Raw genomic sequence first — 57,671 nt, forward strand, 5'->3', positions numbered from 1 at the left:
AAAATAGAAAAACAATTTTTGAACCTAAAAACAAATGATATACCTTTGACCAAATTGTGCACTCTTGTTTCCATTTTCTGTGCACTCTTATTTACCATTTTCTGTGCATTGTTGATTACCGACTACACAGAGTAAAATTATTTAATCTTATCTTTTTTGAATAAAAACCGTATGAATTCGTTGATGGGTGTTGTGATTGTGTTTTTTCTCAGATAAAACTATTAAAATGCTTTCTAAAATGTTTATGTTACTTGTTTTATTTTTTTGGTAAAATACAACTCTGAGTCCCACAGTATTTATATGGTTTTTCCATTGAAATGATAGTAGTCTTGTGTATTATAATTACAATGTAAAACAACATGGTATCCACATTTTTTAGAAAGCCCAATATATTAGGCAAGTTTACCCTTTTCGTATTAAAAAAATACACTTTTTCATGTGGTTTTTATGCCAGTTTTAAAATTAATTTTTAAATTGCAGCATAAAAAATAATACTATGATAACTTGCAGACGTTTTACCGCTCTTTTTCTTTTGCTTTTTTCTTTTACATTTTACAGTTGTATGGAGGAAGAAACTCCTACAAAAGTATTAATGCAGGGTACTTGGGAATTAACTGAGGCCACGGATGAGAACGGTGCTGATATAAAATCAACAGTTGCTTTTCCCGTTTCTGCTATTCAATTAACCGATGATAACGGAATGTTAGGAACGCAAGGTCCTATGTTTACTTATGTAGTATATGGAGGAAGCAAATGGATCAATGCATCGGCAAAAATAAAGCAATCTTTCGATTATGCTAATTTCCGTTTTAATACGGGTGAGTTTTTTGTTGAAGGGGGCACTCCTGATAGGTTTACAGTGGAAGCAAAATTACAGGCAACAGCCGCAGTTGGAGGATTAGTTGATATACTTACCATTTTTGGAGTTGGAAATGGATGGCTTCAACAGGTTGTTTACCATAAGTTCATTGATGTGAAAGTTACTTTTCCAACTGTGGAAAAATCAAAGGAGAGAAACATTATGATATGGGAACTTGATGATTTAACTACCGCTGCATATAATTATAAAGATGCCCAAGGAAATATTGTTTTATGGCAAGGATGGCCGGTGGATAAATTCACAAAAGGCAAATTTACTTTTACCAAAAGAATAAAAGGACTAAATGAAATAGTTCAGGAAAATATTTAATTTTATTATCTGTACTAATTATTTTTCCGGTTTAATCAAACTTGAATTTTATTAGATTCTGCATGATTTAATTCTGATTGTTCAACAGAAATAATTTGTTGAACAATCAGAATTATTTGTGTTTAAGCCTCTTCATTGTAAAATATCTTATAAAATTTACGTCCTTTTTCATCTACACCCTTCTCAATCATTTCTTTATTTCCATGGATATAGATATGAAAATTTTTATCCAGCTTAAGCACACTTTTAAACACCCGTTCTTGTTTTTTTACAGCAGGGGCTGAAATTTCAAAGTCATCTACAATATCAAATTCTCTTTCCACTTGCAATTCCTCCTTGTATTTACTGAAAGATTGAATAAAATTTGTGTTTTCAAATACTTCCCCGGCAAATTCTTGTTCATTAAACTGTTCCTTATTTTTAAAATAATCCATTGAACGGTTTAAAATATCAATTTTCTCTGCCTTGCTTACTTCCTCAGGGAGTATTTCAGTAACAAATGCTTTTGTAATATTCAGGTAATCCTTAGTGTGGTGGTAATTGTCGGAACAGGTTTTCAAATTCAAAAATTCTTCTTTCCAATAGTGGGCTTCTTCAGTTTTATTTGCTTTATCCACAATACATACCCTATAACCTGATTCTTTTTCCATATTAAAGAGTATACAGCCCTTGTCTAATTTATTCACATTGATTCCTTTTTCAGAATCAATTTCAAAATTACCTTTTACTGGAGAAACCTTTAAAAATGTTTCTTTTCTTTCAGATTTAAATATCCCAATAGCATCAATAGTTTGATTTTCTACCCTACAATTCCTAAGCAGGCAAACATAGAGTTCACCTGTTTTTATTTTCGGATGACTGGATTTTTCAAAAAGATGTTTGGCAATGGCAATTGATTGAATATAAAAATTGGCATCGTTACTGAAAATTTTATCACTGAAGGAGTATATTTCATTCAGATTAATATCTGTAGGATGGTTTAGGGTGTAAAACTCATTGATATTGAAAGGCGATAAAAAATACTTTAAAAGCAGTTCTCCGGTTGCTTGGTTTTCAATATCTGCAAGGCCTTTGGATATTTTCAGGCTATCTGCTTTTAATTTATTTCCAACTTTATGTACAGCAAGTTTTTCAAGGGAAGTATTCGAAAAATCAATCATTGATAAAATTATATTAGATTACTACTCATTTTAATTATTGGGACAAAAGTACAACCTGCAAATTTGAATTTTGCACATAGTTTATGTTTTATTGACCTAAATTTGATTATTGGAAATACTATTGTTTTTTTTAAAATCATTCAGATATTTACATCTAATTATTTTACAACAAATATGCAATTAAAATGAACGATCCAAAAGTATTAAGCAGCGTTGCTGAGTTTCACAAAACCTTTGAACATCCAATTGAAGCAAAACCCATTATTCCAGCTAAGGAAAGGTGTAATTTAAGAATTTCCCTTATTACCGAAGAATTAAAGGAGCTTGAGCAGGCCATAAATGATAATGACATCATAGAAGTAGCAGATGCTCTATGTGATCTGCAATATGTACTTGCAGGAGCTATTCTTGAATTTGGGCTGGGAGAAAAATTCAAAATGCTTTTTGATGAAGTACAAAGATCTAACATGAGTAAGGCCTGTAATAATTTAGAAGAAGCAACAGCCACTGTTAATCACTATAAGGAAAAAAACAATGTGCATGCCATTGTAAAAGAAAAGGATGGAAAATTCCTGGTTTACCGGGAATCAGATAATAAAACGCTTAAATCAATTTACTATTCTCCGGCTGATATTTCTTCTGTAATGCAAGGCTAATGGGAATTAAATTGAGGCGGGAAAAAGATGGCATTTACAATTAATTGTGTAAATCACTTAGAGCAATTAAACCCTTAAAGTCAATAATGTTAATTTTAGACTTTGTTGTTGATATTAGTTTCTCATTTCTAAAATCTGAAAGTAATCGGTTTACCGTTTCTTTTGCTGTGCCGGTGTAACAGGCCAGATCTTTTCTTGAAATAAAAAAAGAATCAGTTAAATTTTCATTTTTTTGATTGTATCTGTTAAATAAATTGATAAGGGCATCGGCAAGCCTTGCCTTAACTGGTTTGTAGGCCATATCTGCAATCCTGGTTTCTGCGTCTGAGAGTTCCTTTGAAAGGAGTAAAATAAATTGTTCGGAAATTTTATTCTGAGTATTTATTAATTTGCGAAAAACTTGTTTTTCAATGAAACCTATGGTAGTATCTTCCAATGCCTGGGAAGTAGAATTAAATTTCATGTTTACGGCAAGTTCAGTAAAATTCAATAAATCACCCTGGATTGAAATTCTAATAATCTGTTCTTTTCCTCCACTTCCTGTTTTCCTAATCTTTACACTTCCTTTTTTTACAAAATAAGCCCCTAATGAAGAGCTTCCCTGGCAATAAATGAGTTGGTCTTTTTTAAATTTAAACTCATCAAACCCCTTATCATCCATATTAATTCCCAAAAAAGGCATTAAACTATAATTCGAATAAGTTGAAATCATAAAACTGCAATTTTTACCTAAATCTCTTAAAACAGTGGTATTTTATTTGTATAGTATTGATCCTATTAAATTAAGAAAATTTATCAAGGATAAAAAGAGATTTTTCTTTTTATATTAATGAATTGATTAAAAATTGGTTGAAAATAACTTGAATGCAATAATTAGAATTCAGGGTGTGATTTAACTCACATATACTTTGAGTTAAATCAATTAAACAAAAGACCGATAAGCTTTTTTATCAGTCTTTTGTTTAATTGAAAAATACCTTTAATGAATGAAAAAATTATGAAATAGAATTGGTCTATTGTTAGGTATTAATTATAATCTCCCTTATGAAATAAGAGGTTCTTTTGCTTTTTTATTGACTTTTTCCTTTGCCATTTTTGTTAATTCCGCATCAAATTCTTTTTCCTCCATTAAAGAATAATGTAACAAATCAGCTATATCCTTAAATTGAAGTTCGTTTGCATAGGTACATGCAGAACCATAACCGGCAATTTCAAAATGCTTTATATATTGAATAGTTGTAATTAGCGCTGCATCCATTATCTCCTTGTCGGCTGTTCTGCTTATTAGTTTAAAACCTTCCCTTATTAATCCTTCCATAGAATCTGAATGTTCTCCAAAAGAGGAGACAGTGAGTAGGGTGGCAATTTTTTCCAATCGATTTATTTGTTGTTCGGTTGTTACTACATGGTTTTCAATTGCTAAAACAAGGTCACTGGAGTTGGCTCTTGGTACCATATCAATTAAGGCCCCAATTTGTTGTTTTTCTGCATTGTACAATTCTTTAACTTGTTCTATTAGCAAATCTTTCAGGTTGTTTATCTTCTCCATATATTATTTATTTGTATTTAGTTTAAATATATTTCTTATAATCCAAAATAGCGATGATTAAGGTTTGTGAGATCGATAATTTGTATCATCGAAATTTTAGAATTACTGTCAACTTTTAAGGAAGCAAGCTTTCCATTTGGATATTTTAATCAAACCTAACTTATACTCCAAGGCTGATAAAGCAAATGCTTAGTTCCAAAATACTTTATCCTTATTCAATTAATATTGAAGCAGCTGTATAGGAATGAAAGTTTTAAAAAAAAGTAAAGTGAAAGTAATAAAGCTATATTGGTTTAATTTAATCAGGAAAGTTAATCCAGCAAAACGGTTAAACATTTATCTCTTGTAACTTGTATGGAGTCCAGTATTACCGCTCCATAATTTGGAACAGAGGTGTATAAGTGGATGCCTGGTGGTAAAATAAAATTAGCGGAAGTTACTGGTTCACAATCAAAAACTGTATCTGTATAATTTGTTATTTTTTTTACTCCATAATTACTTACGGTAACAGAAACAGGTATACTTAATGGCTTTTTTGACCAAAAAGTAACATGTCCTGAAGGCTGAATTACAGTATATTCAATTTTTGCCTTATCAGATACCAGTTCATTTTTAGAAAAAACAGTAAGGCTGGCTGAAAAATCCCCAGCTTTGTTCATATAAATGGAAACGCTTTCTTCCGTATATTTATCTCCTTGAATAAGCCATTCCCTGGAGAATGAGTTTTTTGAACAATCGGTAAAAGTAATTGTTTGACCAATATCAATGCTGTATTCAGAGGTTTCAATGCAAGCCTGGGGATATTTTTTACAAGAACAAACAAACACGATAAATAAGGGAAGAATAATTATTTTCATAGGTGTTTTGTTTCTTGATTCTCATCCCGATTTATGGCAATTCATACTTGGTAATGATTGGCTTTTCATAACAATTCTTTGGCCTGATTTAAAATCAATAGTCAGGCTTTATTAAAGTTAAGAAAATTTATGGTGTTTATAAAATTAAGGAGGGTATGGAAATTTTAATAAATAAGAGTGTTTTATTCAAGCTTTAAAACACTTAAAATTTCAAATTAAAACTATTTATAAAGTGTAATCACCTAAGATCAATTACATGGCATTGGCCTTTTTCAACAGTAACACTTCCACTCCAGGAATAGGTGTTATCTCCGGCAAAATATTCATAGGTGCCGTCAGGAATATCTAAAAACAGAGCTCCTCCGGTTGAATTTTCACAGGTAGGGGGTATTTCAAGTCTTACAGGAATTGGCTTATTTGTTTCTAAAAAATAAACAACAGTATTGGAAAGAGCAGATTTAGTGCTTAGGTAGAAAAGAACTGAACCTGAAAGGGGCTTTACTTTAATCGATTTTGTTATGTTATTATCTTCTTTTAGGTTTTTTGAAAAAGCTGTCAATTTTATATCCTTGGTTCCTGAGGTGGTTGGTATATAGGTAATATCCTTACTGTTTAACAATTCTCCTGAAGGTAGTTCCCAAATATAGGAATGCGCCTTGTCCGAAGAGTTAGTAATTGTTACTGTATCCCCAATAAAACATTCATTATCCATTTTAAATGCAGCAACAGGAGGTTTGGTACAGGCGGATAGGATTAAAATAAGGGTAGGAAACAAAAGCTTTTTCATTGGATTTTTTTAATTTTCGAAGTTTCAAATTTATGAAAAATTAATCCATTTTGTTAATATTAATGAACTCAATCAATCATTTGCTATAGTGAACAGTTTGATAGCTTCGGTTATTGCCCTTAAAAAGTATATTAATTAAAAAATAAAGGGCAAAATTTTATGAAAGTTTATAACTGTAAAAATCAAAGCAAAAAAAGTGCTTAAAGTGTAGGGATTATAATTAATTTCACAGCTTTATTTATTTTTACAATAAATGTTTTCCTCCAACATCTTTGCCTGTCTATGAAAGCAATTAGCCTGAATGATGTTAAAAAAGAATTAAGTGAACTGGCACCTTCTAAGTTACTTGAACTTATACTGCGCCTTGCAAAACACAAAAAGGAAAACAAAGAACTTTTATCTTATCTTCTCTTTGATGCTGAAAATGAAAACAAATTCATTGAAAACCAAAAATCTTATATGGATGAAGAGTTTGAAGTATTGAATAAAAAAACTATTTACCTAACTAAAAAGGGACTTCGAAGAATCCTTAGAAACATTAATAAAAACATTCGTTTTACCGGATCAAAAAAAACAGAAATAGAACTTCTTATCTATTTTAGCATAAAACTTAAAGATTCTGGTATCCGGCTTTCCGAAAGCAAGGTTTTAAGCAATCTTTACCAGCAGCAAATAATAAGGATTAATAAAGCTGTTGCGCTTTTACACGAGGAATTGCAAAGTGATTACAAGCAGGATATTGCCCAGTTAAACCTTTAATGGTTCCTTAAGTTTTTAGGTGAAAATAAAAATCAAAAAAATAGTGTGATATTTGTCTGAAATCATTTCAAAAAAAAAAATTAAAAAAATGACTGATAAGCTTAATTTCCTGAACATCGATTTCCCTAAACTATTAGCAAAGTTAAATGCACAAGACAAAGGTGAGTGGGGCGTATTGAACGGACAGCAAATGGTTGAACACATGAGCGATTCGGTTAGAATTGCCAACGGAAAGGATAAAATGGTATTACAATATCCCCCTGAAAAGGCTTTAGAATATAAAAAATTTGCTTTGAGCGATAGGGATTTTAAGCAGAATACCAAAAATTCCTTAATGTCAGAAACCCCTGCAGCCATTAGAAAATCTAGTATGCAGGAGGCAATTAAAGAGCTCGAAAATGAATTAGCCTGCTTTAAAGATTTTTTTGAAACAAACAAGAATGCTACATTAACAAATCCATTTTTTGGTGATATGAATTTTGAAGAATGGACACATTTATTGCATAAGCATGCGCTGCATCATTGCAAACAGTTTAGATTGGTTTAGTATTTGAAAATCCAGAACTGATTTTCCAGCACAACAATAGGCTAAGATGATGTTCACGACTAAGGGGTTGCAAATGTATATTGCGTTTGATAGGCTTCTCTAGTGACTTTTTTTTTAAATTATTAATTCCAGTTTATATTTCTTTAAAAATAATTTTAATAAAGATTTTCACTTGTCAATTTTCTACAGAACCAACCAGGAGTATGCATTCAGAGCTTGTATTGTTTTGAATAGAATGTTTGGTATTTACCGGAAAAACCAAAAAATCACCTGTTTCACTCGTGTGGTGGACACTATCTATGATAAATTCAGGATTTCCCTGAATAACATAAGCGTATTCTGTTTTATCTGGATGAATGTGTTCGGGATAAACCGAAAGTGAATCAACCTTAACAAGTTTAAGTGTGCCCTTTTCTTGGTTTAATAATTCCTTTCCTGAAAAGCCTTTAACTTTTCCTGCTGTCCATTCAAACAAATCTGATTTAATTTTCATCTTTTTTTAATATTAAAGTCTCTTGTTTTAGCATAAGTGCTAATCCAAATTACCTGCCTAATTTGAATAACACAAGGCCTGATGACGAAATTTTGTTTTTTTTATCCTTTTTCCAAATTCTTTCAATATCGTTTAATTATTAGCAATAAAATAGGATTCAATTAAAAAGGAACAAATTATATTTATAAAATTAAAGTTAATTTAAGTGGAAAGCAATAATTAATAGGGTAGGGAGTACCTTTAGGAGAAATTTTCTTTGCCAAAGAATGAACTTAATTTGCAAGGGAATAAATTTACAAATTTTGTTTTTTTTTAATAATACAGCTATGTGATGAAAGAGTGTTTATCAAATGTAAGCCTGGCCAAAGAAAGGACAATGAAAATAATTTACTATTATTTTATCGTTTCTTTAAAAAAACAATTTGTAAAAATTATGGTTTGGCTATGGGGCATAAGATAGGCTGCAATGAAAATATATCTCTCCTGTAATAGTTTAGAATAAAACCAAGCCATCAATTAATGAGGCTTGGTTTTTTATAGTTGAACATAGTTATTTAAGAAGGATAAGATTGGCCTGTTTTCCAATTTTTAAACTGATACATTTTATGGTTTTTAGCCAATGATTTTTTTATCCTTTGCGTCATATTCTCTTTGCAAAAGCAGCTCCAAAAGCAGCAGCAATTGCTCCAATTTATGGTTTTTTAGACAATAATTTTTTTATCTGTTACGTCATATTCTCTTTTTGCAATACCAGCTCCAAAAGCAGCAGCAATTGCTCCAACAATCAAAGCAAAAAAAGTAATAATTGCGGCTCTTGAAACTCCTTTTGCAACTCTATCTCCAGCCAGCCTTGCTTTTTCCTCTGCTTGCATTGTTATTTCATCTATTCTTCCTTCCAAATGATCAATTTGAGCCTCTGCTTCTGCTCGGCTTTTGCCTGTTCTTGCAACAATTATATTAATTAGGTTCTCTCTGTCAACATTACCTGCTGATTTTCTATATTCTCTGAACGCTTGTGCAATTTCTGGTGCTGATTCCATTTGGCCTCCTGTTGTTGTAATTGTTTCAGAAATGCCCGATTGCTTTAAGAGCAATTCAACTTCTTGTTGGATAGTCTCCAATGTAATACCTCTTTGCTCTAACTGAGCTCCAATCACTGGGCCCATTTCAGATACGCCTTCGCCTGCAATTGCTAATGTTTTACCTATCACACTTCCAACCCCACTTATTATTCCTCCAATAGCAGTTGTTAGTAAATAAAAGGATAATATGGTGTATAAGCCCCAGGTAAGAATTCCATGAAAAACTTTGCTGTAAGTATTTATAGCACCAGCAAATTTTCCAGCTACCCAACCTCCTGTAAACAGGGATAATAAAACTGTTACAACCCACCAGATTATGGCTCCGATACCCAAGCCTTCCATAGGATATTCCTGAGATAATGGATTAACAGTTGCCAGCCCAATTGAAATTCCCAATAGTGTTAATAGGAACTGAAAAATAAAAGCAATTATTAGTCCTGCAAACACACTGCTCCAGGAAATAAAATTTAAAAAACCTCTTCTGGGTTTTGTTCCTTCAGTATAAAATTCTGAATTTGTTGTTGGATTTTCCATTTTTTATGATTTAATATTTCTTGTTTGATTTATTTATTTATTTACTTCTATTGAAGGTAATTATTTTTGCTGCATTTACAAAGCTTCACTTTTTGTGCCCTTGTTATTGATTCTAATAACATTACATTGAATTATTAAGTTGCAAATGCTTTCTCATAAATGCGACATTAATTATTTTATTATTTAATTCCAGCAAGTTTAAACAACTGCTTAATCCTCTTGTTTTTTATTAGAATAAAAATCATGCCCTATATAAATTGGAATGAAAAACAATAAAAAATTATTATTAACCAATTGTTTTTAAATTGTTTAAATATGTAAATGGAAAGTGATAGTTTAATATTTAACACTAAACTTTATTCCCAAAAAGAGTATTGGGAGAAAAGAGAACGACTTTTGAAAAATGGAAGATTCTCCTGGTGTGCCCAATCAAAAGCTCCCTGCAAGAATAATTTTTATAATTCCTGTTTTTTTGGTAATTTAATGGAACAGAAATGAAGATTTGGTCATTTTTCGAAGGTTTCTAATTCATTCATTGTAACACCTATTAGTTTGAAATAGAAATACAGTAAAAACCAATATTATTAAAGATTAGTTTATGAAAGACCTATGGTACCATAATGCAATTATATATGCCCTTGATGTAGAAACATATATGGATTCCAACGGAAATGGCATAGGAGACTTTGAGGGTCTTGTGGAAAAGCTTGATTATCTCTCAGGTCTGGGAGTAAATTGTTTGTGGTTAAGGCCGTTTTTTCCGTCTCCCTTGGTGGATGATGGTTATGATGTGAAGGATTATTACAATGTTGATCAGAGGTTTGGGAATTTAGGGGATTTCGTTAATTTTACTACCAAGGCAACTACATACGGAATCCGTGTAATAATTGATCTTGTTGCCAATCACACATCCGATCAGCATGAATGGTTTCAACAGGCAAGAATGGATGTAAATTCCAAATATAGGAATTATTATATCTGGGCAGATAAACCCCTGGAGGAATATAAACAGGAAAATATCCTTAAAGAAGAGGGAATATGGCATTTTGATAAACAAGCAGGTGCCTATTATTTGCATCATTTTTACAAAGAACAACCCGATTTAAATATTTCTAATCCCGAAGTTAGAAAGGAGATAAAAAAAATTATGGGCTTTTGGTTAAAACTAGGAATTTCCGGGTTTCGCATTGATGCTGCTCATATATTAATTAGAGAAATTGGGAATGAAAAAATAAATACAGCCAAAGTACTCGATGTGCTTGATGAAATGAGAGAATTTATAAATAGCCGAAACAGTGAGGCTGTTTTACTTGCGGAGGCAAATGTGAAGGTAGATGAACTTCACCTTTTTTTTGGAAATGGAAAAAGAATGCATTTGCTCTTTGATTTTATAACCAATAAAAATTTGTTTTTAGCAATGGCCAGGGAAGATCCCCAGCCTCTTATATCTGCATTAAACAATATTAGGGGTATAAGCGGCCAATGGGTTAATTTTTTACGCCATCACGATGAACTTAACCTGGAGATGCTTGAAGAGAGTCAAAGGAATGAAGTTTTTGAGGCTTTTGCACCAGAACAGGACATGAGGATTTATGGCCATGGGATAAGAAGAAGGCTTCCACCTATGCTAAATGGGGACAGGAAAAAAATGGAATTAATTTATTCAGTAATGTTTAGTTTACCAGGAATTCCATTAATTAATTATGGCGAAGAAATAGCAATGGGCGATGATCTTAGCCAAAAAGGCAGATCGAGTGTTAGAACAATTATGCAATGGGATAATTTAAAAAATTCCGGTTTTTCAAAAGCTCCAGCCTTGATGCTTGAACATTCATTAATTGACTTTGGGGAATTTGATTATAAAAAGATAAATGTGAATGAACAACAAAACAATCCGGATTCCTTTTTAAATTGGATGCAGCGCCTTATTAGTACCAGAAAACAATGCCCACAATTGGGTTATGGACAATGGAGAGTACTTGAAAGCGACACAAAGTCTGTTTTCTCTTTTTATTGTGAATATGAAAAGGATAGAATTGTTTTATTGCATAATTTTAAAGGAGTTAAGTGTGATATAAAGCTGGATGGTTCAGTTAAAAAGTTTGAAAATTTGATTGAAATATTCAGCAACCGAAAATACCCTACAATTGAAACACTTAATGCTCCAATATCCATTGATGAGTATGGATATAGGTGGTTTAAATGCAATGCAGGCTTTGAATGAAAATTCCACTTTGCATTATTAGGAAATTGCAGAAATTCCAGGTAGGTAAGGTGCTATAACAATTGATTTTTGAATTATAGCAAATAGTTTAAGGGCCTGCAAATTATTTAATTTGCAGGCCTTAAAACCATTTTTCATTTTGCTTTTTCTTTCTTTTTTGTTTCTGGTATTTTTGCTTTGGTTGCAGTTTTTGCTGCCTTAGAACTGCCTCCTGTTTTTTTCAAAATAGGAAGTCCGGTTCTTTCGCTTTCAATAACTTCATACCCTTCCGGGAGTTTGTCTAAAGCGCTTTCTCTGGGTTCTTTTGCAAAGAAAAACAAATCTCTGTTTGAGGTTCCACCTCTTCCTGCTTTTCTTGAATGCAGGTAATAAGTTTGTCCTCTTGAATTTTTATGTGAATAAGCCATATCAATAAATGTTTAAAGTTTGATTAATACTTTTAAACTTTTATGCCTAACTCAAACAATTGTTAAATAGGCTAACAATCAACAGGTTAAAATTCGTTAAAAGAAGACAGCTAAATATAATCAGGTAAAAACAAGGCATTTTTACCCAAAACGGGAAAAAATAACAACTCAATTCCTTAAAATCGAATCAAAACATACCAGAAATAGTTTTATTGAATTTTTACTGTTTTCTTATATTCGTTTCATGTGTTTTTCGAATTCCTTTACCTGGTCACTGAGCAACTTGTGCTTATCTGCTTTTTTAGCTTCCTGAAGGTAATGAGTAGCTACTTTTTTGTTTCTTTTGGAAAGATAAATTCCAGCCAAATTAAGGTTTGCTATGGCCTGGTCATTTTTCATTCTTAGTCCGGTTGAAAGAGCCGTTTTAAAAAACTTTTCAGCCTTATTCATTCCTCTTAACTGGGTTTCAACCAATCCTTTAAGAAAATAATAATAGGCATGTTGGCTTTTAATTAATTTTTCAGGATGCTTGATTTTGTTTAAAATTTTTTCGCATTTTTCCGGCTTACCCTTACGCATAAAATAAAAAGCAAGCATAATATACTCATTCTTGAAAATCGTTAGCAATATAAAACCCGATAGAAGTATTAGCAGAATTCCGTAAAAGATATTAAAAAGATAAAACTGGTAAATGGCAAAAGCAGTAATAAGGGCAATTGAAACTATTTTTATTTGTTTATTGTACATAACACTTTACAGATTGATTGAATTTAGGGGGACAAAGGTAATGAAGCTTTCTAAAATTAAACTATAAATTCAATTGAAAATAATTAAAATGCTAGCTTTACTGTTTCATAAGGCATTTGATGAAGATTTCATTCTTTTTTTTCGCTTTTTTTATCCTTTTCACTGTAAATTGTTATGCCCAGGAGATAGGGGCAACCGAAAATCAAAAAATTCATGTAAGTGGAATAGTTAAGGATGCAAATTCTGGCTATGCACTTGCTAATCTTATGATTATAAATAAAACAAGCAGTACAGGTTTTTTTTGTGGTTCCGATGGTAGGTTTTCCCATTATTTTTTAAAAAACGACTCCCTTATTTTTTCAGTTGTAAACTATAAGACTATAACCCTTTGTTTTAGGGATTCTTTATTAAGCAATACGTATGAGATCACTGTTCAAATGCAAGGCTTAATAATTGATTTGAATCAAGTTGATATTTTTCCCGAGAAGAGTTTTTCAGAGATACAAAAGCAAATTGATGAACTCGGGGTTGATTATCATTATAAGGTTCAGGGAATAAATGCAATTAGCAGTCCTATTACTTTTTTGTATGAGCGATTCAGCAGGTTTGAGCAGCAAAAAAAAATTGCAGCTGAATTATACAATGAAGACAATAAAAAAGAATTATTAAAAGATCTTTTTAAAAAATACATTAAAGCTGACATTATTGATCTTAATGAAAAAGACTTTGAAGCATTTATCTTTTTTTGCAATTTGCCCCAAGAGTTCATTCAAAATGCTTCCCAATATGAGTTAACCATTACCATAAAGACAAAGTATGCCCAGTTTTTAGTTTTAAATAAGTAAAAATCTAATGGTTTAATTTAACCCAGGAATAATCATTTTACTTGATAAACCCGCCTGCTATTATAGTTTGAATAAGAAAAATAAGCAGCGGCCACAAAAACACATTAAGTTTAATTCCCCCTAAAGTCTTTTGTTTTAATTCAGGGGAAAATGCCACATCAGGTCCGGGTTCATTTGCTGTTGTTGCTGCAATCAAAACTGCAATTAAAATTGTAACTGCAAAAATACTGCTGTTACCGAGTAATTTTTATAAAGGGTTTTTATCATTATTTTGGCATAATAACCAGCTTATCTTTTACCGCTTTTTCTCCTTCTATTTCCAGCGAATATACATAAATTCCGGCAGGCAATTGAGTTAAAGAAAGTTGATGTGTGCCATTTCTTCCCTGCAACTCTACCTCAATAGCTTTTTGACCGGTTAAAGTGTAAAAAATTATCCTGGCATTTTCCGAAGGTAACTGATAGGATAAAGTAAGTATATCAGAAGCAGGATTAGGATAAACACTTACAAAATTTTCCATTTCTTTTTCTGAAGAAATAGTTGCAAGGGTTTCTGCATTTTCCTGTGCAGATGTTTTTGCTCCCGAAATATTTCCCGGCAACAGCTTCACTTCCTCCACATAAGTATCAAACACTTCATACAGCATAGCCTCGGCAGCAGTATGGCCTTCTTTTTCCCTGTCTGCCGCTATTGTTTCCACTTCCAAACGTAAAAGCGTATCGGTTTCAAGTGTGTAAATGCCATCGGCAGATTGCCTCAGTTCCATATCAATTTGCCTGATTCTTATAAAATTAGTTAATTCAGATTGTTGCTGCAAATCAGTAAGTACCAATTCCGAATCAGCATACCTGCCTGCTTCCATGTAGGCATCTGCCAGCATTTTGCGTGCACTGATGTCCTGCCTGTTTTCCAAAGTGGTTTTTTAATTTTCACAATCCCCACTTCCATTTTTATACCAGAAGTTCACTGTAAGAGATTTGATCCTTATAAGGCTTTTCACATGGAACATTCCTCCATAAAACAGGTGGTTTATTCCCCATTATTTTTCAAAACTCCACTTTTTCTTGCTCTGTATTTATTTGGTATAAAATTTCTGTCAATATGAATAGTATAAATTAAAAAAGGAGGGAGTGCAAAATGGGAAAATGTGAAAAATGTGGCAATGATTATGACAATACTTTTGTTGTTGAACAAAATAATGAACAACACACCTTTGATAGCTTTGAATGTGCAATAAGCATGATGGCACCAAGATGTAAGCATTGCAATTGCGCAATTATTGGCCATGGCGTTCAGGTGGTTGACAATATTTATTGTTGTGCACATTGTGCGCATGAAAGTGAACCAGCCAATGTGAAAGACAGGGTTTATAAAAATGAATTGTAATATTTGGAAATAGAGATTCTGATTAATCAATGAAAAATGGTATTTTTGAAGGAAAATAACATTATGATGTTTCCTGTTGTCTATTTAATACTCACATTGATGCCAAATTCCCAATCCTTAAAAACAGAAACAGCCACTTTTGGAGCCGGCTGTTTTTGGTGTGTTGAAGCTGTTTTTGAAAGCCTTAAAGGTGTAGAATATGTTGTTTCAGGTTATTCAGGAGGAATGGTGAAAAATCCCGCATATAGGGAAGTGTGCATGGGTACAACCGGTCATGCCGAAGTTATTCAGGTTGTATTTAATCCGGAAATTATATCCTACAAAGAATTACTGGAGGTTTTTTGGAAAACACACGACCCAACTACCTTAAACAAACAAGGAGCAGATGTAGGTTCCCAATACCGATCAGCAATATTTTACCACGATGAAATGCAAAAAAAGCTTGCAAGCCAATATAAAGAAGCCCTTGATAAGTCAGGAATTTTTGACAAACCAATTGTAACAGAAATTAGCCCGCTAATAAATTTTTACAAAGCAGAGGAAACCCATCAGGATTACTATAGCAGAAACCCTAATCAGCCATACTGTTCAGTAGTAATAAATCCCAAACTCCAAAAATTAAGACAGGTATTTCAGGATAAATTGAAAGAATAAATCGTATTAAGGATATTTATCCCTGTTGGTTTTCCATAAATTACCGGTGTTTATAATTTAAAAACTATTATTGTAAGGCAATACATATGAATTGCATGGAAAATTTATAAAAGTGTACTTTAATCCTTGTTCTTTTTAATGCAATCGACCTGCTTTAATTTAAGAATAAAGCTTTGGATTCTTCTACAAAGGCAGCATTGTTTTTTACTTTAAACCCAAAGTATTCTGCATGAAAAACTAGCCAAGTATAGTGTAATCCTTAAATTTATAAAATCATTAAATGTCCTTTTACTTTTCGGTATGTAGCTTATTTAAGGAATCTTAATCGCAATTTAAAGTACAATCAGGAAGGATGAATTAAATTAGAAAATTATTTGAAGATGGCTGGTTCTTTTGTTATTAACCCCAAAATTTTTAAGGAATCTTTAGTAAATTAATATACTTTTACTTTCTAATTTAAAAAATTAAACATGAAAGCACTTAAATACGTATTATTTTCAGTTATTGGAATTGTAGCAATTTTGTTAATAACAGGCTTGTTCTTATCCAAGGAAGCTCATTATGAACGATCCATTGTAATAAATGCACCTTTGGAATTGATAAATAAACAGATCAGCAGTCTGGAAAACATGAATTCATGGTCTCCCTGGAATGAATATGACCCTCAAATGAAGATAACTTATACGGGAAAAGATGGCCAGGTAGGTTCGGTGTTTCATTGGGAAGGGAATGAGGATGTTGGGAAAGGAAGTCAGGAAATTACCCTTATATCTGACACTAAAATTGAGACTAAGGTTATTTTTATTGAGCCTTGGAGCTCAGAAATGAAAGCCATATTTACATTGGAACCTGAAGCATCTGGAGTTAAGGTAACGTGGGCTTCGGATGGAACAAATCCTTATCCTTTTAATGTATTTTGTTTGTTTATGAATATGGATGAAATGATAGGAAAGGACTTTGAGAAAGGATTAAATAATTTGAAAGAAAAAGCAGAGAATTTAAATAAAGAGCAAAGGACATACAATGGCTATACTATCAAAGAAATAACTCTTGAGCCACGTGTTTATTTGGCTAAAAAAGGAAATATTTCTTTTGATAAAATTGAGGGTTTTTACTTAGAAAACCTTCCTGCAATTATGGAAAGCGTAAATAAAGCAGGAGTGGAGCTTTCAGGTGCTCCCTGTGGTTTGTTTTATCGTTGGGATACTGAAACTAATTCAGCAGAAATGGCCGCTGCAATGCCGGTAATTGAAAATGAAAAAATAAGTACGATAAAAAAGTTTGAGCGTATTGATGTAGGGGGAGGAAAAACATTACATATTGCTTTTTACGGATCCTATGAGAAAACAGAAGCAGCGCACAATGCAATGGATGAATACATGGTAGAAAAAGGACTCCATTTAAACGGAGAGGTTATAGAGGAATATGTTACAGACCCATCAACTGAGCCAGATCCATCAAAATGGTTGACAAATATTTATTACGTTGTAAAGTAAAATTTAATTTTTAATTTTTATCAAAGCTCCTTTTGGAGCTTTTTTTTTGATTTGTAATTTTATTCATAAAAAAACAGGAATGAGGCTTTCGAATTGCTGATTTTTTTTAAATTTTTTTAGGGTAGGATTTAATAAACATTTAGCTATAAGGATAAAGTGCACTATTACAAACGAAATTTAAACAGTTGTACAAGCACTTGATGGTATTCTTTTTCTGTTTTCAGGTATTCATCAAAAGAATTGTTGTAATAGCTCAACTCAAGAAAATATTCAATGGTTGAGATTTGGCCAAAAGCCAGGGCTTTGTTTAAAAGGTCAGTATTATTCAATGTTAAAAAAAAGGTTTGGTATTCCTTAAGTGTAATTTCCAGGTTCTTGTAATTTTCATACAGTTGTTTTATTTCGTGGTAATGCTCATTTCGATGCTCTTGTACTAGCAGTTCTTTAAAAATTAATCTTGCCTGCTGCGTTTTCACTGTGTTTTTGTTTTCCCAAATGGGTATTGTTATTCCAAAATGCACACCCTGGAATTTTTGACCTAAAATTCCCTGATAATGATACCCTGTTTCCATTTTTGGAAGTGCCAAAGCCTTACTTAATTCCAGCTGCTTTTGTCCAATAAGTTTTTCCAGTTCCAGGAATTTTCGTTTTGGGTCATTCTTCTCAATTTCATCCTCCAATTGTTCAAAGCCAGGAATAGGCGGTAACAATGGATAAAGAGTATCTGTAAATACAATTTGTTTTCCTCCATTAAGTGCGGTAAGTTTTTGATTTAGCTGGTTTATGAAAGACAGGTTTTGCTGGAAATTTTTATTGATTTCAATACCTTGCAACTGAACTTTATTTACTTCTAAAACAGTACCATCCCCTTTTTTAAGCCTGGTTTTATAATAATTTAATAAATTCTCCGAATTTTCCTTTCGTTTGAGTAGCTCCAAATGAAGTTTATTCCGGTAAATCAATTCAATACAAATAGCTTTTGCTTCAAGCAAAACATTTTGTTGTGTTTCAATAAATTGAAATTCAGTATTTTGAATTTGAAGTTCAGATACTTTTTTTCTTTTTATATAAGCAGTAGGGAAATCAAATGCCTGACTGATTGTAAAATCAGTTTGGTTTCCTGCTGTACTTGGTGACCCTATCATGTAATCATAATTAATATCTGGATTATAAAGGGATAATCCTGTTTTAAAATGAAGTTTTTCTGCATCCAGATATTGCCTGTTGGCTGCAATTGTAAGATTGTTTTCTGCAATATTATAAAGTAAAGTATCCATATTTGATTGGGCTTCTGCCTTTATAGCATAAGTTAGGAGCGCAATTCCAAATAAAATCTTGAATTTTAAACTTCGAATATTTAGTGTGGAAAAAATGCTGAATTTTAAATAATGCATAATAAATTTCTTTAAATCCTTAATTGATTCAATGAATTGATGATTTAGACTGATTATTATTGTCAGCATTTACATTTGGGTTAACTAAATAATAAATCACAGGAACAATAAAGAGGTTAAGCACGGTTGATGTGAGCAATCCTCCAATTATAACTTTTGCCATTGGGCTTTGAATTTCATTACCAGGCAAATCGCTGGCCAGGGCAAGGGGAATCAATGCTAGGCCGGCAGTTAGAGCTGTCATTAATATAGGGCTAAGCCTGTCTTTGGATCCTTGTATAATTGTGTCAAACAAATTAAAACCTTCTTCTCTTAAAGTTTTATAGTGTGAAACAAGTAAAATTCCATTTCGTGTAGCAATACCGAAAAGGGTAATAAAACCAATAATGGCTGGAATACTTAAAATTCCGCTTGTGAAAAAAATACTAAAAACTCCACCAATTAATGCAAGTGGAAGGTTTAGCAAAATGATGGATGCAATTTTGAGGTTTTTAAACTCCTGGTAGAGCAGGAGGAAAATTACGAGTAAGGAGAGTAATGAGGTTACAAATAAGGTATTTGAGGCCGCCTCCTCAGATTCAAACTGGCCTCCATATTCAATATGATAATCAGAAGGAAAAGTAACCTTATTGGAGATAATTTCTTTTATTTCCTCAACGGCCCCTTTTTGGTCCCGGCCAGTAACATTAGCAGATACAACAGTTTTACGCTGAACTTTTTCACGGTTAATGGTATTGGGACCAGAAGTACTTTCAATGTCTGCTATATAATGAAGGGGTATTTTAAAAGTTGAATTTTGACTATTTGAAGGCCCATATGCATCTATTAAAGTGTTTTTAATATTTTCAATTTTACCTCTGTTGGCATTATCAAAGCGAAGTATTAAATCAAAGGTTTTGTTCCCTTCATATATTTCAGCAACTTTTTCTCCGGCAAAAGCCACATCAACAAAAGTATTAAATGCACCAATAGTGATTCCATAATGATTTAATAATTCTCGTTTAGCCTTAATTTGCACTTGTGGAATTTCAATTTGTTGTTCAACACTCACATCAACAAGTCCCTCAATGTTTTGGATTTTATTTTTGATTTCATTGGACAAAATAAAAAGTTGATGCAAGTCAGGTCCGAATATTTTAATGGCAATGTTTGCCCTTGTTCCAGACAACATATGGTCAATTCTATGACCAATTGGTTGTCCAATGGTAATATTTGTACCTGTTACTCCTGCAAGTTTTTCCCTGACCTCTTTCATGAATTCCTCACGGCTTCTTTTGTCAAGAACAAAAGGAGCATCAATTTCAGAAGAATTAACGCCCTGTGCATGTTCATCCAATTCAGCTCTTCCGGTTCTTCTTGTTGTAATTTGAATTTCAGGAACAGTGAGTAAAGCTTTTTCCACTTGTATGCCTATTTTATTGCTTTCTTCTAAAGAAATACCAGGTAAACTCACTGAACTTACCACAAGTGAACCTTCGTTAAATTCTGGAAGAAAACTCCTTCCTAATTGTGTTAAGGTAAAAAGAGCAATTAAGAATAAAACAAATGAAAATACAATTACTGTTTTCTTCACATGCATTATTTTAATAAGTGCCCAGGAATACAATTTTTGAAGCCTTTCTACCAGCCAACTTTCTTTATGGTGTTTTTTTAACATTTTATCATTTGTTAGTAGAAAGCTACAAAGTACTGGAGTTAGTGTAATGGAAACAATCAATGAAGCAAACAGGGAAACAATAAAGGCAATGCCAAGAGGAGCCAAAAGTTTTCCTTCCATTCCCGAAAGAAAGAAAAGAGGAATAAATGCAACAATGATAATAAAAGTGGCATTGATAATGGATGTTCTGATTTCAACCGAAGCATCAAAAATAACCCTGAGTTTATTGCTTTGTTCCTTTACAGGCTTTAAAGCGTTCTCCTTAAGCCGCTTAAAAACATTTTCTACATCAATAATAGCATCATCTACCAATGCGCCAATAGCGATTGCCATTCCTCCTAAACTCATTGTATTTATTGTAAAACCAAGCCATTGCAATGTTAAAATCGCAGTTATTAATGAAATGGGAATAGCTATTAATGAAATTACTGTTGTTCGCCAATTCATTAAAAAGATGAAAAGAATAAGCACCACAAAAATGCTCCCTTCCAATAGTGTTTTTTTTATATTGCTGATGGATGCGTTAATAAAATCAGCTTGTCGGAATATTTTTGTATTTATTCTGACGTCTTTTGATAAATTATTTTGAATATCAGCAATAGCATTATCTATTTCTTCGGTTAGTTTCAGGGTATTAGTGCCAGGTTGCTTCATTACGGTCATTATCACAGCAGGATTGCCATTTAATGACCCATCACCAATTTTGATGGATGAACCAATTGTAACATTAGCAAGATCTTCAATTTTTACAGGTTTTCCATTCACCATTTTCACAACAGCTTTTCCAATTTCTTTTACATCATTTGTTCTCCCTATCCCTTTTACTATATATTCATTATTATATTCATTCATAAATCCACCCGAAGAATTTCCATTGGTTTGTTTACTTGCAATTAATAATTCAGAGAGTGTAACTGAGTAAAAGTTCATTTTTTGAGGGGAGGCAAGAATTTGGTATTGCTTGTATTCACCACCAATTACAACAACTTGAGCAACACCACTTGTGGCTAATAACCTGGGCCTTATAACCCAATCAGCAAGGGTTCGTAAATCCATTAAAGATGTGCTGTAGGCTGTTAAACTAATAAGCATAATTTCTCCCATTATTGAGGATTGAGGTGCCAAAACAGGGTTGCCAGCTCCCTGAGGAAGCCTTTGTGCTACAGTTGCAATTTTTTCATTTATTATTTGTCTTGCCTTAAAGATGTCTGTATTCCATTCAAATTCAACCCAAACAATTGAAATCCCTGCAGAAGATGAACTTCTAACCCTGCGTACATTTGTTCCTCCATTCACTGATGCTTCAATTGGAAAGCTAATTAGCTTTTCTACTTCTTCCGGGGCCATTCCATGGGCTTCTGTTAAAACCACAACAGTAGGAGCAGTGAGATCAGGAAAAACATCAACTTCCATGCGTGAGGCCACGAATGAACCGAATAGAATGAGAAGTACAGACCCTACAATTATCAGGAGGCGATTGCTTAATGAAAAGTTGATTATTTTATTGAGCACTTATTTCTCTTTTTAATTAATAATACTTTCAGAAGATTTAAAACTTGAATAAAATAGTTTAGAATTTCAATTGTTAATTTAAATCCTCAGCAATATTCAAAATTCCATTAATGTTCGTGTCCATGTGCTGGTAAAGTGCCAGAGGCGGTGGATAACTTAATTTGATAAGCTCCCTTTGTTACTATCCTTTCTCCTTCATCAACACCACTTAAAACCTGAACATTTAACCCATCACTTGCACCAATTTTTACTTCGCGTTTTTGAAAACTTTCCCCGGCAGTTTGCACATATACAAAAAAGTTTCCTTGCTCTTCAATTAAAGCGGAAATGGGAATTACCAATGCATTTGGAATGGGTAATGATTTCAGGTAAACCTCTACAACTGATCCAGGAATGAGAGATCCAGTGTTTTCAATTTCAAAAGTAATGGGAATGAATGGAGAATTGGCAGATGCGCTTTTTCCATAAGTAATAACTTTACCATTTAACTCCTGAGTGCTATAAATTGCTTCGTTTCCAGGTAATTTAAAATTGGCAGAATGAATGGATGGCAGTTTTTCAAAATATTTTTGTGAAATATTGGATTGAAGAATAAGCTTTTTATTTTTTGAAAGGGTTGCCAATGGTGTTCCCGCTTCAACGAATTGTCCTTCATTGACCAAAATATTTTTAACAAAACCATTAATAGGAGATGAAATCAATTGCCCTCCTGCGGAATAATTTTTTGAAATTGTGTTAAATACAGTTTGCGCCTGGTCAAAATTAAGTTTGATGTTTAGAAAATCTTTTTCAGAAACGATTTTGTCCTCCACCAATTCCTTTGCACGTTCATAATCGGCCTTTGCTTTTTCGAAATTTATTTTTGCTTCCTTGTATTTTGCATCGATGTTTCCTTGAGCTAAGTCACCACCTGTAACGGTAAATAAATTTGTTCCTGCCATTACTTCTGAACCGATAATTGTATTATTTCCAGAAAACAAAACAATTCCACTGGCCTTTGCAGTAACAATCATTTCATCACCAGGAGCAGCCAAAATTTCACCGCTGGTTTTAATAACCTCATTAAAAGTTTTCTTTTCTAAAGGTGTATTTGCAAATTCAACTTTCCATGCTTGTTCTTTTAAATATGGAATGTCATCTGCCGTTTCTTCTTTTGTTTGGGCTACTAATGCCGATTTTTCATCAGTAAATACCATCACATTTTCAATACTCACACGATCCGTAAAATTCGGGGTTTTAATATCGAAAATGAGTTTCCCTTTACCTGCTGTAGTAGGGGATAAACTTAAACGGAAAATCCCGGGAGAACTTGGTTTATTAACCGTGTTTTTTATCCCCTTGTTATTTAAAATTAAACTAACAGTTATTTCTCCCTCCTTTAAAGGATAGAAGTTTTCACCCAATACTGTAATGTGTGCAGTAAAGTTGGAAATTGAATTTAAAACCAGGGGTTTAAACTCAACAAACAATTCTGTTTTGTCTGAATAAATTGTAAAAGAAAGAGGATCAAGGCCCTTTGTTCCTTGTTCATGAGCATTTTCATGGGAATTGTTATTACACCCTATCAAAATGCTTATTAAAAGGGTGAAAAATAGTATTTTACTTCTCATGATGTTACCTCAAATAGTTAATGCTCGTGTTTATGGCCTTCATCTTCATGATTGTGTTCATGGTCATGTTCTGAATTTTCAATACTGTCAACCGAAAACTCTTCCTGGTGGTGCTGGTCCTCATTATGGTGTTCATGCATTGTTCCGTCTTCATGCTGATGGTGTTTATGGTTGTGTTCTTCACTTTGATTGTTGTTGCATGAGCTTACAAAAGCAAGTACTGCGATGGATAGTAATATTCTTTTCATTACTTTATAATTTTTGGTTAAGAAATAGATTCAATATGTACTCTTACAATAGTTATATGGCACAGGTTAGCCGATTTCAAAATGGAATTGTTTGAATTGTAAAAACGGGAGGAGCTCGTAATCCTGAAAAAAGGGCAGGAGGAGAGGCGTATTTTTTTTCAACATCCCTGCAAATATAAATAAAAAATAACTGTATGCTACCTTAAGGAGTTTGAAATAAGGAGAAGAACTATTGAACCCCATACAGCTCTAATTCCTTGCATAAAAAAAGCAATTATCTTATAATATTACTGTTTCTAAATCTTTTTTTTATTCGATTTTTTTTGTTTTGTTTTTTCCTGCTTTATAAGCTTTTTAATTTTTTTTCCTCTGGTTCCCTGAAGCCTCGTTCTAAATTTTTCTCTTTCAATTATGGAAACAAAATCTTGCTCAAATGCTTTTTTCTCATCAATCTCAGGGTCAATTTTAGGGATAGTTTTAAGTAAATCATATTTCATTGGTATAAATTGAACGTCCAATCCAAATTTATTGTTTACACTTTTAATAAAACTAGACTGGGGAACATCAGTTGCAAGGGCTATTGTTTTGAATCCTTTATCCTGTGCTAGTTTATAGGAATAATAGAGATTTTCTGTACTATGTTCTGCTTTAGTTTCTATAAATATATTGTTTTCAGGAATGCCTAATGCTTGTGCATATAAGGCCATTATTTTACTTTCTACATAGGGGCTGTAAACTGCGCTTCCCGAAAAAATTATATTTTTAACCATTCCCTGCTCATAGAGATAAATTCCCCAATAAACCCTTGCCTTTAAAGTTGCATTCCAACCGCCTTTGTTATAAGGAAAACCAGTTACAATAACTGCATCGAAAGGGGCTTTTGCCAAGGCTTCTGTATAATATAGTTCAGGATCAGTATAGTATTTGGAATAAAATTTAGCACAACCTGTTATCATGCAAATAAAAATTGCCAGGATTAAATAAAAAGGAAGTTTAATCATTTAAAAATGGAGCTTGTAATTGTTTTTATGGATTTATATTAAGCAAATATAAGCCATATTAAATAAAATGAATTCCATTAAAAAAGCAATTTAAAACATAGCCCAATAGGTTTTTTATCACACAAAGTTAAAAGAAGCTCTTCTCTCATTCAAAGGATTGATTATACAGATTTCTGTCAACTAGAAATTATTTCCTCAAAAAGGGGAATTCCAAGAACAATTATCTCAAAAATGGAATATTTATTTCGCCAGGCTTGCTTTGTTTTTGTGCTTATGCACAACCAAAACTATTGATTGCAATAAAGGAGAAATAAGTGGTTTTTATAGTACGGAATTTGTTGAAATGGTTTGGTAAAAATCTTAATCAACCAATTAAATACATTTTACTATGACAAGAGTTGCAATTAATGGACTTGGACGTATAGGCCGGGCTGCTTTTAAAATTATAATGAACACAAAAGAATTGGAACTAGTAGCTGTAAATGATATTTCTTCTCCCGATGATATTCTTTATTTACTAAAACACGATTCAGTTTATGGAATTTATGATAAATTTCTGGAATACAACAAGAACAGCAATGAAATAAAAATTGACGGAAAAATCATTAAAGTTTACAGCGAAAAAGAACCTGTAAACTTGCCCTGGAAAGAACAAAATATTGACATTGTTTTTGAATGTTCAGGAAAGTTCACAAATAAGCAGGATATGCAAAAACACCTTGATGCTGGTGCAGAATATGTAATTCTTTCTGCCCCTGGCAAAGGTGATAATATTCCAACTGTTATTCCCGGAGTAAACGAACCCAACTCAGAAGATAGATTAATTTCCACTGCCAGTTGCACAACAAACTGTATTGCACCTGTTATGGAAATAATGGACCGCAATATTGGAATTAAAAAGGCTATTATGACCACAATTCATGCTTATACTTCATCTCAGGCTGTTGTTGATATGCCGAATAAAAGCAGAAGAAGAGGAAGGTCTGCCGGGCTTAATCTTGTACCTACAAGTACTGGAGCAGCCAAGGCAACCTCAAAAGCTTTACCTCAATTCGAAAATATTTTTGACGGTGTAGCAATCAGAGGACCTGTTCCCTCAGGATCAATAGCTGATATTACCTTAATTACAAATAGAGATACCTCTGTGGAGGAGATTAATAAAATTTTCCAGCAAGAATCAATTAGCAGACGCTATGATGGTATACTTGGTACAACAGGCGAGGATTTGGTTTCATCGGATATTATCAAAGATCCCAGGGCTTCAATTGTAGATACTCAAATGACAATGGTGGTTGACGGCAACCTGGTGAAGATTATGAGCTGGTATGATAATGAATGGGGATACGTAAATCAAATGGTAAAAGCAGGCATTAGCCTGGCACAAAAGATAAAAGAACCTGTTTCTTAATTCTGTAAATTTTCGGTGATGATAGTAACTTTAACTGTTAACCCAGCATTGGATATTTACACAAGCGTTGATCAAATTGAGTCAAACAAAAAGTTAAAATGTGCCCCTTCACGCATGGATCCTGGAGGTGGAGGAATCAATGTTTCCAGGGTTATCCAGAGACTTGGTGGAAAATCTTTAGCCATTTATACCAGGGGAGGGTATACTGGAAAAATGTATAGTGAATTACTGGACAAGGAAAATGTAAACCAGGATCCTGTAGATGTCAAAAATGACCTAAGGCAAAACTTTGCTGTAAGGGAAACTTCGAGTGGGAATTTGTTCCGCTTTGGTATGCCGGGTGCAGTTTTAGAAGAAGCTGATTATCAAATTATTTTAGAAAAAATTGAACACTATAATAAGGCTGAATTTTTAGTAGTAAGTGGCAGCTTACCTCCTGATGCCCCACATGATTTTTATGTTCAAGTTGCCAAAAAAGCAAGAATCAACAAACAGAAATTTATTTTGGATACATCTGGTAAAGCATTATCAGGAATACTGGAGGAAGGTGCATATCTTATAAAGCCCAGTATTGATGAACTTAAGGATTTAACAGGAGAAAATGCAGAGGATGAACAAGAACAAAGAAATTTGTTACTAAAAGTAATAGAAAACTATGATGTCAATATTATTGTTCTTTCACTTGGTGCAAAAGGGGCATTAGTGGCAACACAAAACAGAGTTGATCATTTTCAGGCACCTTCTGTGGAATCAAAAAGTTCAATTGGTGCAGGAGACAGTATGGTGGCAGGAATTGTATTTAGTTTGGCTCAAGGAAAGTCCTTAACAAAAGCTGTTTTATTTGGACTTGCCTGCGGAAGTGCTACCATTAAAACTCCCGGTACACAACTACTTTATAAACAAGATGCAGAACAACTCTATAATGAGCTGATTTCTTTGCAGTTAAAATAATAATTAATATAAGTATGGAAAAATTAACTGAAAATTCTGTCTGGCAAGAACTTACAGCACATTATCAAAAAACAAAAAAACTTGAAATAAAAGAGTTGTTTGAAAATGATTCTCAACGGTTTAATAAATTTTCAATTCAACACGAAAACCTGTTGGTTGACTTTTCAAAAAACAGAGCAAATGAACAAACTATTGCCTTATTATTGGAATTGGCAAAAAGCAGGAATGTTCATAAGGCTATCAATGACCTGTTTTTAGGAGAAAAAATCAATTTAACTGAAAAACGATCTGTTCTTCATACTGCTTTAAGAAATTTTTCACACGAGCCGATTTCTGTAAATGGAAAAGATGTAATGCCCGAAGTTTTTAAGGAAAGGGAACAAGTGCGAAGGCTTTCAGAAAAAATAAGAAATCAACAGTGGAAAGGATTTACAGGGAAAACGATAAACTGTTTGGTAAACATTGGAATAGGAGGTTCGTATTTAGGTCCAAGAATGGTAACTGAAGCATTAAAAGATTATGAAAATACCACTATTCAGATTGAATTTATTGCAAATATTGATGGCGCAGATTTACGCCAAGCCCTTAAAAATACCGATCCTGAAACAACACTTTTTATCGTTTCTTCCAAATCATTCAATACTCCCGAAACATTAATCAATGCTTCCATTATTAGAAATTTGTTAATGACAAGATTTCAGGATGAAAAGGCAATTGCTTCACATTTTATAGCCATAACTGCAAATCCTGAAAAAGCAATGGAATTTGGAATTCCTTATCAAAACATATTAAAATTATGGGACTGGGTAGGCGGTAGGTTTTCTATTTGGTCTTCGATGGGTTTTGTTTTGGCAGTACAAATAGGTTATGCCCGTTTTGAAGAATTTTTAGAAGGAGCAAACGATATGGATGAACATTTTAGAAACACACCTTTAAATAAAAACATTCCTGTTATTCTTGCCCTTTTAGGAATCTGGTACAATAATTTTTTTAATGCTCAAACATATGCTTTGCTGCCTTATAGCCAGCATCTTCGTTTACTGCCTGCTTATTTTCAACAGGTTGATATGGAAAGCAATGGAAAAAGTGTATCTAAATCCAATGAAATAATCGATTATTCAACTGGTCCTGTTATTTGGGGACAGCAAGGAACAAACGGCCAACATGCTTTTTTTCAACATTTGCATCAAGGCACAAAAATGATTCCTTTTGATTTAATTGGTTTTGTAAACAGTATGGAAGAATACGAACACCATGACGAACAACATGAATTTCTATTTGCCAATTTATTAGCCCAATCAAAGGCGTTTGTTGAAGGAAAAAATTCAACCCAATTGCTGGATGAACTGTTATCAAAAGGATTTTCCACCGAGGAAGCAAAAGGTTTGCTATTACACAAATCATTACAAGGAAACCATCCTCACAATGTGATACTTTTTGATCAATTGAATCCCAGGAACCTTGGAATGGTTATGGCCATGTACGAACATAAAATTTTTATACAAGGAATTATTTGGGACATTAATTCTTTTGATCAATTTGGAGTAGAACTCGGAAAAGAACTTGCCGATGATTTAATGCCCTATTTAAAAAATGAAAGGGAGAATGATAATTTGGATAATTCTACAAAGGGTTTGATAAATTTTTATAGAAACCAAAGATTCAGTATAAAGGCAAATTTATAAAAAACAGGTTTTAACACTTGTAATAACCTTTCATGTTTTAGAAGGAAAAACAATATTCAATTCTATCGATAAAATAGGTCCCCGTGTTGTCAAAAAACAATAGGTTTTATTTTTAAATAATAAAAAAAGAAGCGAATAATTGAAACTCAAAAACAAAAAATAGCGAAATGGATTACTTTAAGTAATAGTTAAGATGATAAATGATAAGAATCTGTAAATGAACTTGAACAATTATATATGAAAAATAATTTACAAGCTGCAATTGTTGATCTTGATGGGGTAATTACCAACACTGCAATTCAGCATGCAAAGGCTTGGAAGATTATGTTCGATCAATACAACAAACAAAGAGAACAAGAAGGAAACAAAAAGTTTCTCCCCTTTTCTATAGAATCAGATTATCCTAAATATATTGATGGTATTCCAAGATATGATGGTGTTCGGGAATTTTTAAAATCTAGAGAAATAGAAATTCCTTATGGAGATCCTAAGGATAATGCTGGAAAAGAAACGATTTGTGGATTGGGAAACTGGAAAAACGAACTTTTTCATAAAGTAATAAAAGATGAAGGGATACAGGTGATCGAAAAAAATATAGAAGCAATAAAAAATTGGAAAAAGCTTGGATTAAAGACTGCTGTAATTTCATCCAGCAAAAACTGTAAGCAAATTCTTGAAGCTACGGGATATGAATATTTGTTTGACACACGTGTAGATGGTATTATTTCAGTAGAAAGAAACATAAAAGGCAAACCAGCCCCGGATATATTTTTGGAAGCAGCCAGGGAATTAAATGTAAAACCTGAAAATGCACTGATTGTGGAAGATTCACTCGCTGGAGTTGAAGCCGGCAAAAAAGGGGATTTTGCACTTGTTGTTGGAATAAAGAATGGTTCAAATACAGCAGAATTGTTAAAAAAAGGGGCAGATGAAGTAGTTGACAATCTACAACAGGTTGATATTAACCTTAAAAAGGCAAAATTACCCAAGTATTTACCACTTGCTATTAAACATATTCCAGAACTCAAAGAAAAGTTTAAAAATAACAAAGCCCTTTTATTTCTTGATTTTGACGGAACATTAGCTCCTATTGTTGAATTTTTCGAGGATGCTGCAATGTCTGAGGAAATGAAGGAGCTTTTGGAACGATTAGCTTCTAAATACCAGGTAGCAGTAATAAGCGGAAGAGGGCTTAGTGATGTAAAAAACAGGGTTGGATTAAACAATATTTATTATGCAGGAAGCCACGGCTTTGAAATTTCTGGACCAAATGGTTTTTACCAGGAACATGAACTTGCCCATAAAATAATCCCTGTTTTTGATGTATTAATACCTGAATTGAATCAAAAACTAAAATCAATTCCTGGGCTAAAATTGGAAAGAAAAAAATTCACTCTTGCCGTTCATTACCGCCAGGTTGCTCAAGAAAAGCAACAAGAAGTAATTGATGCAGTTGAAAATGCCTTAAAAAAACACAGGGAAGTAAAAGCAGGAAAAGGAAAAAAAGTGATTGAGATTCGCCCAAATATTGATTGGGATAAAGGAAAGGCAGTTTCAATGTTAATTCATAAGCTTGACCACTCAAAAAATGAGTATTTACCGGTTTATATCGGAGATGACATTACAGATGAGGATGTATTTATTATACTGGATAATGGACTAGGTATACTCGTAGGGGAGCATGGAAGCCAAACCTATGCCGATTATTACCTGAGGGATGTTCAGGATGTTCAGAATTTTTTAAACCAATTGTTAATCGAATAAAAGGACTATGGAAGAATGGATAATTAAATATTCAGAATACATTCCTGAGAAAGAACTTTTAAGAGAGGCTTTATGTACTGTGGGTAATGGTTATTTTGCAACACGGGGAGCAGCAGAGGAAAGTCAACCGGGAAAAAATCATTATCCTGGAACTTATCTGGCAGGTGGATACAATCGATTAGAAACCGAAATTGCAGGTAAAATAATAGAAAATGAAGATCTTGTAAACTGGCCCAATTGGACTATTTTAAAATTTAAGCCCGAAAATGGAACATGGTTAGACATGGATAAATTTACAATTCTTAGTTATGAACAAGATCTGAATTTAAAAGAAGGGATTTTCGAACGTAGAATTCATTTTAAGGATGAGGAAAAAAGGGAAACAAAGCTTGTAACACGAAGAATAGTAAGCCTAAGAAATATGCATTTAGCTGCTATTGAATGGGAACTAACACCTCAAAACTGGTCGGGAAATATAACCCTGCATTCTGCATTGGATGGCTCTGTTATTAACAATGGAGTTGAAAGATACCGTGAATTAAACAGCAAACATTTAATACCATTGGAAAAAGGGCATTTTGAAGAAGATTGCATTTTTTTAAAGGTAATGACAAATCAATCAGAAATTGTAATGGCTCAGGCAGCAGCAACAACTGTATATTTTGATCAATACGATTCCCCTATAACAAGAACCACTGTGTTGGAAGAGGCTTACATAGGGCAGGAATTAACTTTTGCAGCAGAAGTTAATAAAACCATTAAAATAGAAAAGATTGTTGTAGTGTATACTTCTAAGGACAAAGCAGTTTCAGAGCCCTTAAGTGAAGCTAAAAAAGAAGTTAAGCGTACGGGTAATTTCCAAAAAATCAAACAGGACCAAATTGCAGAGTGGAAAGAACTTTGGGATCAATGTGATATTCTTTTGGAAGCAGATGACTCCGAAGATCAATTGTTGCTTCGCTTTCACATATTCCATCTTTTTCAAACCTATTCATTAAACACTATTGATCTTGATGCAGGCATACCTGCCAGAGGATGGCATGGTGAAGCATACAGAGGACATATTCTTTGGGATGAACTTTTTATTTTTCCATTCTTTAACATTAGTATTCCTGAGCTCACACGCTCGTTGCTTATGTACAGGTATAGAAGATTACCAGAGGCGCGTTTTGCAGCTACCAACAACGGTTACCAAGGTGCAATGTTCCCTTGGCAAAGTGGTAGCAATGGGAGGGAAGAGAGTCAAGTAATTCACCTGAATCCGGAATCTGGAAGATGGGTTGATGACAATACTTATTTGCAAAGGCATGTGAATTCAGCCATTGCTTACAACATTTGGCAATACTTTGAAACAAGCGGTGACCTTGAATTCCTATCTTTTTATGGAGCGGAGCTTTTAATGGATATAACAAAATTTTGGGCAAGTAAGGTTATTTACAATAAAGACAGAAAGCGTTACGAGATCCATAATATAGTTGGCCCCGATGAATATCATACCCACTATCCAGGATCATTGGAAATAGGCTTAAGAAACAATGCCTATACTAATGTAATGGTAGTATGGACTCTCATTCATGCCCTTAAAGCAATGGAAAGGCTGGACAATAGAAGAAGAAATGAACTGATGCATAAATTAAACATAAATCAGGAAGATATTTCCCGTTGGAATAACATTAGCAGGAATATGTTTGTTCCATTTATTAATCAAGGAACCATAATTGAACAATTTGAAGGATTTGAAAATTTAAAAGACCTTAATTGGGAAGAATATCATACTAAATATGGAGAAATGCTTCGTTTGGACCGGATACTTGAAAAGGAAGGAGATGAAGTAAATAGGTATAAGGCTGTAAAGCAAGCAGATGTTTTAATGCTCTTTTACCTTTTCTCAACAGAGGAATTAACAGAGTTATTCGAACATATGGCTTATGATTTTAACCCTTATGAATCAATTCCTCTGAATATTGACTATTATGAGAAAATTTCGTCACATGGTTCCACATTAAGTAAACTGGTTTATTCCTGGGTATTCGCGCGTACTCACAGGGAAAAATCATGGCATCATTTTAAAAAGGCACTACTTAGTGACTTTAAAGACGTGCAGGGAGGAACTACACCTGAAGGTATTCATTTAGGGGCCATGGCAGGAACCATTGATCTTATCCAAAGGTGTTATACAGGAATAGAGTTCAGAGAAGAAGAACTCTTTTTTAATCCCCAACTGCCTGAAAACGTGAAGCAAATTAAATTCCGGCTACGCTATAGAGAGCACTGGCTTGAAGTGAAATTAACCAAAGATAATTTGTACCTCAAAAGCCATGGAGGTTGGGAAAATGAAATAAGAATTATTGTTGGTGGACAAGCCTTTTTAATGCGAAAAGGGGAAGAAAGGGTAATTGATTATGCTAAACATATGATTGGAAGTTGAAAAGATAATGGATTTGATCCACTTTCAAATTCGATTCAGTATTTTATAGATTAAATTTCAAATTTGAAGAGGAAAGTAAAAACTCCAGTTCATCCACCTGTTTTTTTAAGACAACCATCTCCGCTTGCATTTGGGTAATCAGCTGAGATATATCCTGATGATGATCACCGCTAATTACTATAAATTTTTCAGCCATGTAGTTTCCATTAATATTGGCTCCGTTGTTGTTTAACCGCATACGCTGGTTGGCTTCCGTACGTATTAAAAACCATTTCGCCTGAACTTGCCTGAAAGGTTACATCATCAATGCTTGCAGGCACAAACAAGGAAAAACGCTCAATGCCATTGCCTGCACCTTTAAATAAACGTCAGGCGTTGATATTACCTGCCGGGGTTTAGATGCAAAAAAATAATGGTCAAGCAACCATTAAGAAAAACCCACGTCTTATTTTTTAAACCATTAAAAATTGGAAAAATTCATTGCGAGTTCCTCAAGTAAAACCATTAAACGAAGTATGAAATAGCCATGCACCTTCACAAACATCAATGAATATAACATGGCTATCCCGATTAATCTTGATGGCAGTTAAAAACAAATTATATACATATACATATGAATAAAAAAATCAAAGAAAAACAAAAGCAAAAAGAAGTACAGCGTTGTATTGCAAAATTAAGTCAATTGGGCTTCACGGTAAGATTAACGCCAGTATATTAAATAAAAATTTAAAAAACCAAAAGCTCGACTTTTTTTCTGGAATAATAAATCCGTGTATGAAATTGAGCTAACAATAGGTTAAGCACAAACACTTGTAGCAAAGCAAACGTAGCAATACCAAGCCGAAGCACGAATATGAAAATTTACAATCTCTTAACCTGTTTTAAAAACAAGATGAAAAACTATTGAATAAAAACAAAAAAAACACATATGAAAAAACATCTATCTATTCTTTTTATTTCCATCACTTTATTGGGGCTGAAAATTTCATCTGCACAGGTCTTTGAATGGGGCATTTCTCAATCCTGGCTCAGCGTGGATGTCGACATTGATAATTTTGGAAATTCCTTCAATGCCGGCTCTTTCCAGGGAACTACTGTAGTGGGGAGTAATTCCTATACCAGTGCTGGAGGAGTGGATGTAATAATATCAAAAATCAATCCTTCCGGCACGCTGCTTTGGTCAACGGTAATGGGAGGGGTACAAAACGACAATGTAGCACAAATTCACTATGACGGCAATGGGAATGTTTGGGTGATTGGTAATTTCTCAGGTGTAATGACTATAGGGACATTCACAATTTCGGCTGGTGGAGGTACTGATGTATTTATTGCCAAACTAGATGCCGCATCGGGAACTGTTCTTGCCGCGTTGAAGGGAGGGGGATCCGGGAACGACCAGGCAATACAATTAGCTTCCGATGCAGCAGGGAACATTTACGTATGTGGAACATATGTTAGTTCTTTTACTATAGGAACAGTTAATATTACCGGATCCGGTTCGCTGGCTGTTTTTCTTACCAAGCTTGATGCAGCAGCTGTGCCACAGTGGGGAACGAGCATACATAATCAAAGTTTAGCAACAACCTGGACAATGAACGTGGATGCAGCCGGAAATTCATATATTGGTGGCTTTGCCAATTCAGTAACTTCTAATTTTGGTTCTACTGTTGTAACAATGAATCAAACTAAAACGTTTATAGCAAAATTTAACACTTTAGGTGTGTATCAATGGGCCGCCCTGGCACAAATGATGGGTGAGCTAATGGGTGTGTGCAATGATGCAGCAGGAAACACCTATGTCTCCGGAAATTTTAATGCAACAGCTGTTTTTGGATCCACTACTTTAAATGGCCCTCCATTGAATGATGATATTCTTTTGGCCAAAGTAGATGCTTCTGGAAACTGGGTTTGGGCCAAACAATATGGCGGTAATGGCAATGATGGCGGTTACGATCTAACCTGCAATGCCAATGGAAACCTTTTTTTGGCAGCCTCCATAGAGGCATCATTTACTTTAGGAAATACCAATGTTAGCTCCGGTGGATATAAAGAGGTAGTTATTGCCGGATTCAATAGCAATGGTGATGACCTTTGGGTAATTCAAACATTAGGACCGGGGTCTAATTTCATATATTCAATTACACATGATGACGCAGGCGGCATCTATATATGTGGCTATGGCCAGGCCTCCATGACCTTTGCAGGAGCACCAGTGCTGACAAGCGGGGGCGAGTACCTGATAAAAATATCAAATAACGCCAATACCATAAGTGGAACCGTATTTCGCGATTATAACAATGATGGAATAATGAACGGTGCCGATAGTGGGATACCCAATGTTATGACTGAATTAAACCCGGGATCATCACTTTTTAGCTCCTCTTACAACGGCAAATATAACGCTTATGCTCTTGCAGGCAGCTGGATAGTTCAATTGCCTGTTTTACCACCTTATTACTCATTAACCACCCCTGCCACACAATCAGGGGTTTTTACCGGTATTGGTCAGTTAGACACTGCCAACCATTTCGGGCTTTACGCGATACCCAACATGAATGATCTTCGTGTAACTGTTACTCCCCTAACTTCTCCCAAAGCGGGATTCGTATTAAATTACTATGTTACTTATGAAAACACGGGAACTACTACACTGAACGGAAATATTGATTTTACATTTCCCAGTTTATTGAGCTATATCGGAGCTTCTCCTCCACAGACTTCCCAGGTAGGACAAACCCTGAGCTGGAACATTGGAAGCATCCCTCCTCAGACAATTGGAACCATCAATGTGTTATTTAATATTCCAACTTCAGTTACAATTGGAACTCCTGTAAATTCAATCGCAACCATAACACCTGTTGTAGGCGACATGGTATCCGGTGATAATACCGATCAGTCTTTGTTAGTGGTGGTAGGGCCTTATGACCCAAACTACAAGGAAGTTGACCCGTTAGAAATGACACCAACTGCTGTTAGTGAGGGGACCTGGCTTAATTATACCGTTCACTTCCAAAATGTAGGAAATGCCCCGGCCCATACCGTTATTTTAAAAGATTCACTTTCGCAAAATCTTCTTCGTTCAAGTTTACAAATATTGGCCTATAGTCACCCGGTGGCATTTAATATAAATCCCTCGGGCATTGCGGAATTTAGATTTGACAACATTATGTTAATTGACAGTGTTTCTGACCCTGTGGCAAGTTGTGGCTTTGTAAAGTTCAGGGTTAAGCCTATTCCCACTTTGCAGCTGGGAGACTCTATTCCTAATTTTGCAGACATTTATTTTGATTATAACCCACCCATTACTACCAATACAGCGGTAACAAGAATCGAACTTCCGGCAGGTATCAAAAACACATCTGATTCGCCATTTTCTGTAAAGATTTATCCTGTTCCTTCCCCTGGAAAATTTACCTTGGAATTGGAAACAGATAATGCCGAGGACATGCAAATAAGCATTTACAATGCATTGGGGCAGCAAGTTTACAATGAAACAATAAATAAAATTTCGGGATTATTTTTAAAAGAAATTGACCTGCAGCAAAGGAACAATGGAATTTATTTTATCCAGGTAGCTCATGATGGAAAAACATCGACTCAAAAAATATTGCTTCACAGATAATAATTAATCTGTTTGTAAAGAAATCGAAAGAGAAAATAACAACAATCTCCAGTGGGAAGGCACTACAACATTTTAGAACGCTTGATCCAAATAGGGAAGTAAAACCTGGTTGAAATCCTGGTTTAAGTCTGTTAGTGGCTGTTGTATTCCTGCCACCAAGACACCAGGACACAAAGCAAACAATAAGAATTAATCTTTTACATAAAAACTTTGTGATTTTGTGGCCATTATATATGCCTTTAATGATTTTCTTTCAACCATTCCTGCTCCAAGTCTCCTTGCCAGACTTCAAGTACTTTTTCTATGATGCTTTTTTGCTCCTCCATTGTTTTATCAAACATGGAAATCAGTAAGGATTTTAATTGGCTATACTTGAATTTTTTTCCTTTTGGCCCGCCAAATTGATCAGCATAACCATCAGTGAAAATATAAATTTCATCTCCTTTTTTTAAAGGGATTGAATAAATTTTTTCATGCAATTCTTTTAGGCAACACGCTTTCTGCACTGTGTTTAACATTTTATTTGCTACTAAATTTTTTTCAAAGCAATAATTTTTTAAAATAATAAATGGGTCGCTTACGATAAGTTAATGACCCTTTATTTTTTCTTTATCGTGTTGGGATCTTTATGGCAGTTGAAAAGATAATGGTTCAATTTGAAAGCTTTTTAATTTGATGAAATATATTAAGTTTGTGAGGAAATAAATTTTAGGTTCTTGATTTTTGTAAAACCTCAAAAAATCCTGAATTCATTCTTAAAATAGTATGAAAAGAATCCTTCTTATTTTATTTTTTTTCACAGCAACATCCTCCCTTGCCCAGGATCCTTTGCATATGCAGGCATATAGCAACCCTATAGTATTAAATCCTGCATTTAGCGGAGGGAGTGAAGGGCCTACATTATATTCTAACTACAGATACCAATGGCCTGGAGTTTCAGCTCCCTATAAAACTTTTCGTCTTTCCATGGATATTCCTGTGGATAAAATGAACAACGGTTTTGGATTCTTTTTTGAAGACGATAGATCAGGGGATATACTAACTAAAAATGCATACCTGCTTTCTTATGGTTATTCCTTAAATTTAGGAGAGACTATCTCCATCAGGGCAGGTTTAAAAGGTGGGATTAGGCGTTCAAAACTAGATGTTAGTAAACTTACCTATGGAGATATGATTGATCCAAGAAGAGGATTTATCTATGAAACAAACAATCCAAATAATTCAATAAACACATATAAAACGTATGCTGATTTAGGTGCAGGGCTTTTATTAAGTGCGAATAAGTTTGATTTTGGATTTGCAATGGACCATTTAAACAGGCCTAACATAAGTCATTCCAATAGTAGTTCCCGGCTTGCGGTATTAGCAAGCTTTCATGGAAGCTATACTGCTGGATCAGAAAGGTTAAATGTGTCCCCTTATTTTATTTTCAAAAAACATCAGCAGTTTCAACACCTTATTTTAGGTACTTATTTTAATGTAAAAAAAGTATTTTGTGGTTTAGCCTATTATAGTCCTGGTAATTCAACAAATGGCGCTGTTGTTTGTGCAGGTTTAAATTTAAAATATGTAAGAATTGGTTATAGTTATGATATTATGTTCCTTTCATTTTTACCAAAACCCTTAGGAAGCCATGAAATGATGTTATCGGTTTTTTTACCTGGTAAAAAAGAAAGGAAAAAATTAAGGGTAGCACATAATCCATTATATTCTCCAATGGCTTTTTGAAAAATATTTTTTTTCAACTTTTTAAATCAAACCTTTAAATACCATAAGAGCACTCGTAATAGTTTGTGTTTTAATTTTCTTTGTCGTTTCTGTTAAAGGACAAAATACAAACCCAAACCCCAACTTTAAACCAGAGCTTGCAAAATCCTTAGGTGCAGATGATTATGGAATGAAAAGTTATATATTGGTTATACTTAAAACAGGCACAAACAAAACTACTGACAAAACTTTCATAGATAGTTGTTTTAATGGGCACATGACCAATATTGGACTTTTAGTAGAAAAAGGATTGCTTGTAGTGGCAGGGCCAATTGGAAAAAACGAGAATTCCTACCGTGGAATTTTTATTCTAAACGTAACAACTTTCGAAGATGCAAATGAACTTCTACAGACAGACCCAGCAATAAAAGAAAGGCTCCTGGAAGCAGAAATTTACAAATGGTATGGCTCGGCAGCACTTCCTGAATACCTTAAAGCTTCAGATGAAATATGGAAGCTTAAGCCATAAAATAAATAAGTGCTAATTCATTAAAAAATAAACTCTACGCTTATTTTTTAATTTTTTTTAAAATATAAGGGCAAAAAACTAGTGCTGTTTATAGAAAAACCCAGACTATTTTCAAGTTTTTGAAAACCATCTGGGTTTTTTATAGGTGATTTAATGACTTTGTAGAAAAAAAATATTTTTCTATTTATGCTCAGCAAACATGGCATCAGAGCGCTTTTGCATCTCTTCAAATGATACATCTTCAATATGAGTAGCAATAGTCCATTTATGTCCAAATGGATCAATTAAACTACCTGAACGGTCTCCATAAAACTGATCCTTTACATCCATGTTATTATCTATTTTGGCACCGGCCTCTATGGCTTGCTTAAATACCTTATCAACATCTTCAACATATATACACAAAGCTACAGGGGAACCTCCCAATGTTTCAGGACCTTTATTTCCCCAATCAGGAAATTCTTCTGCCAGCATTATCCTGGAATTGCCAATTTCAATTTCCGCATGGCCAATTTTTCCATCTCCCATTGAAATACGTCCGATTTCCTTTGCTCCAAAGGCTTTTTTATAAAATTCAATTGCTTGTTCCGCTCCTTTTATATTTAAATAAGGGGTTACACTATGGTATCCTTCAGGAATTGGATTTGTATTTTTTGTCATAATTGTATAAAGTTTTAAATATAATTTATTAATGCTTTTAACAAATATACAAAATTTGATATTTATTTATTTCATGTTTTTGATAGGATCCTGAATTGGAAATGTGATCAGCATTGCGTGAAGATTAAGAGAAAAAAGTAAAATGTGTCTAAGCAAAATATTACTGCTTTTCGAAATACTAACTCTTGTTTTTTTATACCATCCTAACTTTGAAAAAAAAGCAGGTTTTTAATTATTAGGATTAATAATTAAAAACCTGCTTTCTTAAATTCGAAATTTGTAATGCAAATAATAATCAGGGTATTATCCTTAATTATTGCTTTATCATCTTTTGTAAATGACTATTGTTATGATTGTAAACCCTTACAAAATATAAACCAGAAGATAGTTGTGAAATATCAATTGTTAAGGAGGTTAAGGTTTCCGAAATCACTTTTTTCCCCAATGAGTTTACGATCTCAACATGGGTGAATTCCTCTGAATTAACAAGTTTTATTTCATTGATAGCAGGATTAGGGTAAATGAAAAAAGCATTTTTATCAGTGACTTTATTTGAGGTTTCAGTAATTAAGGAACCAGCTGATTCAATTGCAAAAAGCTCATTAATAGTTGATAAATAGGAATAATCAATATTACCATTGCTTATATTGATAGAAATTAAATTCTCATTTCCTAATAAATCATAACCAATGGTAATAAAACGCTTGTTAAGTGTATCAAAACTTGTTGCTTGGGGATTATAATCATCCAAGTCAGAGGGTAAATAAGTTTTTATGATAGTTTCTGTTTCCAGTATTAAGTTTATTTCAACCAACTGTAAATCTCCTCCACCTAATGGTCTTGCCAAAGAATACACCTTGCCATTGGCATTCTGAGGGCTAAAAATTTCTAGAGCTGGTGAAACATAGGAATAATCAACATTTCCGGAAGTGGTATTTATTGCAATTACACTTTCATCATAATTTAAATCATATCCAATTGCAATAATTCGATTGTTTTGATGATCAAAACTGGTAGATTCAGGATTGTAATCATATAATTCAGTATCTAAGTACGTTTTAATTACAGTTTCTGCGCTTAAGGATAAATCAAATTCAATTAATTGTAAATCTCCATTCGTTAAATTTCTTGCAAGGGAATAAATTTTTCCGTTTCCATATACCAGGCTAAAAGGTTCAACATTAGGGGAATTGTATGAATAATCTATATTTCCGGTAGTTGTGTTTATAGAAATAATACTTTCATTACCCAATAAATCATATCCAACCGTTAAAAATCGATTGTATTGAAAATCAAATGATGTTATTTCGGGATTATAATCATTGAGTTCTGCAGGTGTGTAAGTCTTAATTAAAGATTCTGTTCCTGATGTCAAATTAATTTCAATAAGTTTCAAATCACCGCCTCCAAGCGGTCTTACTAATGAATAAATTGGAGAATTCTGAGCTGTAAGTACTGGAGTTAATATTGAAAAACTAAGTAATAAGAAAAGAGTAATTTTTGTTTTCATATGTATATAATTTGTTTTTTTAGTTGTCATCCCGATTTATCGGGACGACAAGTTATCTTTATTATTGTTTGTGCACTGTTCGGTGCATGGCTATTTCATATGTGTTTTTTTTTGTTTTTTAACTGTCATTTGGTATAGCCATGTTATCTTTATTAGTGTTTGTGCACTGTTCGGTGCATGGCTATTTCATATTATTTTGTTTTTACCTGTTTTCCCATTTCTAATGTACTTTTTTTGTTTGCCATTTTTTATTTTCCACTAATTACTAAAAACTAAAATTCCAAGTTAAAGAAGGAAGTATTGGGAAAAGAGAAACTTGTATTGCCTTTACCTCAAGGTTTCCTTTAGAGATATCTCCTGCATTATCAAAATAAATAAAATAGGGATTGTACCTGTTATAAACATTAAAAACAGAAAAATTCCAACTCGAGCGGAACTTGCCTTCTCTTTTGGTGTTATAAGTAACAGAAACATCGGCTCTATGATAAGCAGGCATACGGAAAGAGTTGCGTGCGCCATATTCGCTAATAAGAAAACCATCAATAGTATAGCGGGTTACAGGAAGGGTGATTGCATTGCCTGTACCATAAATAAAAATGGCAGAAAAGGTCCATTTGGGATTTAAATCATAAATCAACACCACTGACATATCATGTCTTCGGTCAAATTTTGCAAAAAACTCTTTGCCAGCATTTATTTCAGGGAAAATTCGGGTTGTGCGGGAAAGTGTATAACCAATCCAGCCATGTACCTTACCCTTTCTTTTTTTAATAAAAAATTCCGAACCGTAAGCTTGTCCATCACCAAATGTAAGTCCTTGATCAGGATTATCGAACATTCCGTTTTCCGGAAGATAGCCTTCTTTGTATTCTACCTGGTTTTTCATTTCCTTATAATAGAGTTCAACAGAAGTTTCAAAAGTATTGTCAAAGAAGTTTCTGAAATAGCCAATGGCGTACTGGGTGCCTAGTTGAGGGCTTACAAGTGAAGTACTAGGAACCCATATATCCGTAGGAAGGGAAACAGCAGACAAAGATGCCATATGAATGTATTGGTAGTTCCTGGTATAAGAGGCCTTTATTGAAGAATTACGATTTAGAGCATATCTTAAAGAAAGTCGTGGTTCCGGTCCACCATGGTCAATTACTTTTTCTCCTGAATTATAGAAAATGGTATCAGTTGTTTCTCCACGATCATCTTTCACAAATCTGTTAAAAGGCCCAACCTGGCGAAAAAAGGAATACCTTATTCCTGCATTCAAAGAAAGTTTATCGGTTATTGTAAATTCATCAGTAATGTAAATTGCAGCCTCATGGGCATATAAACGTGTAATACTTCCAGTATCAAAAATAACATCACCCTGTTTTGCAGTGGCATTGCTCGGAGTAAAGGTGTGGTAGTTGTAATTTGCACCGAATTTAACATTGTGGCGGATACTTGGAAACCAATTGAAATCAACTTTCCCATTCCAACTCCTGATTCCTGAAAATAATCTAAATTCAAAATCTGACTGCATGGCTTCAAATGCAAACTGATAATCGCTAAAAATAGCAGTTGCGTTCATGAATAATTTATCATTGAACAAATGGTTCCAACGTGCCGAAGCAGTTGAATTTCCCCAGGGAATATCAACATTAAAGCCGGCTTTTTTGTTTCGGTATGAGAAAACATCCCTGCCAAAGTATCCGCTAAGAAACAACCTGTCCTTATCGGAAATCCTGTAATTTACCTTCCCGTTTAAATCATAAAAATAATAGCCTGAACCTTTAAAGGGAGAAGTATCTTTAATAAACTGTTTTGCCAGCACATCAATATAGGTTCTTCTGCCGGAGATAATAAAAGAAGAGGTGTCTTTTATTAAAGGCCCTTGAATAGTAAGCCTGGAGGAAATAAGGCCAAGGCCTCCATCAACCTGAAGTTTTTTACTGTTTCCCTCCTTCATGGAAACGTCAATTACTGAGGCAAGTCTGCCACCATAATTTGCTGGCATTCCACCTTTAATGAGTTGAATGTTTTTAACAGCATCGGAATTGAATACTGAAAAAAATCCGAAAAGATGGGAAGCGTTGTAAACAACAGCTTCATCAAGCAGGATTAAATTTTGGTCAGGCCCTCCACCTCGAACGTAAAAGCCCGAATTGCCTTCCCCAGCTGATTGTATCCCGGGCAAAAGCTGCAATGCTTTCAGAATATCCACCTCTCCCATGAATGCTGGAAGAGTTTTTATTTGTTCCACATCCATTTCTATTCGGCCCATTTCTGTGCTTTGAATATTTTTATCTTCTTTTTCACCAGTTATAACTACCTCTTTCCCCAAAATGGATTTGGGATTAAGTGCAATATTTATTCTTTTGTTCTCATTAAGTAGTATGGCCTGGGAATAATCCTGAAAACCAAGAAAGGATGCAATAAGGGTGTGTTCTCCTTTATCAAGGGTAATTGAATAAAAGCCATATTGATTGGAAGTAGCACCTTTTAAAATCTCCTTTACATATATATTGGCTCCGGTAAGAAATTCACCAGTATTATCATCTTTGACATAACCACTGATTGTGAATTTGTTTTGAGCTAGGAGTGAGCTGGAAGCAAATAAAAAACAAGTAAGTAAAAAATATCTACCACTCAATAATATTCTCACAAATACAGTTTTATAAATGTTTTGTTTTAATAACTTTGCAAAGTTAATTTTTAAATATAATTAATATTCTATTGCGTTAAAGTTTTTAAAATCTTTAAAATATCTATTTCGGGGTGTAGCGTAGCCCGGTATCGCGCCAGCCTGGGGGGCTGGAGGTCGTCAGTTCAAATCTGGCCATCCCGACTAAAAAGAGGCCGTTCACAAAAGTAAAATTTTGAGACGGCCTCTTTTTTTATGGGTTATCGAGAAATTTTTATCCATTTATATTTCTTCAGCCAGGCATTTAAACCTTTTTCTTTTTTTGTATCAAATAGTTTTTAAAACGAACAAAAATACTTGAATACTATGATTTTATTATACCGAATTGCTAGTAATGCGAATCAAGGGTTGGATTTTTATAGTCCCGAAGGGACGAAATATTAATAGCCCCGACATTTCTGTCGGGGATTCATTCACCCTGATTACATCGGGGATTACCAATATTACACTCCTACGGAGTGTAATAAGAACAATAATTCAACTCTTGATGAGCATTAGTACTTAATAATGCTAATTAATAATTCTACTATTTTTAAAAATGAATAAGGAAATAGGAGTGTTTTTCTTGAATTGCATAGACAATCCAACTTTTTTCCATAAAGATTTTCTTTGTAATGAAAATAAATTTTAATTTGGCACTATGGTATTTTTTAATAAATCATGATGAGAAATTTGCTTCTCGTTTTCCTTGTATTCTTTTTTCTTACATTAACCAATAATGCAGCTTTTGCTGATATTGATAGCCTTTTAACTGTTTTAAATGGATCAAAAGGGGAGAAAAAAGCAGAAGTTCAGCTTGAACTTTGTAAGCAATATAAAGGAAAGGATACAGAAAAAGCACTTGAATTTTGTACAATTGCTACCCGTTTTTATACAGAATCAGGAAATGAAAAAGCCCTTTCAGAATGCTACCATTGCACAGGAAATGTTTATTATGTTAAGGGAGAATATCCTAAAGCTATCGTTTTTTTTAAAGATGCATTAAAAATAAGAAATTCCATAGGTGATGATGAGGGGGCAGCCAATTCCTTAAACAATCTTGGAGTAATGCATCGAAAAATCGGGCAATTGGAAATGGCTTTGGAATATTATATAAAAGCCCTTGAGTTAAAAGAAAAAAATGGTGCCAATGAAGATATAATTGGAACCATAAATAACATTGGAAGTCTTTATTATACCCAGAAGAATTATGACAAGGCCCTGAAATATTTTGAAAGGGCTCAGTTTCTTTACCAGGGACAAAAGGATAAAAATGGCCTTGCTGCCACTTACAATAACTTATCACTTATTTATTTTGAGCAAAATGACAAAAGCAAGGCTTTTGAATACAATAAGCTATCCTATGATTTAAGAAAAGAAATGGGGGATGATCATGGAATGGGGGTTTCATTGAACAATTTCGGAAGAATATATGAATTGGATAACAATTATGAAAAGGCCCTGGAAAATTATTTTGAATCGGAAAAAACATATAAAACCATTGGAGATTTAATAAACCAGGCGAATGTTTTAAATAATATCGGGGGAATTTACATTAAACTCAAAAATTATAAAAAAGCAAAAGAATATATTTTCCGTAGTTTAACCCTGGCTCAAAATCTTGATAATATGCCCCAGGTAAAGGATAATTACCTAAGCCTTTCGGAAGTGAATTTTGCCTTGGGTAATTATAGGGATGCATACGATTACCTGAAAGAATACAATGTGCTTAAAGATTCTGTCTTAAATGAACAAAGCAAGGCCAGAGTAGAGGAGTTGGAAACGAAGTATGAGTCGGGACGCAAAGAAAAGGAGATTGCATTATTGACGAAAGAAAAAGAAATGGAACAGTTAAGCCGTTTCACTGAACAAAACAAGAATAAACTTATTTTAAATTCGCTCTCTGCAGGTTTTTTCCTGATTATTATCATTGCTGTGCTATTATTTTTTATAAACAGACAAAAGCAAAAGGCAAACAAAGTTCTGGAAAAACAAAATGCGGAGATAAATCTTCAAAAAGTTGAAATACAGGGAAAGAATAATGAACTTGGAATTAAAAACAAAGAAATTACGGATAGTATAATCTATGCTAAAAGAATACAGGAGGCTATTTTCCCTGCCGACAATTTTTTTAGTGACCTTTTGCCCGATTCTTTTGTTCTTTTTAGGCCAAAAGATATTGTAAGTGGTGATTTTTATTGGGCAAACAAGATTAATTCAAATGAGAATTCCGCACCGGGAACTTTATTGTTTGCTGCTGTAGATTGTACTGGCCATGGTGTTCCAGGGGCATTCATGAGTTTGGTGGGTTATAACTTGTTAAATCAGGCAGTAAAGGAGCATCAGCTCTGCAAACCCTCCGAAATTCTTGATTATCTTAATGTAAGTTTGAATGAAACCTTAAGGCAGACCTATGATGAAAGCATGGTTAAGGATGGGATGGATATTTCTTTGTGCTCATTAAGTTACTCTAAAAACAAAAGTGAACAGGAGAATGAGTATACTATAAATTTAGAATTTGCCGGAGCTTATAACCCTGTATGGATTTTAAGAAAAGATAAAAACAATGCAGTACCTGAATTGATTGAAATAAAACCAAATAAACATCCTGTTGGAGCTTTTCTTGGTGAGGAGTTAAAATCATTTACAAACAATGAAATCCCATTAAAAAAAGGAGATAAAATTTATATTTTCACTGATGGTTATGCTGATCAATTTGGCGGGCCAAAAGGAAAAAAATTCAAATATAGCCAATTAAAATCCCTACTGATTTCCTTGTTTGATAAAACAATGGAGGAGCAAAAAAGCATCATGGAGAAAGTACTTGAAGCCTGGCAAGGAGACTTGGAGCAGGTTGATGATATTTGTATTGTTGGAGTTCATATTTGATGGGTGTAACAGGAATAAAAAGCCTGCATAACTCAATCCCCAAAAATGTTGGTTTTTTTAACAAAATACCTTAAAACAAGAAAAGAAACCAAGGCTGTAGCAAACCAAATTAAAGCATCATACCATTCCCTGAAAATAATTTTTCCACTTAAAAACAGAATGGAATAGGTCATAAGTACTGCACTTAGCCAACAAATTACAAGGTTTCCTATTCTTCCGGGTTTAATATCCAGGGCAAAATGTTTGCTTATTGGATTCCAATATCCTTCTGGCTTTACTTTTTTGTAGAAATCAAAGAGTTTTTGTTCTTCAACAGGTTTGGTAAAAAAGGTAACAGCAAGCCATATTATGGTTGTTACTCCTGCAGTAAGAAAAAAACTATCTGGAAACTGCATATCAAAACCAAAACGAGTCACTGCATAAACGATAAATGGGGTAATGGTAGCGGCAATTTCGCTCCATGCATTAATTCTCCACCAATACCATCTTAAAATAAGTACAAGGCCTAATCCTGCACCACATTCAATAATAAAACTCCAAACTCCGGAAATAGTCTGAATGAGCGAGGTAACATAAATAGCAATAAGCATTATAACCACAGTAGCAATTCTGCTGGCCTTTACGTAAGTTTTATTCGCTTTTTCAGGGTTTTCAAAACTATTTTCAGGTTTAATGAATCTTTTATAGAAATCATTTACAACATAACTTGCCCCCCAATTTAATTGAGTTGAGATAGTACTCATGTATGCCGCAAAAAAAGAAACAAGTAAAAGTCCTTTTAAACCGGGAGGCAGAAATTCTTTCATGGCCATAACATAGCCTAGTTTTTTATCTGCTTCACCCAATTCAGGATAAAGTACTATTACGGATAATCCAACTAAAATCCAGGGCCAGGGACGAAGGCTATAATGTGCAATTTGGAAGAACAAAGTAGCATAGATTGAATGTTTTTCATTTTTAGCACTCATCATCCTTTGGGCAATGTATCCTCCTCCTCCTGGTTCTGCTCCTGGGTACCAGCTAGCCCACCAAATACTAAGGTAAGCCAGGAATGCACCAATAGTAATGGTTAGGATTCCACCAGCTTCAATTAAAGTGGTATTGGTTGTAATTACGGGGAAAAAATCCAGTGTGTTTGGAGGAAGTTTATCTTTTAAGCCAGCAATTCCACCTATTTTTTCAGAAGAAACCACAATTACGGCAAGAACAATACTACCCGTCATAGCAATTACAAATTGAATTACGTCCGTAACGGCTACCCCCCATAATCCTGAAATGGTGGAATAAGTTGCAGCAACAACCATTGCTCCTGCTACATACCAAAGGGCTTCAGTTTCTGATATCTCAAAAAACACAACCAATATGGCGCGTAGTGCAACATTTACCCATCCAATAATTAAACAATTTATAAACAAACCAAGATAAAGAGATTTAAAACCTCTTAGAAAGGCAGCACTTTTGCCACTGTATCTTAATTCAATGAATTCTACCTCTGTAAGAATTTCTGCTCTTCTCCATAAACGGGCGAAGAAAAAGGTAGTTAACATCCCACCAAAAAGCATATTCCACCACAACCAGTTTCCAGAAATCCCGCTTTGGCCCACAAGTTCGGTAACTGCTAAAGGGGTATCTGCGGCAAATGTAGTAGCCACCATGGAAATACCGGCTATATACCAGGGTAAATTTCTTCCCCCCAAAAAGAAATCAGAAAGACTTCCGCTTGCTTTATCCTTGTATAATAAACCAATTATAAGTGAAAGAAAGAAAAACACCGCGATTAGCAGCCAGTCAATAAATTCTAAAGTCATATGAATTCCAGGATTAGGGACAAATATAAAAAATAAGATTATTCATTTTTTTAAATTTAACAGTTCAAGCAATTCTTATTTTTACTATATAATATTAAACAATTTGGTCTTCATTTTTCATTACATTGTTTAACTTTGTAGATTATTGTAGGCTCATTTTTTATTTGGAAAAAATTTAATTTTCAATAAATAATTTACACAGAGGGGACAAAAAACATTATATTTAACTGAAATGAACAAAATTAAAACAGAACAAGCAGGAGATTTTAAAATGATAGCCAAGACCATATATGGTTTGGAAGATATACTTGCTTCAGAATTACTAAAGCTGGGTGCAAAGGGAATTGAAACGCATAACCGGGCGGTATTGTTCACGGGGGATATGGGTTTCATGTACAAGGCAAATTTAAGTCTTCGCACTGCTTTACGGATATTAAAACCTATTTTTAGTTTTGAGGTACAGGATGAGCAATCGCTTTACAAGGAAATAAACAATTATGAATGGGAATCATTAATAAGCCCTGAGAATACTATTGCAGTGGATTGTGTGTTAAATACACCACTTTTTAGCCACAGTATGTATATCTCCCAAAAAACAAAGGATGCTATTGTTGATCGTTTTAGGGATAAGTTTGAAAAAAGGCCATCTGTAGAGCTTAACAATCCTGATTTACGAATAAACATTCATATTTCCGGAACCACATGTTCTGTGGCTCTTGATAGTTCAGGATATTCCTTACATAAAAGGGGGTATCGTGAAACAACGGGTATTGCACCAATAAATGAAGTGCTGGCAGCAGGTTTAATTATGCTAACAGGATGGGAGAGGCATCTTCCTTTAATTGATCCAATGTGCGGCTCAGGGACTATTTTAATAGAGGCTGCACTAATGGCCAATAACATTCCTCCGGGTTACTTCAGGGAAAGTTTTGGGTTTCAGAAGTGGAAAGATTATGATGAAAAGCTTTTTGAAATGATTTTGGAATCATCCGTTAACAAGATCCGTAATGATGATTATGTAAAAATTCTTGGATGTGAAAAAGATGCTGAGGTAGCGAAAATTGCTGTTGAAAACGTAAAGCATGCAAAAGTAAATGATGTGGTTAATATTACTAAAGGTGATTACGAAGAGTTTGAACCTCCTCAATCAAGAGGGGTTGTAATTATGAATCCTCCATACGGAGAAAGGATGGAGGACCAGGACATCAGCGCTTTGTATAAAAAAATAGGCGACACATTAAAGCAAAAATACCAGGGCTATGATGCCTGGATCATAAGTTCAAATCCTGAAGCCTTTAAAAGTGTTGGGTTAAGGCCTTCAAGAAAGATAACTGTTTTTAATGGTCCTTTGGAATGCCGTTTTATGAAATTTGAAATGTATGCAGGAACCAAAAAGTTGCATAAGGTTAGAGAACGTGAGGATAGGGAGAATGGGCAAAAATGATGATAAGGCTAAAAGTTTTTTTTAGTAAATCGTTTAGCTAAAGCCCAGTATTAACAATCAATATCAATTATTAATGAAAAAAATAGCAGTTTTTACATCTGGAGGAGATTCACCCGGCATGAATGCAGCAATAAGGGCAGTAGTGCGTGCAGGGATTTATAATGGACTAGATGTTTATGGTATTGTGCGTGGATACGATGGAATGATTAATGGGGATATAATTAAAATGGAATCTCATTCAGTAGGTAATATTATCCAAAGAGGAGGAACTATATTAAAGTCAGCACGTAGCGCCCGTTTTTTTACTTATGAGGGTAGGAAGCAAGCTTTTGAAAAATTACAGGAATTTGGAATTGAAGCTTTGGTTGCAATAGGTGGTGATGGTACATTTAAAGGTGCCGAAGCCTTAAGTAAGGAATTTGGGGTGAAAGTAATTGGCTTACCTGGTACTATTGATAATGATTTGCGTGGAACGGATTTTACAATTGGTTATGATACTGCAATTAATACGGTAGTTGAAGCTGTAGATAAATTGCGGGATACAGCCGATTCGCACGACAGGTTGTTTGTGGTTGAGGTTATGGGCCGTGATGCAGGATTTATTGCCATGCGAAGTGGTATTGGAGCAGGGGCCGAAGCAGTGCTTGTTCCTGAAAATCCTACCTATATCGATCAATTGGTTAAAGTTCTTGACAGGGGCTGGAGACGACAGAAAATGAGCAGTATAATTATTGTTGCTGAAGGCGATGAATCAGGTGGTGCTTTTGAAGTTGCCAGGAAAATCAAGGAAAAACTCACGAATTACGACATAAGAGTTACTATTCTTGGTCATGTACAAAGGGGGGGAAGTCCTAGCTGTATGGACAGGTTATTGGCCAGCAGATTAGGAGTGGCTGCAGTAGAAGGATTAATTGAAGGAAAAACAAATGTAATGGCAGGAGTGGTAGATAAAAATATTAAGTTTACTCCATTCTCTGAGGCTATAAAGCATCACACCGTTCTAAATGGAGATATGATGCGATTGGTGGAAATTCTTTCAATCTGATATTTCAGCATGCAGGAAACGCTTTTTATAGATGTAATTCTTCCATTGCCTGTTCCCAGATTATACACCTACAGGATTCCTTTTGATTCAAATGCATTGATTAAAACAGGAATCAGGGTTGTTGTTCAGTTTGGACCAAATAAGTTATATACTGGCTTGGTTCGAAAAATTCATCAAACCCCACCCAAAGAATACGAAGCCAAATATATAGAACAGATACTGGATTTAAATCCTGTTGTGAATGAAAAACAATTTGTTTTTTGGGAATGGCTTTCCTCTTATTATATGTGCAATATAGGTGAAGTAATGAATGCCGCTTTACCGGGGGGATTAAAAATTTCAAGCGAAACCAAAGTAATATTAAATCCTTATTTCGGAAGTGATTATACAAGCTTAAATGATAAAGAATTTCTTATTGTAGAAGCTTTGGAACTTAACCAGGTTCTTACCCTTGACCAGGTAAGTGAAATCATTGATCAGAAAACAACTTATTCTGTAATAAAATCATTACTAGAAAAAGGAGCCATTGTAGTTGAGGAAGAAATTAAAGAAAAATTCAAACCAAAAACGGAAACTTTTATTCGTCTTACTGAAACCTCAACAAAGGATGAATTCCTTAAAGAATTGTTTGATGGATTAGAAAAAAAAGCACCAAGACAGCTTGATGTTCTCATGGCAATATTAAGTTTAGGCAGGGGCGAGGGAGGATCTGCACGAAATGTAAAAAAATCGGAAGTGCTTAAGAAGGCCGAAGGAGCAGAAGGGGCAATAAATGCCTTGGTCAAAAAAGGAATCCTGGAGGTGTTTTCCAGGGAAACAGGCCGTCTTGAAATGGGAGAGGCAATAAGTGGCTATTCGAAAAAATTAAATGAATTTCAACAAAAAGCATATGATGAGATAACAGCTCAGTTTAAAGAAAAGGATGTAGTGCTGCTTCATGGGGTTACTTCAAGTGGAAAAACTGAGATTTACATAAAACTAATTGAAAAAACCCTTGCTCAGGGAAAGCAAGTATTGTACCTGTTACCTGAAATAGCACTTACTGCTCAAATAATTAACAGGCTAAGGAATATATTAGGAGACAAGGCAGGGATATATCATTCAAAATACAATGGCAATGAAAGGGTAGAGGTTTGGCAAAAATTAATTGGAACTAAAAACGGGTTGAATCCAAAAGATGAAGAAGTACCTGGTGATGATCAAAAGGAAAATGCGCCTTACAGTGTAATACTTGGAGCGCGTTCTGCTTTGTTTCTTCCTTTCGATAACCTTGGTTTAATCATTGTTGATGAGGAACATGAGACCTCGTTTAAACAATTTGAGCCAGCGCCCAGGTATCATGCAAGGGATGCGGCAATTGTACTTGGAAATTTTCATAAGGCAGATGTGTTACTTGGATCAGCCACACCTTCCATTGAAAGTTATTATAACGCCCAATCAGGGAAATACGGGTTTGTTGAGTTAATGAAAAGGTTTGGAGGCATGCAAATGCCGGAAATTTTAGTTGCAGATTTAACCGAAGCAAGCCGTAAGAAGCTTATGAAATCTCATTATTCTCCCCTTTTGCTTGAAAACATTAGCCTTGCCATGGAAAACAAAGAACAGGTTATACTTTTTCAAAACAGGCGGGGATTCGCTCCTCAGATAAACTGCTCTATGTGCGGCTGGATTCCTCAATGCACCCGTTGTGATGTTAGCCTTACTTACCATAAAAACATCAACCAGTTAAAATGCCATTACTGCGGATATAGCCATAGGCCTCCTTCTACCTGCAGTGCTTGTGGTAGTGCTGAGGTAAAAATGAGAGGTTTTGGGACGGAAAAGATCGAAGATGAACTTTCCATATTCTTTCCTAATGCCAAAGTTGGTAGAATGGACCTTGACACTACCAGGGGAAAAAATTCATACAAGCAGATAATAAGCGATTTTGAAGAACATAAAATAGATATACTTGTTGGAACCCAAATGGTAACAAAGGGGCTTGATTTTGATAATGTTGGGTTGGTTGGAATTTTAAGTGCAGACAGTATGCTTCAATTCCCGGATTTTCGTGCAAATGAAAGAAGTTTTCAACTTATGGCGCAGGTATCCGGTAGGGCAGGACGAAAAAATAAACGGGGAAAGGTAGTGATACAAGCTTTTAAACCAGAGCATCCCATTATAAAAAATGTAATTGCCAATGATTACCTCTCCATGTATATTTGGGAGATGATGGAACGGAAAAACTTTTTTTACCCTCCCTTCCATCGGTTAATTGGCTTTACCCTAAGGCATAAGGATATTGATGTTTTGAATCAAGGGGCAAAGTATTTCGGTGATTTGCTAAAGAAACAGCTTGGAAACAGAGTACTTGGCCCTGAATTTCCTACTATTGCTAGGATAAGGAATTTGTACAACAAAAAAATACTTGTTAAAATAGAAAAAGAGGCATCAATTGGTACCGTGAAAAGTCAAATTCAGGAGATGCAAAATATTTTTAGTCACCATAAAGAGTTTAAATCTGTGAGGATAATAACGGATATTGACCCTTTGTAGATGGAACAATGTTTGCTTGTTATAGTTTAAATTAGAAATGCAGGAATATAAATCCCCTTTATATCTTTTAAATGGCCATGCGGCAACAATGTATCCTGCCTTATTTCGTAATCTTCCTGTAGTTGAGTTAATTGGAGAAAGAATAGATACTCCCGATGATGATTTTTTGCAATTAGACTGGGTAAAGAATGGAAGTAAAAAACTTGTTATTGTTTCCCATGGCCTTGAGGGCAATTCCAGAAGGCATTATATGCTTGGCATGGCAAAAACTTTTTCGGAAAATAATTTTGATGTATTGTTATGGAATTACAGGAGTTGTGGGCCGGTTATGAACCGAACCTTGCGTTTTTACCATAGCGGAGCCACGGATGATCTTACAACAGTAATAAATCATGCAATTAATAAGGGTTATTCTGAAATTTCCTTGATTGGTTTTAGTTTAGGTGGTAATTTAACCTTAAAATACCTTGGTGAAAAAGCTCAAAATATTCCCACTCAAATTAAAAAGTCCGTTGTTTTTTCAGTACCCTGTGATTTGTCTGCAAGTGCTGCTCATTTGAACAAGTGGTATAACAAGATATATTGCAATCGTTTTTTAAATAGCCTTAAATTTAAAGTAACTTTTAAATCACAAAAGTTTGAGATACTTCAAGAGAGGCTTCATTTGTTAAAGACGATAAAAACATTAAGAGAATTTGATGATAATTTCACCGCCCCCCTTCATGGCTTTGATGATGCCGCTGATTACTATGAGCAGTGTAGTTCAATTAATTATATCGACAAAATAACAGTTCCTTGTTTAATAATAAATGCGTTAAACGATCCATTTCTTCCAACGGATTGCTACCCTATTAAAGCAGTTGAAAACAATGCTATGGTTTTCCTTGAAATGCCAAATGATGGTGGACATTGTGGTTTTACCAGCAGCGGGGAAGCATACTGGTCAGAAATTAGGGCAGTTGATTTTTGTGTTGGATTATAAACCTTCAATTTTCTACCAGGGAATGCTTTTTATTACTTGTAATATTGCTTAAAGTCCAGATTATTTTTTGGGAAACTGATTGCTTTCTAACAGGACAATCAATTACCTGGCAAATCTGGCATGATTGAGCAACACAGGGGTCAGCATGTATAAAGATTTCAATTCTGCTGCTTGATTTAGAAAGAATAATATCTTCAATTATTTTTAATTCATCGTGGCATTTTTTTAAATCATAATACCAGGGAAGTGTAATGTGGCAGTCAATATGCAAGTCAGAGCCATATTTAATCACCCTGAAATTATGAATGTCAATCCAATTGTCTTTCCGGTTTTGGTTTAAAACCACTATTATTTTTTCTATTATCTCATTGTCGGCCTCATCCATTACGCCAGCAATAGATTTTCTCACAAGATTATAACCTGTATAAACTATAAACCCTCCAAAACCTATTGCCACAATATTATCAATCCATGCAATGGAAGTAAAAAAGATTAATAAAAGACCTAATAACAATCCTAAACTGGATAAAGCATCAGACATAATATGCTTTCCATTTGCATTAATTGTAATTGAATTTAGTTTTTTGCCTTCATACTTAAGATATAAAGCGAGAAGAAAATTTATAAGGCCAGTAGCCGCAATAAGGTATATACCAATATCGATATTTTTTAAATCCTGGGGATTGATGAGGTTGTAAATTGCTTTTGACACTATGTAAACCCCTGCAATTGCAACTAAAAAACCTTCAAAACCAGAGGAAAGGAATTCGATTTTACCGTGACCATAAGGATGATTATTGTCTTTAGGCTTTGAAGCAACTGAAACACTATACAAGGCAAATGCACCAGCTGTTACATTTACAATACTTTCCAATGCATCAGATAAAATGGAGTTTGAGGCAGTAATAAAGTATGCAAGCATTTTAGCTGCCATCACCAGGATGCTGACAATCAATGCAAGAATTAATGCTTTCTGTTTATCGCTTATCATTTTTGACAATTCGTAATTTTCCCGGGTTCATTTTTTGATAGCACTTGTTCAGAATAAATACTCAAATCCAGAACGAGAACGATTAATTTTAGCCTCAGTTTTGATGGTGTTCTACTTTTCTTGTTCAAATAAATGCCTCACTACTATTAGGTAAACTAAACAAATAATAACGAATGGGAAGGTAAATAATTTTATAAAGCAATTTGATAATTATTTAAAAATAGAAGGAATTGATTAGATTTGATAGATGGAAATAGAACAAGTGGATTTTTTACCCGAGCTTAAATTTAAAACTAGCAGGAGCGGAGGAAGCGGGGGGCAGAATGTAAATAAAGTTTCAACTAAGGTTGAATTGAATTTTGATGTGCTTAATTCCTCTATTCTTGATGCACAGCAGAAAATAAAGGTTCTTAAAAAACTAGAAAAAAGAATTACAAAAGAAGGAATTTTACAAGTAATTGTGCAAACTGAGCGCACCCAACTAGGTAATAAAAGGATTGCCATTGAAAAATTCCATGAATTAATTGCAAAATCCTTTGTGGAAAAAAAGAAAAGAAAAGCCACCAAACCAGGTAAGGCTGCAAAAGAAAAAAGACTTAAGGAAAAAAAAATCCAAGGGGAAAAGAAAAAATACAGAAAATTAGATGTTTAATTATCAATCTCTCACAATTAAAAAGAGTATGAAAATAGCATTTGCTAAATCTTTTTTATTTCTGATTTGAATATCATCTTATCCTCAAAGAATGTAATCGAATAAATGTATTAAGCTGCATCAATTAATCTGCTTTTTGTAAAAAATCATTCCACAAGGCATCCTCTTTGGGAGGATTCGCTATTATTTCAATTTGTTCTTTTTTTACAGGATGCATAAACCTTACTTTTCTGGCATGTAGGTGAATGGAAGCATCTTTATTGCTGCGGGCAAACCCATACTTTAAATCTCCTTTAATAGGGCATCCAATTGATGCAAGCTGGACTCTTATCTGGTGATGTCTTCCAGTTTGTGGATTTATTTCCAATAAATGGTAATTGTCAGAAGAAGCGATTAGCTGATAATGAAGTTCTGACCTTAAAGCTCCCGGTTTTTCTACCAAAGAAGCCCTGGATTTGTTTTTTTCTTCATTTTTAATTAAATAATGAATTAGGGTGCCATTTTCCACAGAAGGCCTCTGCTTTACAACTGCCCAATATGTTTTTTCAACTTCCTTGTTTCTAAACATTTCATTGAGCCTGGTAAGGGATTTGCTGGTTCGCGCAAACAATACAATTCCGCTTACCGGGCGGTCTATCCGGTGCACGGTTCCTAAAAACACATCGCCCGGTTTATTGTATTTGTCTTTTATATAGTCCTTCACATAATCGCTAAGCGGTTTATCCCCGGTTTTATCACCCTGAACAATATCGGATGGCCTCTTATTTACAGCTATAATATGATTGTCCTCATAAAGAACTTCTAATTTGGTATTCAGCATTTAAAGTTTGAATTTTCAGGTATAAAATAAAAAATCCGAAACTCCTTAAAGTCCCGGATTTTCTCAATGAATGGTCCGGATATTAATTTCTCCTGCCAAGGTAAATCATAATGTAATAAGCCAGTGTTGCAAGGGATGCAAGCGCGGCAACAACATAAGTTAAGGCTGCCCATTTTAAGGCGTCCTTGGCTTGAGCGTTTTCAGTACCCCTTGTAATTCCTGCGGAATTAATCCAAACAAGAGCTCTTCTGGATGCATCAAACTCTACAGGTAAAGTAATAAAACTAAAGAGTGTTGTGGTGGCAAACATTAAAATACCAATAAGAAGTAATTGAGGGAAAGCATTGAAAAACAAAATACCTCCGAGCAATACCCATTGCATGTATTTTGAAGAAACACTTACAACAGGAACCAGGGTGGAGCGCATTTGTAACCAGGCATAGGCATGGGCATGTTGAACAGCGTGACCAACCTCATGAGAGGAAACAGCAGCAGCAGCTACACTTTTTCCCATGTATACATCAGGGCTTAAATTTACTGTTTTGTTAGTTGGATTATAATGATCAGAAAGATGACCATCAACCGAAATAACTTTGACATCATAGATATCATTGTCTTTTAGCATTTTTTCTGCTATCTCTTTTCCAGTTAAACCCGCACCATTTGGCACCAGTGAGTACTCTTTGAATTTTTTCTTTAGTTTGCTTCCAATCAACCAGCTTAAAAGCATGAAAAATCCAAAAATTAAATAAATTCCGATCATCGTTTTTTAGTGTTAATTTTTTATAAT

At 34.1% G+C, this 57,671-nt stretch carries 48 protein-coding genes and 1 tRNA gene; 24 read left to right on the top strand and 25 right to left on the bottom strand.

Features of this window, described 5'->3' with window-relative positions; all coding sequences use genetic code 11:
• The first annotated feature begins 496 nt into the window (after positions 1–496).
• The gene (locus tag H0V01_08275) at positions 497–1,189 is read left to right on the top strand and encodes a hypothetical protein (GenBank protein ID MBA2583361.1); all 693 of its coding nucleotides are present in this window, start codon (positions 497–499) and stop codon (positions 1,187–1,189) included.
• A gap of 122 nt (positions 1,190–1,311) precedes the next feature.
• On the opposite strand, the gene H0V01_08280 is transcribed toward H0V01_08275, so the two are convergent.
• Positions 1,312–2,349 (bottom strand): nucleoid-associated protein, encoded by a 1,038-nt coding sequence (locus H0V01_08280; GenBank protein MBA2583362.1) that lies wholly within the window; start codon positions 2,347–2,349, stop codon positions 1,312–1,314.
• Positions 2,350–2,534: 185 nt separating this feature from the next.
• Between H0V01_08280 and H0V01_08285 the strand changes: the two genes are divergently transcribed.
• The gene (locus H0V01_08285; protein MBA2583363.1) at positions 2,535–3,005 is read left to right on the top strand and encodes a nucleoside triphosphate pyrophosphohydrolase family protein; all 471 of its coding nucleotides are present in this window, start codon (positions 2,535–2,537) and stop codon (positions 3,003–3,005) included.
• A gap of 40 nt (positions 3,006–3,045) precedes the next feature.
• Here the strand turns inward: H0V01_08285 and H0V01_08290 are convergent, their stop codons facing one another.
• From H0V01_08290 to H0V01_08305, 4 genes are all read right to left on the bottom strand, one after another.
• On the bottom strand, positions 3,046–3,717 hold the full coding sequence (locus tag H0V01_08290; protein MBA2583364.1) for a Crp/Fnr family transcriptional regulator: 672 nt from the start codon (positions 3,715–3,717) through the stop codon (positions 3,046–3,048).
• A gap of 330 nt (positions 3,718–4,047) precedes the next feature.
• Positions 4,048–4,554 carry a DUF892 family protein gene (locus H0V01_08295; protein MBA2583365.1) on the bottom strand — a complete coding sequence of 169 codons (507 nt, stop codon included), beginning with the start codon at positions 4,552–4,554 and terminating at the stop codon, positions 4,048–4,050.
• A gap of 311 nt (positions 4,555–4,865) precedes the next feature.
• Positions 4,866–5,411, bottom strand: a complete 546-nt coding sequence (locus H0V01_08300; GenBank protein ID MBA2583366.1) for a hypothetical protein — start codon at positions 5,409–5,411, stop codon at positions 4,866–4,868.
• Between the two features lie 238 nt (positions 5,412–5,649).
• Complete coding sequence (locus tag H0V01_08305; protein MBA2583367.1) at positions 5,650–6,198, bottom strand: PKD domain-containing protein; 549 nt, start codon at positions 6,196–6,198, stop codon at positions 5,650–5,652.
• Between the two features lie 282 nt (positions 6,199–6,480).
• On the opposite strand from H0V01_08305, the gene H0V01_08310 reads away from it, so the two are divergent.
• Positions 6,481–6,957: a hypothetical protein gene (locus H0V01_08310; protein MBA2583368.1), complete on the top strand. Its 477-nt coding sequence runs from the start codon at positions 6,481–6,483 to the stop codon at positions 6,955–6,957.
• An 88-nt stretch (positions 6,958–7,045) separates the two neighbouring features.
• The gene (locus H0V01_08315) at positions 7,046–7,504 is read left to right on the top strand and encodes a hypothetical protein (protein MBA2583369.1); all 459 of its coding nucleotides are present in this window, start codon (positions 7,046–7,048) and stop codon (positions 7,502–7,504) included.
• A gap of 175 nt (positions 7,505–7,679) precedes the next feature.
• Here the strand turns inward: H0V01_08315 and H0V01_08320 are convergent, their stop codons facing one another.
• Complete coding sequence (locus H0V01_08320) at positions 7,680–7,997, bottom strand: cupin domain-containing protein (GenBank protein MBA2583370.1); 318 nt, start codon at positions 7,995–7,997, stop codon at positions 7,680–7,682.
• A 701-nt stretch (positions 7,998–8,698) separates the two neighbouring features.
• Entirely contained in the window at positions 8,699–9,613 is a 915-nt protein-coding gene (locus H0V01_08325; protein MBA2583371.1) for a hypothetical protein, read from the bottom strand.
• A 598-nt stretch (positions 9,614–10,211) separates the two neighbouring features.
• Here H0V01_08325 and H0V01_08330 point away from each other — a divergent pair.
• Positions 10,212–11,837 carry an alpha-amylase family protein gene (locus tag H0V01_08330; protein MBA2583372.1) on the top strand — a complete coding sequence of 542 codons (1,626 nt, stop codon included), beginning with the start codon at positions 10,212–10,214 and terminating at the stop codon, positions 11,835–11,837.
• 134 nt (positions 11,838–11,971) lie between these two features.
• Here H0V01_08330 and H0V01_08335 read toward each other — a convergent pair whose 3' ends face one another.
• A complete protein-coding gene (locus H0V01_08335; GenBank protein MBA2583373.1) occupies positions 11,972–12,244 on the bottom strand; it encodes a hypothetical protein in 273 nt (90 codons plus the stop codon).
• A gap of 231 nt (positions 12,245–12,475) precedes the next feature.
• Positions 12,476–12,991, bottom strand: a complete 516-nt coding sequence (locus H0V01_08340; protein ID MBA2583374.1) for a DUF2892 domain-containing protein — start codon at positions 12,989–12,991, stop codon at positions 12,476–12,478.
• Positions 12,992–13,110: 119 nt separating this feature from the next.
• Between H0V01_08340 and H0V01_08345 the strand changes: the two genes are divergently transcribed.
• Positions 13,111–13,836 (top strand): hypothetical protein, encoded by a 726-nt coding sequence (locus tag H0V01_08345; protein MBA2583375.1) that lies wholly within the window; start codon positions 13,111–13,113, stop codon positions 13,834–13,836.
• A gap of 37 nt (positions 13,837–13,873) precedes the next feature.
• Here the strand turns inward: H0V01_08345 and H0V01_08350 are convergent, their stop codons facing one another.
• Both H0V01_08350 and H0V01_08355 read right to left on the bottom strand, forming a co-directional pair.
• Positions 13,874–14,032: a hypothetical protein gene (locus tag H0V01_08350; GenBank protein MBA2583376.1), complete on the bottom strand. Its 159-nt coding sequence runs from the start codon at positions 14,030–14,032 to the stop codon at positions 13,874–13,876.
• 70 nt (positions 14,033–14,102) lie between these two features.
• The gene (locus H0V01_08355) at positions 14,103–14,750 is read right to left on the bottom strand and encodes a T9SS type A sorting domain-containing protein (GenBank protein MBA2583377.1); all 648 of its coding nucleotides are present in this window, start codon (positions 14,748–14,750) and stop codon (positions 14,103–14,105) included.
• Between the two features lie 224 nt (positions 14,751–14,974).
• Here H0V01_08355 and H0V01_08360 point away from each other — a divergent pair, with 224 nt between their 5' ends.
• The 3 genes from H0V01_08360 to H0V01_08370 all read left to right on the top strand — a co-directional run bounded on the left by H0V01_08360 (position 14,975) and on the right by H0V01_08370 (position 17,373).
• On the top strand, positions 14,975–15,223 hold the full coding sequence (locus H0V01_08360; protein ID MBA2583378.1) for a hypothetical protein: 249 nt from the start codon (positions 14,975–14,977) through the stop codon (positions 15,221–15,223).
• A gap of 36 nt (positions 15,224–15,259) precedes the next feature.
• Entirely contained in the window at positions 15,260–15,877 is a 618-nt protein-coding gene (gene msrA / locus H0V01_08365) for a peptide-methionine (S)-S-oxide reductase MsrA (GenBank protein MBA2583379.1), read from the top strand.
• A gap of 470 nt (positions 15,878–16,347) precedes the next feature.
• Positions 16,348–17,373, top strand: a complete 1,026-nt coding sequence (locus H0V01_08370; GenBank protein ID MBA2583380.1) for an SRPBCC family protein — start codon at positions 16,348–16,350, stop codon at positions 17,371–17,373.
• Between the two features lie 164 nt (positions 17,374–17,537).
• On the opposite strand, the gene H0V01_08375 is transcribed toward H0V01_08370, so the two are convergent.
• From H0V01_08375 to H0V01_08395, 5 genes are all read right to left on the bottom strand, one after another.
• Positions 17,538–18,767 carry a TolC family protein gene (locus H0V01_08375; GenBank protein MBA2583381.1) on the bottom strand — a complete coding sequence of 410 codons (1,230 nt, stop codon included), beginning with the start codon at positions 18,765–18,767 and terminating at the stop codon, positions 17,538–17,540.
• A 28-nt stretch (positions 18,768–18,795) separates the two neighbouring features.
• Positions 18,796–21,936 carry an efflux RND transporter permease subunit gene (locus H0V01_08380; protein ID MBA2583382.1) on the bottom strand — a complete coding sequence of 1,047 codons (3,141 nt, stop codon included), beginning with the start codon at positions 21,934–21,936 and terminating at the stop codon, positions 18,796–18,798.
• Between the two features lie 107 nt (positions 21,937–22,043).
• Positions 22,044–23,546 carry an efflux RND transporter periplasmic adaptor subunit gene (locus H0V01_08385; protein ID MBA2583383.1) on the bottom strand — a complete coding sequence of 501 codons (1,503 nt, stop codon included), beginning with the start codon at positions 23,544–23,546 and terminating at the stop codon, positions 22,044–22,046.
• Positions 23,547–23,563: 17 nt separating this feature from the next.
• Positions 23,564–23,794, bottom strand: coding sequence for a hypothetical protein (locus H0V01_08390; GenBank protein ID MBA2583384.1), 231 nt, complete (start codon positions 23,792–23,794; stop codon positions 23,564–23,566).
• Between the two features lie 296 nt (positions 23,795–24,090).
• Positions 24,091–24,795, bottom strand: a complete 705-nt coding sequence (locus tag H0V01_08395; protein ID MBA2583385.1) for a YdcF family protein — start codon at positions 24,793–24,795, stop codon at positions 24,091–24,093.
• A 388-nt stretch (positions 24,796–25,183) separates the two neighbouring features.
• Here H0V01_08395 and gap point away from each other — a divergent pair, with 388 nt between their 5' ends.
• The 5 genes from gap (at position 25,184) to H0V01_08420 (ending at position 33,031) form a co-directional block, all read left to right on the top strand.
• Positions 25,184–26,203 carry a type I glyceraldehyde-3-phosphate dehydrogenase gene (gene gap, locus H0V01_08400; protein MBA2583386.1) on the top strand — a complete coding sequence of 340 codons (1,020 nt, stop codon included), beginning with the start codon at positions 25,184–25,186 and terminating at the stop codon, positions 26,201–26,203.
• Between the two features lie 18 nt (positions 26,204–26,221).
• A complete protein-coding gene (locus H0V01_08405; protein MBA2583387.1) occupies positions 26,222–27,154 on the top strand; it encodes a 1-phosphofructokinase family hexose kinase in 933 nt (310 codons plus the stop codon).
• A gap of 14 nt (positions 27,155–27,168) precedes the next feature.
• A complete protein-coding gene (pgi, locus tag H0V01_08410) occupies positions 27,169–28,839 on the top strand; it encodes a glucose-6-phosphate isomerase (protein MBA2583388.1) in 1,671 nt (556 codons plus the stop codon).
• 237 nt (positions 28,840–29,076) lie between these two features.
• Complete coding sequence (otsB, locus tag H0V01_08415; protein ID MBA2583389.1) at positions 29,077–30,603, top strand: trehalose-phosphatase; 1,527 nt, start codon at positions 29,077–29,079, stop codon at positions 30,601–30,603.
• Between the two features lie 7 nt (positions 30,604–30,610).
• Positions 30,611–33,031, top strand: a complete 2,421-nt coding sequence (locus tag H0V01_08420) for a glycoside hydrolase family 65 protein (protein ID MBA2583390.1) — start codon at positions 30,611–30,613, stop codon at positions 33,029–33,031.
• Positions 33,032–33,074: 43 nt separating this feature from the next.
• Here H0V01_08420 and H0V01_08425 read toward each other — a convergent pair whose 3' ends face one another.
• A complete protein-coding gene (locus H0V01_08425) occupies positions 33,075–33,269 on the bottom strand; it encodes a hypothetical protein (GenBank protein MBA2583391.1) in 195 nt (64 codons plus the stop codon).
• Between the two features lie 690 nt (positions 33,270–33,959).
• On the opposite strand from H0V01_08425, the gene H0V01_08430 reads away from it, so the two are divergent.
• Positions 33,960–36,653 (top strand): T9SS type A sorting domain-containing protein, encoded by a 2,694-nt coding sequence (locus H0V01_08430; GenBank protein MBA2583392.1) that lies wholly within the window; start codon positions 33,960–33,962, stop codon positions 36,651–36,653.
• A gap of 239 nt (positions 36,654–36,892) precedes the next feature.
• Here the strand turns inward: H0V01_08430 and H0V01_08435 are convergent, their stop codons facing one another.
• Complete coding sequence (locus H0V01_08435) at positions 36,893–37,159, bottom strand: hypothetical protein (protein MBA2583393.1); 267 nt, start codon at positions 37,157–37,159, stop codon at positions 36,893–36,895.
• A 259-nt stretch (positions 37,160–37,418) separates the two neighbouring features.
• On the opposite strand from H0V01_08435, the gene H0V01_08440 reads away from it, so the two are divergent.
• Positions 37,419–38,381 (top strand): PorP/SprF family type IX secretion system membrane protein, encoded by a 963-nt coding sequence (locus tag H0V01_08440; GenBank protein MBA2583394.1) that lies wholly within the window; start codon positions 37,419–37,421, stop codon positions 38,379–38,381.
• Between the two features lie 58 nt (positions 38,382–38,439).
• Positions 38,440–38,889, top strand: a complete 450-nt coding sequence (locus tag H0V01_08445) for a hypothetical protein (GenBank protein ID MBA2583395.1) — start codon at positions 38,440–38,442, stop codon at positions 38,887–38,889.
• A gap of 180 nt (positions 38,890–39,069) precedes the next feature.
• Here the strand turns inward: H0V01_08445 and H0V01_08450 are convergent, their stop codons facing one another.
• From H0V01_08450 to H0V01_08460, 3 genes are all read right to left on the bottom strand, one after another.
• Entirely contained in the window at positions 39,070–39,549 is a 480-nt protein-coding gene (locus H0V01_08450; GenBank protein MBA2583396.1) for a VOC family protein, read from the bottom strand.
• Between the two features lie 313 nt (positions 39,550–39,862).
• Positions 39,863–41,059 carry a T9SS type A sorting domain-containing protein gene (locus H0V01_08455; protein MBA2583397.1) on the bottom strand — a complete coding sequence of 399 codons (1,197 nt, stop codon included), beginning with the start codon at positions 41,057–41,059 and terminating at the stop codon, positions 39,863–39,865.
• A gap of 265 nt (positions 41,060–41,324) precedes the next feature.
• Entirely contained in the window at positions 41,325–43,685 is a 2,361-nt protein-coding gene (locus H0V01_08460; protein ID MBA2583398.1) for a TonB-dependent receptor, read from the bottom strand.
• Between the two features lie 121 nt (positions 43,686–43,806).
• On the opposite strand from H0V01_08460, the gene H0V01_08465 reads away from it, so the two are divergent.
• A tRNA-Pro gene (locus H0V01_08465) sits at positions 43,807–43,880 on the top strand.
• Positions 43,881–44,396: 516 nt separating this feature from the next.
• Entirely contained in the window at positions 44,397–46,604 is a 2,208-nt protein-coding gene (locus tag H0V01_08470) for a tetratricopeptide repeat protein (protein MBA2583399.1), read from the top strand.
• 32 nt (positions 46,605–46,636) lie between these two features.
• On the opposite strand, the gene H0V01_08475 is transcribed toward H0V01_08470, so the two are convergent.
• Positions 46,637–48,412: a Na+:solute symporter gene (locus tag H0V01_08475; protein MBA2583400.1), complete on the bottom strand. Its 1,776-nt coding sequence runs from the start codon at positions 48,410–48,412 to the stop codon at positions 46,637–46,639.
• 271 nt (positions 48,413–48,683) lie between these two features.
• Between H0V01_08475 and H0V01_08480 the strand changes: the two genes are divergently transcribed.
• From H0V01_08480 to H0V01_08495, 4 genes are all read left to right on the top strand, one after another.
• Entirely contained in the window at positions 48,684–49,856 is a 1,173-nt protein-coding gene (locus H0V01_08480) for a class I SAM-dependent RNA methyltransferase (GenBank protein ID MBA2583401.1), read from the top strand.
• Positions 49,857–49,929: 73 nt separating this feature from the next.
• Positions 49,930–50,901 (top strand): 6-phosphofructokinase, encoded by a 972-nt coding sequence (pfkA, locus tag H0V01_08485; GenBank protein ID MBA2583402.1) that lies wholly within the window; start codon positions 49,930–49,932, stop codon positions 50,899–50,901.
• Between the two features lie 9 nt (positions 50,902–50,910).
• On the top strand, positions 50,911–53,436 hold the full coding sequence (priA, locus tag H0V01_08490; protein ID MBA2583403.1) for a primosomal protein N': 2,526 nt from the start codon (positions 50,911–50,913) through the stop codon (positions 53,434–53,436).
• Positions 53,437–53,473: 37 nt separating this feature from the next.
• A complete protein-coding gene (locus tag H0V01_08495) occupies positions 53,474–54,418 on the top strand; it encodes an alpha/beta fold hydrolase (protein MBA2583404.1) in 945 nt (314 codons plus the stop codon).
• Positions 54,419–54,422: 4 nt separating this feature from the next.
• Here H0V01_08495 and H0V01_08500 read toward each other — a convergent pair whose 3' ends face one another.
• Positions 54,423–55,409 carry a cation transporter gene (locus H0V01_08500; GenBank protein ID MBA2583405.1) on the bottom strand — a complete coding sequence of 329 codons (987 nt, stop codon included), beginning with the start codon at positions 55,407–55,409 and terminating at the stop codon, positions 54,423–54,425.
• A gap of 247 nt (positions 55,410–55,656) precedes the next feature.
• Here H0V01_08500 and arfB point away from each other — a divergent pair, with 247 nt between their 5' ends.
• The gene (arfB, locus tag H0V01_08505) at positions 55,657–56,061 is read left to right on the top strand and encodes an aminoacyl-tRNA hydrolase (GenBank protein ID MBA2583406.1); all 405 of its coding nucleotides are present in this window, start codon (positions 55,657–55,659) and stop codon (positions 56,059–56,061) included.
• Between the two features lie 124 nt (positions 56,062–56,185).
• Here the strand turns inward: arfB and H0V01_08510 are convergent, their stop codons facing one another.
• On the bottom strand, positions 56,186–56,881 hold the full coding sequence (locus H0V01_08510) for an RNA pseudouridine synthase (GenBank protein ID MBA2583407.1): 696 nt from the start codon (positions 56,879–56,881) through the stop codon (positions 56,186–56,188).
• Positions 56,882–56,963: 82 nt separating this feature from the next.
• On the bottom strand, positions 56,964–57,644 hold the full coding sequence (locus H0V01_08515) for a zinc metallopeptidase (GenBank protein ID MBA2583408.1): 681 nt from the start codon (positions 57,642–57,644) through the stop codon (positions 56,964–56,966).
• Positions 57,645–57,671: the final 27 nt, after the last annotated feature.

It is taken from the genome of Bacteroidota bacterium, from assembly GCA_013696965.1.
GTDB lineage: Bacteria > Bacteroidota > Bacteroidia > JACCXN01 > JACCXN01 > JACCXN01.

Excerpts from the sequence above, each read along its gene's own strand:
- H0V01_08340 (MBA2583374.1), bottom strand. The coding sequence starts at position 12,991 with ATGTACAATAAACAAATAAAAATAGTTTCAATTGCCCTTATTACTGCT.
- H0V01_08305 (MBA2583367.1), bottom strand. The coding sequence starts at position 6,198 with ATGAAAAAGCTTTTGTTTCCTACCCTTATTTTAATCCTATCCGCCTGT.
- H0V01_08425 (MBA2583391.1), bottom strand. The coding sequence starts at position 33,269 with ATGCGGTTAAACAACAACGGAGCCAATATTAATGGAAACTACATGGCT.
- H0V01_08495 (MBA2583404.1), top strand. The coding sequence starts at position 53,474 with ATGCAGGAATATAAATCCCCTTTATATCTTTTAAATGGCCATGCGGCA.
- H0V01_08345 (MBA2583375.1), top strand. The coding sequence starts at position 13,111 with ATGAAGATTTCATTCTTTTTTTTCGCTTTTTTTATCCTTTTCACTGTA.
- H0V01_08440 (MBA2583394.1), top strand. The coding sequence starts at position 37,419 with ATGAAAAGAATCCTTCTTATTTTATTTTTTTTCACAGCAACATCCTCC.
- priA (MBA2583403.1), top strand. The coding sequence starts at position 50,911 with ATGCAGGAAACGCTTTTTATAGATGTAATTCTTCCATTGCCTGTTCCC.
- H0V01_08280 (MBA2583362.1), bottom strand. The coding sequence starts at position 2,349 with ATGATTGATTTTTCGAATACTTCCCTTGAAAAACTTGCTGTACATAAA.
- H0V01_08515 (MBA2583408.1), bottom strand. The coding sequence starts at position 57,644 with ATGATCGGAATTTATTTAATTTTTGGATTTTTCATGCTTTTAAGCTGG.
- H0V01_08360 (MBA2583378.1), top strand. The coding sequence starts at position 14,975 with ATGGGAAAATGTGAAAAATGTGGCAATGATTATGACAATACTTTTGTT.
- H0V01_08320 (MBA2583370.1), bottom strand. The coding sequence starts at position 7,997 with ATGAAAATTAAATCAGATTTGTTTGAATGGACAGCAGGAAAAGTTAAA.
- H0V01_08480 (MBA2583401.1), top strand. The coding sequence starts at position 48,684 with ATGATAGCCAAGACCATATATGGTTTGGAAGATATACTTGCTTCAGAA.
- H0V01_08310 (MBA2583368.1), top strand. The coding sequence starts at position 6,481 with ATGAAAGCAATTAGCCTGAATGATGTTAAAAAAGAATTAAGTGAACTG.
- otsB (MBA2583389.1), top strand. The coding sequence starts at position 29,077 with ATGAAAAATAATTTACAAGCTGCAATTGTTGATCTTGATGGGGTAATT.
- H0V01_08275 (MBA2583361.1), top strand. The coding sequence starts at position 497 with ATGATAACTTGCAGACGTTTTACCGCTCTTTTTCTTTTGCTTTTTTCT.
- H0V01_08390 (MBA2583384.1), bottom strand. The coding sequence starts at position 23,794 with ATGAAAAGAATATTACTATCCATCGCAGTACTTGCTTTTGTAAGCTCA.
- pgi (MBA2583388.1), top strand. The coding sequence starts at position 27,169 with ATGGAAAAATTAACTGAAAATTCTGTCTGGCAAGAACTTACAGCACAT.
- H0V01_08470 (MBA2583399.1), top strand. The coding sequence starts at position 44,397 with ATGATGAGAAATTTGCTTCTCGTTTTCCTTGTATTCTTTTTTCTTACA.
- H0V01_08455 (MBA2583397.1), bottom strand. The coding sequence starts at position 41,059 with ATGAAAACAAAAATTACTCTTTTCTTATTACTTAGTTTTTCAATATTA.
- gap (MBA2583386.1), top strand. The coding sequence starts at position 25,184 with ATGACAAGAGTTGCAATTAATGGACTTGGACGTATAGGCCGGGCTGCT.
- H0V01_08395 (MBA2583385.1), bottom strand. The coding sequence starts at position 24,795 with ATGATTAAACTTCCTTTTTATTTAATCCTGGCAATTTTTATTTGCATG.
- H0V01_08325 (MBA2583371.1), bottom strand. The coding sequence starts at position 9,613 with ATGGAAAATCCAACAACAAATTCAGAATTTTATACTGAAGGAACAAAA.
- arfB (MBA2583406.1), top strand. The coding sequence starts at position 55,657 with ATGGAAATAGAACAAGTGGATTTTTTACCCGAGCTTAAATTTAAAACT.
- H0V01_08405 (MBA2583387.1), top strand. The coding sequence starts at position 26,222 with ATGATAGTAACTTTAACTGTTAACCCAGCATTGGATATTTACACAAGC.
- H0V01_08385 (MBA2583383.1), bottom strand. The coding sequence starts at position 23,546 with ATGAGAAGTAAAATACTATTTTTCACCCTTTTAATAAGCATTTTGATA.
- H0V01_08290 (MBA2583364.1), bottom strand. The coding sequence starts at position 3,717 with ATGATTTCAACTTATTCGAATTATAGTTTAATGCCTTTTTTGGGAATT.
- H0V01_08450 (MBA2583396.1), bottom strand. The coding sequence starts at position 39,549 with ATGACAAAAAATACAAATCCAATTCCTGAAGGATACCATAGTGTAACC.
- H0V01_08285 (MBA2583363.1), top strand. The coding sequence starts at position 2,535 with ATGAACGATCCAAAAGTATTAAGCAGCGTTGCTGAGTTTCACAAAACC.
- msrA (MBA2583379.1), top strand. The coding sequence starts at position 15,260 with ATGGTATTTTTGAAGGAAAATAACATTATGATGTTTCCTGTTGTCTAT.
- H0V01_08335 (MBA2583373.1), bottom strand. The coding sequence starts at position 12,244 with ATGGCTTATTCACATAAAAATTCAAGAGGACAAACTTATTACCTGCAT.
- H0V01_08500 (MBA2583405.1), bottom strand. The coding sequence starts at position 55,409 with ATGATAAGCGATAAACAGAAAGCATTAATTCTTGCATTGATTGTCAGC.
- H0V01_08370 (MBA2583380.1), top strand. The coding sequence starts at position 16,348 with ATGAAAGCACTTAAATACGTATTATTTTCAGTTATTGGAATTGTAGCA.
- H0V01_08330 (MBA2583372.1), top strand. The coding sequence starts at position 10,212 with ATGAAAGACCTATGGTACCATAATGCAATTATATATGCCCTTGATGTA.
- H0V01_08430 (MBA2583392.1), top strand. The coding sequence starts at position 33,960 with ATGAAAAAACATCTATCTATTCTTTTTATTTCCATCACTTTATTGGGG.
- H0V01_08375 (MBA2583381.1), bottom strand. The coding sequence starts at position 18,767 with ATGCATTATTTAAAATTCAGCATTTTTTCCACACTAAATATTCGAAGT.
- H0V01_08295 (MBA2583365.1), bottom strand. The coding sequence starts at position 4,554 with ATGGAGAAGATAAACAACCTGAAAGATTTGCTAATAGAACAAGTTAAA.
- H0V01_08315 (MBA2583369.1), top strand. The coding sequence starts at position 7,046 with ATGACTGATAAGCTTAATTTCCTGAACATCGATTTCCCTAAACTATTA.
- H0V01_08300 (MBA2583366.1), bottom strand. The coding sequence starts at position 5,411 with ATGAAAATAATTATTCTTCCCTTATTTATCGTGTTTGTTTGTTCTTGT.
- H0V01_08420 (MBA2583390.1), top strand. The coding sequence starts at position 30,611 with ATGGAAGAATGGATAATTAAATATTCAGAATACATTCCTGAGAAAGAA.
- H0V01_08510 (MBA2583407.1), bottom strand. The coding sequence starts at position 56,881 with ATGCTGAATACCAAATTAGAAGTTCTTTATGAGGACAATCATATTATA.
- H0V01_08475 (MBA2583400.1), bottom strand. The coding sequence starts at position 48,412 with ATGACTTTAGAATTTATTGACTGGCTGCTAATCGCGGTGTTTTTCTTT.
- pfkA (MBA2583402.1), top strand. The coding sequence starts at position 49,930 with ATGAAAAAAATAGCAGTTTTTACATCTGGAGGAGATTCACCCGGCATG.